Origin of the sequence: Streptomyces sp. NPDC057424, from assembly GCF_042803315.1 — a bacterium.
Taxonomy (GTDB): Bacteria; Actinomycetota; Actinomycetes; order Streptomycetales; family Streptomycetaceae; genus Streptomyces.
In genome coordinates this window covers 1-56,860 of record NZ_JBHVCP010000047.1, presented here as the reverse complement: position 1 = coordinate 56,860, position 56,860 = coordinate 1, and the positions used below count along the sequence as shown (strand labels likewise).

The 56,860-nt window shown below is 71.8% G+C and carries 46 protein-coding genes and 5 pseudogenes (1 of these 51 cut by a window edge); 26 read left to right on the top strand and 25 right to left on the bottom strand.

The window, feature by feature from the left end; genetic code table 11:
* Both ACFU3E_RS29430 and ACFU3E_RS29425 read right to left on the bottom strand, forming a co-directional pair.
* Positions 1-17: the 5' end (the start) of a M14 family metallocarboxypeptidase gene (locus ACFU3E_RS29430; protein ID WP_384164729.1), read on the bottom strand. The gene continues 1,270 nt to the left of window position 1, outside the view; 17 of the gene's 1,287 nt are visible here — the first part of the coding sequence; it begins with the start codon at positions 15-17; its stop codon lies beyond the left edge, outside the window.
* A complete protein-coding gene (locus ACFU3E_RS29425; RefSeq protein WP_384164725.1) occupies positions 14-1,972 on the bottom strand; it encodes a Xaa-Pro dipeptidyl-peptidase in 1,959 nt (652 codons plus the stop codon). Before ACFU3E_RS29425 ends, ACFU3E_RS29430 begins: the two co-directional genes overlap by 4 nt.
* Positions 1,973-2,186: 214 nt before the next feature.
* On the opposite strand from ACFU3E_RS29425, the gene ACFU3E_RS29420 reads away from it, so the two are divergent.
* Positions 2,187-3,710 carry a M1 family metallopeptidase gene (locus tag ACFU3E_RS29420; protein ID WP_384164722.1) on the top strand — a complete coding sequence of 508 codons (1,524 nt, stop codon included), beginning with the start codon at positions 2,187-2,189 and terminating at the stop codon, positions 3,708-3,710.
* A 236-nt stretch (positions 3,711-3,946) separates the two neighbouring features.
* Here the strand turns inward: ACFU3E_RS29420 and ACFU3E_RS29415 are convergent, their stop codons facing one another.
* A complete protein-coding gene (locus tag ACFU3E_RS29415; protein WP_384164719.1) occupies positions 3,947-4,426 on the bottom strand; it encodes a macro domain-containing protein in 480 nt (159 codons plus the stop codon).
* Between the two features lie 77 nt (positions 4,427-4,503).
* Positions 4,504-4,668 (bottom strand): annotated as a pseudogene (locus tag ACFU3E_RS29410) (L-asparagine permease); the annotation flags it as partial.
* A 164-nt stretch (positions 4,669-4,832) separates the two neighbouring features.
* Here ACFU3E_RS29410 and ACFU3E_RS29405 point away from each other — a divergent pair.
* Positions 4,833-5,555, top strand: coding sequence for a MerR family transcriptional regulator (locus ACFU3E_RS29405; RefSeq protein ID WP_384164716.1), 723 nt, complete (start codon positions 4,833-4,835; stop codon positions 5,553-5,555).
* Here ACFU3E_RS29405 and ACFU3E_RS29400 read toward each other — a convergent pair.
* From ACFU3E_RS29400 to ACFU3E_RS29385, 4 genes are all read right to left on the bottom strand, one after another.
* Complete coding sequence (locus tag ACFU3E_RS29400) at positions 5,541-7,727, bottom strand: 3-hydroxyacyl-CoA dehydrogenase NAD-binding domain-containing protein (protein WP_384164713.1); 2,187 nt, start codon at positions 7,725-7,727, stop codon at positions 5,541-5,543. The two genes, ACFU3E_RS29405 and ACFU3E_RS29400, sit on opposite strands and share 15 nt — an antisense overlap.
* A 34-nt stretch (positions 7,728-7,761) precedes the next feature.
* Complete coding sequence (locus ACFU3E_RS29395; protein WP_384164710.1) at positions 7,762-8,976, bottom strand: acetyl-CoA C-acetyltransferase; 1,215 nt, start codon at positions 8,974-8,976, stop codon at positions 7,762-7,764.
* Between the two features lie 11 nt (positions 8,977-8,987).
* A complete protein-coding gene (locus ACFU3E_RS29390) occupies positions 8,988-10,133 on the bottom strand; it encodes a CaiB/BaiF CoA transferase family protein (RefSeq protein WP_384164707.1) in 1,146 nt (381 codons plus the stop codon).
* A gap of 110 nt (positions 10,134-10,243) precedes the next feature.
* Entirely contained in the window at positions 10,244-10,624 is a 381-nt protein-coding gene (locus ACFU3E_RS29385; RefSeq protein WP_384164704.1) for an MmcQ/YjbR family DNA-binding protein, read from the bottom strand.
* A gap of 91 nt (positions 10,625-10,715) precedes the next feature.
* Between ACFU3E_RS29385 and ACFU3E_RS29380 the strand changes: the two genes are divergently transcribed.
* Entirely contained in the window at positions 10,716-11,894 is a 1,179-nt protein-coding gene (locus ACFU3E_RS29380; protein WP_384164701.1) for a saccharopine dehydrogenase family protein, read from the top strand.
* Between the two features lie 5 nt (positions 11,895-11,899).
* Here the strand turns inward: ACFU3E_RS29380 and mmpA are convergent, their stop codons facing one another.
* The 4 genes from mmpA to ACFU3E_RS29360 form a co-directional block, all read right to left on the bottom strand.
* Positions 11,900-12,046, bottom strand: coding sequence for a morphogenic membrane protein MmpA (gene mmpA / locus ACFU3E_RS29375; protein ID WP_283968808.1), 147 nt, complete (start codon positions 12,044-12,046; stop codon positions 11,900-11,902).
* Between the two features lie 89 nt (positions 12,047-12,135).
* The gene (locus ACFU3E_RS29370) at positions 12,136-12,828 is read right to left on the bottom strand and encodes an endonuclease V (RefSeq protein WP_384164698.1); all 693 of its coding nucleotides are present in this window, start codon (positions 12,826-12,828) and stop codon (positions 12,136-12,138) included.
* 75 nt (positions 12,829-12,903) lie between these two features.
* The gene (locus tag ACFU3E_RS29365) at positions 12,904-13,227 is read right to left on the bottom strand and encodes a plasmid stabilization protein (RefSeq protein WP_384164695.1); all 324 of its coding nucleotides are present in this window, start codon (positions 13,225-13,227) and stop codon (positions 12,904-12,906) included.
* A gap of 70 nt (positions 13,228-13,297) precedes the next feature.
* Positions 13,298-14,392 (bottom strand): WD40/YVTN/BNR-like repeat-containing protein, encoded by a 1,095-nt coding sequence (locus ACFU3E_RS29360; protein ID WP_384164691.1) that lies wholly within the window; start codon positions 14,390-14,392, stop codon positions 13,298-13,300.
* A 257-nt stretch (positions 14,393-14,649) separates the two neighbouring features.
* Between ACFU3E_RS29360 and ACFU3E_RS29355 the strand changes: the two genes are divergently transcribed.
* A complete protein-coding gene (locus tag ACFU3E_RS29355; protein ID WP_384164688.1) occupies positions 14,650-15,066 on the top strand; it encodes an SsgA family sporulation/cell division regulator in 417 nt (138 codons plus the stop codon).
* Between the two features lie 91 nt (positions 15,067-15,157).
* On the opposite strand, the pseudogene ACFU3E_RS29350 reads toward ACFU3E_RS29355, so the two are convergent.
* Both ACFU3E_RS29350 and ACFU3E_RS29345 read right to left on the bottom strand, forming a co-directional pair.
* Positions 15,158-15,400: pseudogene (locus ACFU3E_RS29350) on the bottom strand (isocitrate lyase/phosphoenolpyruvate mutase family protein); the annotation flags it as partial.
* A gap of 106 nt (positions 15,401-15,506) precedes the next feature.
* Positions 15,507-16,151 carry a GPP34 family phosphoprotein gene (locus tag ACFU3E_RS29345; RefSeq protein ID WP_384164685.1) on the bottom strand — a complete coding sequence of 215 codons (645 nt, stop codon included), beginning with the start codon at positions 16,149-16,151 and terminating at the stop codon, positions 15,507-15,509.
* A 304-nt stretch (positions 16,152-16,455) separates the two neighbouring features.
* On the opposite strand from ACFU3E_RS29345, the gene ACFU3E_RS29340 reads away from it, so the two are divergent.
* From ACFU3E_RS29340 to ACFU3E_RS29325, 4 genes are all read left to right on the top strand, one after another.
* Positions 16,456-18,135 carry an ABC-F family ATP-binding cassette domain-containing protein gene (locus ACFU3E_RS29340; RefSeq protein WP_384164682.1) on the top strand — a complete coding sequence of 560 codons (1,680 nt, stop codon included), beginning with the start codon at positions 16,456-16,458 and terminating at the stop codon, positions 18,133-18,135.
* Positions 18,136-18,145: 10 nt separating this feature from the next.
* Positions 18,146-20,422 (top strand): ATP-binding cassette domain-containing protein, encoded by a 2,277-nt coding sequence (locus ACFU3E_RS29335; protein WP_384164679.1) that lies wholly within the window; start codon positions 18,146-18,148, stop codon positions 20,420-20,422.
* Positions 20,423-20,811: 389 nt separating this feature from the next.
* Positions 20,812-21,588 (top strand): dimethylargininase, encoded by a 777-nt coding sequence (ddaH, locus tag ACFU3E_RS29330; RefSeq protein WP_384164676.1) that lies wholly within the window; start codon positions 20,812-20,814, stop codon positions 21,586-21,588.
* 191 nt (positions 21,589-21,779) lie between these two features.
* Entirely contained in the window at positions 21,780-22,757 is a 978-nt protein-coding gene (locus ACFU3E_RS29325; protein ID WP_384164673.1) for an acyl-ACP desaturase, read from the top strand.
* A gap of 118 nt (positions 22,758-22,875) precedes the next feature.
* Here ACFU3E_RS29325 and ACFU3E_RS29320 read toward each other — a convergent pair whose 3' ends face one another.
* A complete protein-coding gene (locus tag ACFU3E_RS29320) occupies positions 22,876-23,121 on the bottom strand; it encodes a WhiB family transcriptional regulator (RefSeq protein WP_384164745.1) in 246 nt (81 codons plus the stop codon).
* A 479-nt stretch (positions 23,122-23,600) separates the two neighbouring features.
* Here ACFU3E_RS29320 and ACFU3E_RS29315 point away from each other — a divergent pair.
* Together ACFU3E_RS29315 and ACFU3E_RS29310 are read left to right on the top strand one after the other, a co-directional pair.
* Positions 23,601-24,442 (top strand): annotated as a pseudogene (locus ACFU3E_RS29315) (DUF4397 domain-containing protein).
* Between the two features lie 5 nt (positions 24,443-24,447).
* On the top strand, positions 24,448-25,113 hold the full coding sequence (locus tag ACFU3E_RS29310; protein WP_384164667.1) for a class F sortase: 666 nt from the start codon (positions 24,448-24,450) through the stop codon (positions 25,111-25,113).
* Positions 25,114-25,132: 19 nt separating this feature from the next.
* Here ACFU3E_RS29310 and ACFU3E_RS29305 read toward each other — a convergent pair whose 3' ends face one another.
* Together ACFU3E_RS29305 and ACFU3E_RS29300 are read right to left on the bottom strand one after the other, a co-directional pair.
* Positions 25,133-26,170 (bottom strand): LacI family DNA-binding transcriptional regulator, encoded by a 1,038-nt coding sequence (locus ACFU3E_RS29305; RefSeq protein WP_384164664.1) that lies wholly within the window; start codon positions 26,168-26,170, stop codon positions 25,133-25,135.
* 92 nt (positions 26,171-26,262) lie between these two features.
* Positions 26,263-27,240 (bottom strand): multicopper oxidase domain-containing protein, encoded by a 978-nt coding sequence (locus ACFU3E_RS29300; RefSeq protein WP_384164661.1) that lies wholly within the window; start codon positions 27,238-27,240, stop codon positions 26,263-26,265.
* 189 nt (positions 27,241-27,429) lie between these two features.
* Here ACFU3E_RS29300 and ACFU3E_RS29295 point away from each other — a divergent pair, with 189 nt between their 5' ends.
* Positions 27,430-29,910, top strand: a complete 2,481-nt coding sequence (locus ACFU3E_RS29295) for a ThuA domain-containing protein (RefSeq protein WP_384164658.1) — start codon at positions 27,430-27,432, stop codon at positions 29,908-29,910.
* A gap of 44 nt (positions 29,911-29,954) precedes the next feature.
* The gene (locus ACFU3E_RS29290) at positions 29,955-32,099 is read left to right on the top strand and encodes an OmpL47-type beta-barrel domain-containing protein (RefSeq protein WP_384164742.1); all 2,145 of its coding nucleotides are present in this window, start codon (positions 29,955-29,957) and stop codon (positions 32,097-32,099) included.
* On the opposite strand, the gene ligD is transcribed toward ACFU3E_RS29290, so the two are convergent.
* On the bottom strand, positions 32,086-33,117 hold the full coding sequence (gene ligD, locus ACFU3E_RS29285; RefSeq protein ID WP_384164655.1) for a non-homologous end-joining DNA ligase: 1,032 nt from the start codon (positions 33,115-33,117) through the stop codon (positions 32,086-32,088). The genes ACFU3E_RS29290 and ligD overlap by 14 nt on opposite strands.
* A gap of 74 nt (positions 33,118-33,191) precedes the next feature.
* Between ligD and ACFU3E_RS29280 the strand changes: the two genes are divergently transcribed.
* On the top strand, positions 33,192-34,256 hold the full coding sequence (locus tag ACFU3E_RS29280; protein ID WP_384164652.1) for an ATP-dependent DNA ligase: 1,065 nt from the start codon (positions 33,192-33,194) through the stop codon (positions 34,254-34,256).
* Positions 34,257-34,492: 236 nt separating this feature from the next.
* A complete protein-coding gene (locus tag ACFU3E_RS29275; RefSeq protein ID WP_384164649.1) occupies positions 34,493-34,900 on the top strand; it encodes a DUF3592 domain-containing protein in 408 nt (135 codons plus the stop codon).
* A gap of 46 nt (positions 34,901-34,946) precedes the next feature.
* On the opposite strand, the gene ACFU3E_RS29270 is transcribed toward ACFU3E_RS29275, so the two are convergent.
* The gene (locus ACFU3E_RS29270) at positions 34,947-36,137 is read right to left on the bottom strand and encodes a zinc-dependent alcohol dehydrogenase (RefSeq protein ID WP_384164646.1); all 1,191 of its coding nucleotides are present in this window, start codon (positions 36,135-36,137) and stop codon (positions 34,947-34,949) included.
* Positions 36,138-36,341: 204 nt separating this feature from the next.
* Here ACFU3E_RS29270 and ACFU3E_RS29265 point away from each other — a divergent pair, with 204 nt between their 5' ends.
* Positions 36,342-37,322, top strand: coding sequence for a DUF3048 domain-containing protein (locus tag ACFU3E_RS29265; protein WP_384164739.1), 981 nt, complete (start codon positions 36,342-36,344; stop codon positions 37,320-37,322).
* A gap of 23 nt (positions 37,323-37,345) precedes the next feature.
* Here the strand turns inward: ACFU3E_RS29265 and ACFU3E_RS29260 are convergent, their stop codons facing one another.
* Positions 37,346-37,810, bottom strand: coding sequence for a MarR family winged helix-turn-helix transcriptional regulator (locus tag ACFU3E_RS29260; RefSeq protein WP_384164643.1), 465 nt, complete (start codon positions 37,808-37,810; stop codon positions 37,346-37,348).
* Positions 37,811-38,015: 205 nt separating this feature from the next.
* On the opposite strand from ACFU3E_RS29260, the gene ACFU3E_RS29255 reads away from it, so the two are divergent.
* Genes ACFU3E_RS29255 through pcaD form a run of 7 tightly spaced genes read left to right on the top strand, consistent with a single transcriptional unit; the run spans position 38,016 to position 44,424 of the window.
* Positions 38,016-38,771 (top strand): CoA transferase subunit A, encoded by a 756-nt coding sequence (locus ACFU3E_RS29255; RefSeq protein ID WP_384164640.1) that lies wholly within the window; start codon positions 38,016-38,018, stop codon positions 38,769-38,771.
* Positions 38,771-39,415 carry a CoA transferase subunit B gene (locus ACFU3E_RS29250; protein ID WP_384164637.1) on the top strand — a complete coding sequence of 215 codons (645 nt, stop codon included), beginning with the start codon at positions 38,771-38,773 and terminating at the stop codon, positions 39,413-39,415. The genes ACFU3E_RS29255 and ACFU3E_RS29250 overlap by 1 nt, the downstream gene beginning before the upstream one ends.
* Positions 39,412-40,614, top strand: a complete 1,203-nt coding sequence (locus ACFU3E_RS29245; protein ID WP_384164634.1) for a thiolase family protein — start codon at positions 39,412-39,414, stop codon at positions 40,612-40,614. The genes ACFU3E_RS29250 and ACFU3E_RS29245 overlap by 4 nt, the downstream gene beginning before the upstream one ends.
* Before the next feature lie 17 nt (positions 40,615-40,631).
* On the top strand, positions 40,632-41,405 hold the full coding sequence (gene pcaH / locus ACFU3E_RS29240; RefSeq protein WP_384164631.1) for a protocatechuate 3,4-dioxygenase subunit beta: 774 nt from the start codon (positions 40,632-40,634) through the stop codon (positions 41,403-41,405).
* Positions 41,406-41,411: 6 nt separating this feature from the next.
* Positions 41,412-42,017 (top strand): protocatechuate 3,4-dioxygenase subunit alpha, encoded by a 606-nt coding sequence (pcaG, locus tag ACFU3E_RS29235; RefSeq protein ID WP_384164628.1) that lies wholly within the window; start codon positions 41,412-41,414, stop codon positions 42,015-42,017.
* Positions 42,014-43,309: a 3-carboxy-cis,cis-muconate cycloisomerase gene (gene pcaB / locus ACFU3E_RS29230; protein ID WP_384164625.1), complete on the top strand. Its 1,296-nt coding sequence runs from the start codon at positions 42,014-42,016 to the stop codon at positions 43,307-43,309. Before pcaG ends, pcaB begins: the two co-directional genes overlap by 4 nt.
* Positions 43,306-44,424, top strand: a complete 1,119-nt coding sequence (gene pcaD / locus ACFU3E_RS29225) for a 3-oxoadipate enol-lactonase (RefSeq protein ID WP_384164622.1) — start codon at positions 43,306-43,308, stop codon at positions 44,422-44,424. The genes pcaB and pcaD overlap by 4 nt, the downstream gene beginning before the upstream one ends.
* Before the next feature lie 188 nt (positions 44,425-44,612).
* Here pcaD and ACFU3E_RS29220 read toward each other — a convergent pair whose 3' ends face one another.
* A complete protein-coding gene (locus ACFU3E_RS29220) occupies positions 44,613-47,297 on the bottom strand; it encodes an ATP-binding protein (protein ID WP_384164619.1) in 2,685 nt (894 codons plus the stop codon).
* Positions 47,298-47,762: 465 nt separating this feature from the next.
* Between ACFU3E_RS29220 and ACFU3E_RS29215 the strand changes: the two genes are divergently transcribed.
* Entirely contained in the window at positions 47,763-49,082 is a 1,320-nt protein-coding gene (locus tag ACFU3E_RS29215; RefSeq protein ID WP_384164616.1) for a DUF2510 domain-containing protein, read from the top strand.
* Positions 49,083-49,242: 160 nt separating this feature from the next.
* Here the strand turns inward: ACFU3E_RS29215 and ACFU3E_RS29210 are convergent, their stop codons facing one another.
* The gene (locus ACFU3E_RS29210; protein WP_384164613.1) at positions 49,243-49,851 is read right to left on the bottom strand and encodes a TetR/AcrR family transcriptional regulator; all 609 of its coding nucleotides are present in this window, start codon (positions 49,849-49,851) and stop codon (positions 49,243-49,245) included.
* A 166-nt stretch (positions 49,852-50,017) separates the two neighbouring features.
* Here ACFU3E_RS29210 and ACFU3E_RS29205 point away from each other — a divergent pair.
* Positions 50,018-50,290: pseudogene (locus ACFU3E_RS29205) on the top strand (inositol phosphorylceramide synthase); the annotation flags it as partial.
* A 140-nt stretch (positions 50,291-50,430) separates the two neighbouring features.
* The gene (locus ACFU3E_RS29200; RefSeq protein ID WP_384164610.1) at positions 50,431-51,378 is read left to right on the top strand and encodes a hypothetical protein; all 948 of its coding nucleotides are present in this window, start codon (positions 50,431-50,433) and stop codon (positions 51,376-51,378) included.
* Here ACFU3E_RS29200 and ACFU3E_RS29195 read toward each other — a convergent pair.
* On the bottom strand, positions 51,368-53,419 hold the full coding sequence (locus ACFU3E_RS29195; RefSeq protein WP_384164606.1) for a phosphocholine-specific phospholipase C: 2,052 nt from the start codon (positions 53,417-53,419) through the stop codon (positions 51,368-51,370). The genes ACFU3E_RS29200 and ACFU3E_RS29195 overlap by 11 nt on opposite strands.
* 171 nt (positions 53,420-53,590) lie before the next feature.
* Between ACFU3E_RS29195 and ACFU3E_RS29190 the strand changes: the two are divergent.
* Positions 53,591-54,067 (top strand): annotated as a pseudogene (locus tag ACFU3E_RS29190) (MFS transporter); the annotation flags it as partial.
* Positions 54,068-54,170: 103 nt separating this feature from the next.
* On the opposite strand, the gene ACFU3E_RS29185 reads toward ACFU3E_RS29190, so the two are convergent.
* A complete protein-coding gene (locus ACFU3E_RS29185) occupies positions 54,171-55,607 on the bottom strand; it encodes an NF041680 family putative transposase (RefSeq protein WP_384164735.1) in 1,437 nt (478 codons plus the stop codon).
* Between the two features lie 186 nt (positions 55,608-55,793).
* On the bottom strand, positions 55,794-56,762 hold the full coding sequence (locus tag ACFU3E_RS29180; RefSeq protein ID WP_384164603.1) for a TetR/AcrR family transcriptional regulator C-terminal domain-containing protein: 969 nt from the start codon (positions 56,760-56,762) through the stop codon (positions 55,794-55,796).
* Positions 56,763-56,860: the final 98 nt, after the last annotated feature.

The following is a 56,860-nucleotide window of genomic DNA, read 5'->3' as shown; positions in this document are numbered from 1 at the left end:
GTGGTGTCGCGGGTCACGGGGTTCCCTCCGGGACGCGGTGCGTGGTGCGCGGCTCCCCTACGCCGTCCAGGAACGCGGCGTCGGGGATGACGGACGCAGTCCCCGCGGTGGCGCGGGCGAAGGCGGCTGCTCCGCCGGCGAACGGAACGCGCGCCGAGGTGCGGGAGAGGTCGAGCGTGAGCTTCGGACGGTCGGCGGGGGGAGGGTCGATGAGGCCCCGGTCGGTGCCCGCGACGATCAGCGCCAGGCGGTGGCCCTTCGGGACGACGTGGTCGGTCGCCGCGAGGTCGAGGGTGATGGTGTACCGCTTGCCCGGGGTGAGCGGGGACCCCTTGTGGTCGTCGGCGTGGTTGCCGAGGTCGGCCCAGCCGCGGCTGACGACCGTGTAGTCGACGTCGGCGGTCTTCGCCTTCGTCTCCTTGAAGCAGGAGCTGTCGCCGGTGGTGCTCGCGCCCCAGCAGGTGCGGTCGGTGAGGGTGGTGATGCCTTCGCCGGCGTCGGCGTAGTCGCGGATGGTGGCGGGGCCGATGTCGACGAGGACGGCGGAGAGGTGGGCCGTCGGGGTGGAGGGCGTCGCGGTGACGGTGACCTCCGAGGAACCGGACAGGCGCAGGTCGCGGGTGAGCGGTCCGGTGACGAAGCCGGCCTTCTCCGGTGTCGGCTTGTCGATCCGGGCGGCCCAGTCGGTCTCGCTCAGCCGCGGGTCGTCGGTGAAGCTCTCGGTGCCGTGGCCGCGGTGCAGACCGAGGGTGCCGACGCCGGGCTGAGGGCCCCGGTCGGGGCGCAGGGTGGTCGCCCGGGTACCGTTCGGCGGCCAGACCCTGGAGGTGTCCCACTGGTCGGGCGCGCGTTCGATGTCGGCCATGGGCTCGCGGTCGATGCCGTTGTCGATGCCCATGAGTTCGTGGTCGAACCAGCGGTGCAGCGTCTTGACCCAGGCGCCGCGGCGAAAGTCGAAGGGGTCGACGTGACCGGTCTGGGACAGCCAGATCTTGCGGTCGACGCCGTTCTTCGCGAGGGCGTCCCACCACGGGCCGACGTGCTTCATGCGGACGTTGAGGTCCTGCATGCCGTGGACGAGGAAGACACTGGCCTTGACCTTGCGCGCGGCCTTCACGTAGTCGCGCTCGGTCCACAGCGGGGTCCAGTCGCCGGTGCGCGGGGCGCCGTCGACGAGCCGCTGCTGGACGGATCCGCACTTGGTGCGGGCGTCGGGGCTGTTGACGTAGCCGGAGAGCCACTCGGGGCCGGAGTCGTAGAGGGGGGCGCCCTGCTGGAAGTAGTAGTCGTACCAGGAGGAGATGGCGCTGATCGGGACGACGGTCTTCAGGCCCCTGACGCCGGTGGCGGCGACGCCGTTGGCGATGGTGCCGTCCCAGCTCTTGCCGATCATGCCGGTGCGGCCGTTGGTCCAGCCGGCCTGGGCGCGCGTGCCGCCGGTGCGGGTCGTGTAGGCCTTGGCCCGGCCGTTCAGCCAGTCGACGACGGCCTTGGCGGACTGGATGTCGGAGCGGCCGCCGACGTCGACACAGCCGTCGGAGCGGTTGGTTCCGGTCAGGTCGACGCCGACGAAGGCGTAGCCGCGCGGGACGAAGTAGTTGTCGTAGTACAGCGGCATCTGTGCGACGGCGCCCTGCGCGTCGTACGTCTTCCTCTGGCTCTCGTTGCCGCGCCCGCAGCAGGAGTAGTACGGGCTGGCGTCCATGATGACCGGAACCTTGCGGCCCTGCCGGGCGGTTTCGCGGGGGCGGACGATGTCGACGGCGACCCGGTCGGTCTTTCCGTCGCGGTCGCCGTCGAGCCCGGTGTCCACCCAGACGGCCTCACGGATGGCGTTCCCGTACGAGTAGACGGGTTCGCTCCCGCGCGGGGCGGCGTCCGCAGCCGCGGGGGTGAGCAGTGTGGCCATCAGGGCGGCCGTGGCCGCCGTCGCGAGCGGTCTCCAGGTCGTGAAGCGCGTGCGTTTCGGCATGCGCCGGACGGTACATCGGTGAACTCCTGTGCAGAAGAGGGCAGCTGACGGTCCGGCGTGTCCGGGACGGGCCTTCGGAGAGGCGGGTGTCTCATGTCGGCCGAATGCCGATCGTGTGACAGCGGGGGCCATGGACATGATCAGGGGCACAGGGGGTCGGCAGACTCCCGACAGACTCCGGAAGACCTCGGGACCCTACGACTTGGAGCCTTGCGTGCACCGCAGAATCATCGCGCCGGGAGCCCTGGCAGCGGCCGTTCTCCTGCTGGCGATCCCGGCATCGGCCGCCCCCCGCTCCCCCGGCGCGCCGGGTATCGGCGACCCCTACTACCCGGCCTACGGCAACGGCGGATACGACGTCTCCCACTACGACCTCCGGCTGAAGTACCGGCCGGCCACGGACGAGCTGGAGGGCACGGCGACCCTCGTGGCCCGCACCACGCAGGACCTGTCGAGCTTCAACCTGGACTTCCTGCTGGACGTCGGCGAGGTGCGCGTCAACGGAGCGAAGGCGTCGTTCCGCGCCTCGGGCGAGCACGAGCTGGAGATCACGCCGAAGAGCCCGCTGGCCAAGGGCACGCCGGTCACGGTCGTCGTGCGCTACCGCGGGGTGCCGTCGTCGAAGCAGGCCTACGGCTTCACCAGCTGGCACCGCACCCCGGACGGGGGCGTCGCGGCGAACGAGCCCGAGGCGGCGGCGTGGTGGTTCCCGGGCAACGACCACCCGCTCGACAAGGCGACCTACGACGTGTCCGTGCTGGTTCCGGACGGCACGCAGGCCATCTCCAACGGCACGCTCCAGTCGACGAGTTCACGGCTCGGCTGGACCCGCTGGAACTGGCGGTCCGACAAGCCGCAGGCCACGTACCTCGCCACGCTCGCGGTCGGGAAGTTCGACATCTCGACCGGCACGACCTCGGGCGGCATCCCGGTCCTCAACGCCTACAGCAAGGATCTCGGCGCCCACGCCGGCGCGGCACGGGCCAGCATCGAACGGACCGGGGAGATCGCGGACTGGCTCGCCGGGTACTTCGGGCCGTACCCGTACAACGCGCTCGGCGGGTACGTGCCGAACACGAACACCGGGTACGCGCTGGAGACCCAGACCCGGCCGTTCTACAGCCCGCGGCAGTTCGCGAACGGGTCGAACGTGTCCGTGGTCGTCCACGAGCTGGCCCACCAGTGGTACGGCGACGACGTGTCACTCAAGGGCTGGAAGGACATCTGGATCAACGAGGGGTTCGCGCGGTACGCGCAATGGCTGTGGTCCGAGCACGAGGGCGAGGGCACGGCGCAGGAACTCGCCGACCACGTGTACGCCTCGCATCCGGCCGACGACCCGTTCTGGACGGTGAAGCCCGGGGATCCCGGCCCGGAGAACCAGTTCGACATCGCGGTCTACGACCGTGGCGCGCTGGCCGTGCAGGCGCTGCGCAACGCGATCGGCGACGAGGCGTTCTTCGCGATCCTCAAGGGCTGGCCTTCGCAGTACGCCCACGGCAACGCGTCGGTCTCCGACTTCCGGCGCTACGCCGAGGAGGTGTCCGGCAAGCCCCTGGCGGCGCTGTTCGACACGTGGCTGTACCAGCCGTCGAGGCCGGGGGTGCCGGCGGCTCGGGCCGCGGCGGTCGCGAAGGGGCCGGGGGCTGTCCCGCAGCCGAGGTCGTGGAAGAGGATCGCGGCGACCAACGGGGTGCACGAGCGCACGGAGCGCGAGAACGCCGGGCACGTGCACTGACGCGCCCGGCCCGCACCGCGGTCTGCGGTGGGCCCATGCGCCTCGGCGTGTGGGCCCCGCCCGGGCGCGAGGGCCGGCTGGTGACGGAGCCGGAGGTGCGGAACGTGGCGATCACCGGGGCACCGTCCGTGCTCGGCCTGCGCCCGTCCGGCGTCGGGGACCTGCCGGCTGCCCTGCCCCGGGACTGCCTTTGTGCGGGCGTTCGACAGGGACGGCCAGGACTGGGAACGGGCCGGTCAGTCCCCGTGGTCGTACACCGTCACCTGTATCCCGCGCCGTATCAGGCACTGCTCGACCAGCGGTTCGACCCGGGACCACCTGCCGCCGGCGAGACCGCAGCCGATGCGGGGCATGTGGACGGTCGCGCCCAGTTCACCGGCCCTCTCGGCCAGGGTCTTCAGCGCCGTTTCGATCGCCTCGTAGCGGACGGGGACGCCCTTGCTGCCGGTCCTGGTGCCGCGCTGGCCGATCATGTTGGCCACCCACACATACGGCTCGACCTGGACGAACTGCACCGCGCCGAGCCCGAAGTCGTTGGCCGCGCGGCCTCGGTGCCAGGCCCGGTACGCCGCCTCGGGCTCGGGCCAGCGGCGCGACAGCGCCAGGACGAAGCCCTTGCCCCAGCCTCCGAGATCGTTGCAGACGTGGGCGATGACCTTGACGCCCTTCACCGACGGAGCGGTGGCGTCACCCCGGATGTATGTGATCCCCGACATGACGCCACCGTAGGCCCTCCCGCTGACAGTGGCCCTGGCCTGCTACTTCGTGAGCTGCGACAGCACCTGGTCGGCTAGGCGATCGTGGTGATCTCCGTGACCGGGCTGGCGGGGAGGCGGAAGGAGGGGCGGTCGAGCAGGCCCGCCTTGGCGCGGCGGACGAAGACCAGGTGGCAGACCATGATGATCACCCAGGTGCTGCCGAGCGAGGCGACGTTCAGCACGATCTCGAACCCTGACGTACATAAGGTCCGCGCCCTCGGTAGAGGCACAGACCAAGGGGCCGCCTTTCCCGCGCTGCGCGGCTCACGCGATGGCATACGTCACAGAGCGTGATTCCTCGCACGGCCGTCACCTGGGTCACCGGAGGTTTCACAGCACTGGTGAGACAGCGATACTGCTGCACATGACGACCGACACCGAGGAGCCGACCCTCACGATCGACGAACTGGCCGCCCGGGCCGGTGTCACGGTGCGCACGGTCCGCTTCTACGGCACGAAGGGACTGCTGCCCCCGCCGGTGCTCGGTCCGCGGCGCGTGGGGCACTACGGGCGCGGGCATCTGGCCCGGCTGGCGCTGATCGAGGAGTTGCAGCAGCAGGGCATGACGCTGGCGGGCATCGAGCGCTACCTGCGGCAGCTGCCGCCTGACCTGAGCGCGCACGACCTCGCCATCCACCGGGCCGTGGTGGCCTCCTGGGCCCCGGAGAGCGTCGAGACGGTCACCCGGGCGGAGCTGGAGCGGCGGGCCGGAGGACCGCTGGGCGACGAGGACGTCGAGCGGCTCGTCGCGATGGGCGTGGTCCGGCCCGCGGACAACGGGTACGAGGCCGATCTCGGTCTGCTCCGGCTGGGCGCCGGACTGCTGGACGTGCCGCTCTCCCAGGAGGCGATCTTCGCGGCGCGCAAGGTCCTCATCGAACACGCGCGCGCCGCGGCCCGGGAGCTGTCCCAGCTCTTCCGCGGTGAGGTGGCGCAGCGTGACGCGCGGGACGTGCGGTCCCTGTCGGCGCACATGCACCCGCTGGTGGTGCAGGCGCTTCTCACCGCATTTCAGCGGTCCCTGAAGGAAGAGCTGGACGAGTGGCTCACCGGGCCTTCGGGCTCCGGCGGGTCAGGCGCGGGCTGAATCGCTGAACCGCTCTCCTTTCTCCGCCTTCTCCACCAGCAGCGCGGGCGGCGTGAAGCGCTCCCCGTACTGCTCGGCGAGTTCGCGCGCGCGTGCCACGAATCCGGGCAGGCCGCCCTCGTAGCCGTTGATGTACTGGAGCACACCGCCGGTCCAGCCCGGGAAGCCGATACCGAAGATGGAGCCGATGTTGGCGTCGGCGACGGAGGTCAGCACGCCCTCCTCCAGCAGCCGGACGGTGTCCAGCGCCTCGGAGAACAGCATCCGCTCCTGCATGTCGCGGAACGGGATCCGGTGGCCGGGCCTGGTGTAGTGCTCGCGCAGTCCGGGCCAGAGTCCGGTGCGCCTGCCGTCGTCGCCGTAGTCGTAGAAGCCGGCGCCGCCGCCGCGGCCGGTGCGGCCGAACTCGTCGACCATACGGTCGATGACGGCCTCGGCCGGGTGGGCCGTCCAGGTGCCGCCCGCCTCCTCGACCGCCCGCTTCGACTCGGCCCGGATCTTGCGGGGCAGGGTCAGCGTCAGCTCGTCCATCAGGGACAGCACCTTGGCGGGGTAGCCGGCCTGGGCCGCGGCCTGCTCGACCGAGGCGGGCTCGATGCCCTCGCCGACCATGGCGACGCCCTCGTTGATGAAGTGGCCGATGACGCGGGAGGTGAAGAAGCCACGCGAGTCGTTGACGACGATGGGCGTCTTGTTGATCTGCCGCACCAGGTCGAAGGCGCGTGCCAGGGCCTCCTCGCCGGTGCGCTCGCCCTTGATGATCTCGACGAGCGGCATCTTGTCGACGGGCGAGAAGAAGTGCAGGCCGATGAAGTCGCCCTGACGCTCCACGCCGTCGGCGAGGGCGGTGATGGGCAGGGTGGAGGTGTTGGAGCACAGCAGCGCGTCGGGCTCCACGACGTGCTGGATCTCCTGGAACACCTTGTGCTTGAGCGAGGTGTCCTCGAAGACGGCCTCGATGACGGCGTCGCAGCCGGCCAGGTCCTGGACCTCGGCGGTGGCGGTGATACGGGCCAGCAGCGCGTCGGCCTTGTCCTGGGTCGTACGGCCCTTGGCGACGGCCTTGGCGCACAGCTTCTCGGAGTACCCCTTGCCCTTGAGGGCCGCTTCCAGGGACACGTCCTTGAGGACCACGTCGATGCCGGCGCGGGCGCAGGAGTAGGCGATGCCGGCGCCCATCATCCCGGCGCCGAGGACGGCGACCTTGCGGACCTTGCGGGGCTCGATGCCCTGGGGACGGTTGGCACCGGAGTTGACGGCCTGGAGGTCGAAGAAGAACGCCTGGATCATGTTCTTCGAGGTCTGGCCGGCCGCGAGGTCCACGAAGTAGCGGGCCTCGATGACCTGCGCGGTCTCGAAGTCGACCTGGGAGCCCTCGACGGCGGCGGCCAGGATGTTGCGCGGCGCCGGGTAGGGGGCGCCGTTGGTCTGCTTGCGGAGGCTGGCCGGGAAGGCGGGCAGGTTCGCGGCGAACTTGGGGTTGGCCGGCGTGCCGCCCGGGATGCGGTAGCCGGGCTTGTCCCAGGGCTGCTGGCACTCGGGGTTGGCGTCGATGAAGGCGCGGGCCTTTTCGAGGAGTTCCTCCCGGGTGGCGGCCACGTCGTCGACGAGGCCGTTCTCCAGGGCGCGGCGCGGGTTGTACTGGGTGCCCTGCAGGAGGACCTTCAGCAGCGCGTCGGCGATGCCGAGCAGGCGGACGGTGCGGACGACGCCGCCGCCTCCGGGCAGCAGACCGAGGGTGACCTCGGGGCAGCCGATCTTGGAGCCGGGCGCGTCGAGGGCGACGCGGTGGTGGCAGGCCAGGGCGATCTCGTAACCGCCGCCGAGGGCCGCGCCGTTGAGCGCGGCGACGACCGGCTTGCCGAGGGTCTCGATGCGGCGCAGGTTCCGCTTGATGGCCATGCCGCCGTCGAACAGCTCCTGGGCCGTCTCCGGCGTGACGCGGATGAGGTCGCGCAGGTCGCCGCCGGCGAAGAAGGTCTTCTTGGCGGAGGTGATGATGACGCCCCGGATGGAGTCCTTCTCGGCCTCCAGGCGGTCGGTGACGGCGGCGAGCGAGTCGCGGAACGCCTGGTTCATGGTGTTCGCCGACTGGTTCGGGTCGTCGATGACGAGGGTGACGAGGCCTGTGCGGTCCTGTTCCCAGCGGATGGTGGTGGACTCAGTGCTCATGTGGAGGTGCTCCGTGTGATCCGTCGGGAGGGGGTCAGATGCGCTCGACGATCGTGGCGACGCCCATGCCGCCGCCGACGCACAGCGTGGCGAGGCCGTAGCGCTTGTCCTGGCGCTCCAGTTCGTCGACGAGGGTGCCGAGGATCATCGCGCCGGTGGCGCCGAGGGGGTGGCCGAGCGCGATCGCGCCGCCGTTGACGTTGACCTTGTCCAGGGACAGGCCCATGTCCTTGACGAAGCGCAGCACGACCGCCGCGAACGCCTCGTTGATCTCGACGAGGTCGATGTCGTCGATGGTGAGTCCGGCCTTGGCGAGGGCCTTGCGGGTGGCGGGGGCGGGACCGGTGAGCATGATGGTCGGCTCGGAGCCGGACACGGCCGCGGAGACGATCCGCGCGCGGGGCGTGAGGCCGTGGCGCTCGCCGACCTCCTTGGAGCCGATGGCGACGAGGGAGGCGCCGTCGACGATGCCGGAGGAGTTGCCCGCGTGGTGGACGTGGTCGATCTTCTCCACCCAGTGGTACTGCTGGAGCGCCACCGCGTCGAAGCCGCCGAGTTCGCCGATGTCCGCGAAGGACGGCTTCAGCTTCGCGAGGGAGTCGGCGGTGGTGCCGGGGCGCGGGTGCTCGTCGTGGTCGAGGACGACGAGTCCGCCGCGGTCCTTCACGGGGACGACGGACTTCTCGAAGCGGCCCTCCTTCCAGGCGGCGGCGGCCCGCTCCTGGGAGAGGGCGGCGTACTCGTCGACGTCCCGCCGGCTGAAGCCCTCGATGGTGGCGATGAGGTCGGCGCCGATGCCCTGCGGGACGAAGTTGACGTCGAGGTTGGTCATCGGGTCGTTGAACCAGGCGCCGCCGTCGGAGGCCATCGGCACCCGGGACATGGACTCGACACCGCCCGCGAGGACGAGGTCCTCCCAGCCGGAACGCACCTTGGCGGCGGCCAGGTTGACGGCCTCCAGGCCCGAGGCACAGAAGCGGTTCTCCTGCACACCGGCCACCGTGTCGGGCAGTCCGGCGGCGATGGCGGCGGTCCGGGCGATGTCGGAGCCCTGGTCGCCGACCGGGCTGACGACGCCGAGCACGATGTCGTCGACGGCGGCCGGGTCGAGTCCGGGGAAACGGGCACGGATCTCGTGGATGAGTCCGACGACCAGGTCGATGGGCTTGGTGCCGTGCAGGGCGCCGTTGGCCTTGCCGCGGCCGCGCGGGGTGCGGATCGCGTCGTACACGTACGCTTCGGTGCTCACGAGGAGGCCTTTCACTGAGGGTTGCGGAGCGCTGGGAGGAGCCCGGGGACGTCCCAGTCCCGGGCGACGTCCGCCGTGTCGGCGCCCGGCCGGGCCGGGCCGGTGCGGACGGAGGTCGGGGTCGCGGAGAAGCGGGGGGCCGGGGCGGGCTGGGTGATGCCGCCGTGGTCGGTGAAGGTGCCGCGGGCGGCCAGGTGCGGGTGGTGCGGGGCCTCGCGCAGTGACAGCACGGGTGCCACGCAGGCGTCGGAGCCGTCGAAGACGGCTGTCCACTCGTCCCTCGTGCGGGTCTTGAAGCAGGTGGTGACCTGCTCGCGCAGGTCACCCCACCGGGCCACGTCCTTGCGGGCCCCGGCCTGGCCCTCGATGCCGAGGAGGGCGAGGAACTCCGCGTAGAACTGCGGTTCCAGGGCGCCGACGGCCATGTACCGGCCGTCGGCGGTCTCGTACGTCCCGTAGTAGGGGCAGCCGCCGTCCATGAGGTTGGCGCCGCGGCGGTCCTGCCAGCCGCCGGCGGCGAGCATGCCGTGGATCATCGTGGCGAGATGGGCGGTGCCGTCGACGATGGCGGCGTCCACGACCTGGCCGGTGCCGGTCGCGCGGGCGTGCTGGAGGGCGGCGAGGACGCCGACGACGAGGTAGAGGGAGCCGCCCGCGTAGTCGCCGAGCAGGTTGACCGGAACCACGGGTGGCTCGTCCGGGCGGCCGATCATGCCGAGGGTGCCGGTGGGGGCGATGTACGCGATGTCGTGCCCGGCGCGCTGGGCGAGCGGGCCGTCCTGGCCCCAGCCGGTCATCCGGCCGTAGACGAGACGCGGGTTGCGGGCGTGGCAGGGCTCGGGGCCCACGCCGAGGCGCTCGGCGACGCCGGGGCGGTTGCCCTCGACCAGGATGTCGGCGCGGGCCGCGAGGCCGAGCACCTGGTCCGGCCCGTCGGGGGCCTTCAGGTCGACGACCACGGAGCGCTTGTTGCGGTTGGTGACGTCGTAGGCGGGGTCGATCGCGAGTCCGGAGCCGCCCGGGCGGTCCACGCGCACGACGTCGGCCCCGAGGTCGGCCAGGAGCATGGCGGCGAACGGGCCGGGCCCGATGCCCGCCAGCTCGACGACACGCACGCCGGTGAGCGGGCCGTGTCCTGGCGTCCTTGCCGTGGTCATCCAGCCCCCAGTGCTGTGACACAACTGATGTAACACCAGTGATGCTAAGAACGTGTTGCACTCGGCACAAGCCCTGAACGAGCAAGCGCTTAGCAATCTGCCGGACGAGGTCAGCCCCCGTCCAGCTCGACTGTCAGCCGCTTCGGCGCGATCGCCCGGTAGCTCTCCTCGACCCAGTCGCAGAGCACCTCCGCGGCCGGGGCGCCCTGCCGCTCCAGGGGGATGCTCACCCAGCCCGCCCTGCCCAGGCCGTATCCGGCGGGCTCGGCGCCGGGGCAGGCCAGCGCGTGCGCGTGCGCCGTCTCGTCCTTGAGCTTCACCGTCACCCCCAGGGGGTAACTGCCGTCCTGGACGCCGAGGAAGACGAACACCTTCTTGTTGACCTTCGCGACGGACTCGCCCCAGGGGAACTCCTCGACGGCATCCGGCAGCCCCAGCGCGAACGCACGGGCTTTCTCCCACTTCTTCAGGGCATTCCTGGGCACGGCCATCGTCGTCCTCCGGGCTCGTCGTCGGGCTCCGTACTCCTCACGCTAGCCTCGGCCACCGACAGCGGCACGGGCTGCACGACCGAGGGGTGTCATGAGCAGGCAAAGCAGGACGGACCGTCCGTACGACATCGTGCTCTTCGGAGCCACCAGTTTCGCCGGGGCGCTCACCACGGAGTACCTGGCCGCGCACGCGCCCGAGGGGCTGCGCTGGGCGATCGCGGGCCGCAACGCCGGGAAGCTGGAGCGGCTGCGGGAACGCCTGCCCGCCGGCGCCGAGGTGGGCGTGGAGCGGGCGGACGTCTCCGACCCGGCCTCGCTGCGCCACCTCGCCGGGCAGGCGCGCGTGGTGGCCACGACCGTCGGCCCGTACGTGACGTACGGCGAGGAACTCGTCGCCGCCTGCGCGGACGCCGGGACCGACTACCTGGACCTCTGCGGCGAGCCGGAGTTCGTGGACCTGATGTACGTCCGTCACGACGCCCGCGCGCGGGAGACCGGGGCGCGGCTGGTGCACGCCGCCGGGTTCGACTCGATCCCGCACGACCTGGGCGTGTACTTCACCGTGCAGCAGCTGCCCGAGGACGTGCCGCTGAGCGTCGAGGGCTTCGTGACCGCCGACGCGGCCTTCTCCGGCGGGACCTTCGCCTCCGCGCTCAACCAGTTCGCGCGGCAGCGGGAGATGGCGGCGGCCGTGCGGGACCGGCGGCGGCACGAGCCGCGGCAGGTGGGCCGGCGGGCGTCGGCGCCGCTCGGCGCGCCGCGGTTCGCCAAGGAGGTCGGCGCGTGGGCGCTGCCGATGCCGACCATCGACCCGCAGATCGTGCGGCGCTCGGCGTCGGCCCTCGACCGGTACGGGCCCGACTTCCGCTACCGGCAGTACGCGGCCGTCCGGCATCTGCCGGTCGCCGTGGGCGGGGTCGCTGCGGTCGGCGCGCTGGTCGCGGCGGCCCAGGTGCCGCCCGCGCGGCGCTGGTTGTCGGACCGGCTCAAGCCCGGGGACGGGCCGAGCCCTCAGAAGCGGGCGAAGAGCTGGTTCTCCGTGCGCTTCGTGGGTGAAGGCGGCGGCAAGCGGGTGTACACGGAGGTCTCGGGCGGCGATCCCGGCTACGACGAGACGGCCAAGATGTTCGCCGAGTCGGCGCTGTCCCTGGCCCTCGACGACCTTCCGGAGACGGCGGGCCAGGTCACCACAGCGGTGGCGATGGGCAACAAGCTGATCGACCGGCTGCGCGCGGCGGGCATCCGCTTCCGCGTCGCGTCGGCCCGCTGACGGTCCTACAGCGGCCACTCGGCGATGGTGTAGATCATCCCGGCGATCCAGCCGAGCCCCGCGAGCACGGCGAGGATCAGCCCTATGGTGACGGCCCGCTCGACGGACTGGGTCGGGCCGGCGACAGGCTTGGGGGCGCGGTGCGTCGTCATGCGCCCCAGCCTGCCGACCCGGGGGGCGGCCGGCATCCGTACGGGTACTCAGGACCCGTACTCAGACCGTGCCGTCGCCGGGCGGCCCGTCAGGCCGGGGAGGTCTCCCGGAGGGCCCGGCGGCACAGCGCGTCCGCTCTGCGGGTGGTCTCGGGAAGGCGGTAGCCGGGGGTGAGCGCGAGGGTGTGCGCGCAGGCGTTGTCCAGCGTCACCCGGTGGCCGACCGAGACGAAGACCGGCTTGACGGCGTCCCGGGTGCGCAGGGCCCGGCCGACCTCCTCGGAGCCGGCGAGCAGCGGGGAGGTGCTGCCGCGCGGGATGTCCGGGTCGTCGTGGGTGAAGGTGAACGGGTTCTTCGCGACGCCGATCGTGGGCAGGCCGGTCAGGACGCCGAGGTGGCTGGCGAGGCCGAAGCGGCGGGGGTGGGCGAGGCCGTAGCCGTCGCAGACGACCAGGCCGGGAGCGCAGGGCAGGGCCGCGAGGGCGGCGAGGACCGTGGGGATCTCGCGGAAGGCGAGCAGCCCGGGCACGTAGGGGAAGGAGACCCGGCCCACGGCCGTGGCCTCGGCGACGACGTCGAGACGCGACGCGTCCAGCACGACGGCTGCCGCCGCGACGACGTCCCGTTCGTCGTCGTACGCGACGTCGACCCCCGTCACCCGGCCTGTTCCGGGCGGCGGTCCGGGTTCGCCGAGGATCACGCGTGCGCGTAGTTCGTCCTGGACGGCGCGGGCCTGTTCCTCGGTCGTGGGCCAGTCTTCGGGGATGCGTACGGTCGTCATGGTGGCCCTGAGCCTACGGGCCGCGCGAAGGCCGGCGGGACCAGGGAGTCCGGCCGGCCTCGGGAGGCGTGTGCCTCACTTGCCCAGTGCGCGCTGCAACTGGCTCTTGTTCATGCTGGAACGGCCCTCGACGCCCTTGCGCCTCGCCTCCTGGTACAGCTGGTCATAGGTGGGCCCCTGGGAGCCCTGCCCGGACCGCTGACCGCCCCGCCTGCCGGAGGACATGTCCTGGGTGGAGGTGCGGCTGGCGGTCTTCGACTCGCCGGAGCGGGCGCGTTCCTTGTTCACCGTCCGCGCGGCGATCTCCTTGGCGCGGCCGGTGCTCTCGCCCCGGTCCTTCGCGCTCTCCTTGATGTGCTCGTACTGACGCTCCCGCTTGGAGCTCGAACCGCGTGGCATTCCCGCTCACTTCCTTTCACGATCAGTGAACGAGTACCCACACTGCCGACGATCAGGGTATGCCGCATGCTCAGTGCTCCAGACGGGCAACCCGGCCCTTCTCGCCGGCGGCCCAGCATCCGTGGTCCGGGGTGCAGTCGACGGTGTCGTAGGAGCCCGTGCCGACGGTCCGCCAGGTCCGGCCGGCGTCCGTGGTGAGGTCGGTGCCGGTGGGGCCGACGGCCAGGGCGGCGGTGCGGCTGTGCGGGAGCCAGGCGACGCCGGAGCGGTAGGCGGGGGGCGGGGTGGAGGTGGGGCGCCAGGTGCGGCCGCCGTCGGAGGTGTGTGCGGCCGCCCGCGGTGCGGGCTGGTCCGGGCGGAAGTCGCCGCCGACGGCGAGGCCGTGGGCGCGGTCGCGGAAGGCGAGCGCGAAGACGCCGCGGGCCGGGTCGCCCGCCGGGAGGGGCGTGTCGGTGGCCGTCCAGGTGCGTCCCCGGTCGGCGGAGTGCAGCACACGCGCGCGTGCCGCCCCGCCGGTGGCGAGCCATACGTCCTTCGGGCCGGACGTCACCAGGCACTGGCCGCTCGCCGCGAATCCGGCCTCGCCTTCCTGCGCGGCCGGCATGCCCCGGTCCGGCAGCACCCTCCAGGTACGCCCGCCGTCGCCGGTCGCCAGGATGCGGAACCTGCCGTCCACCGGATCACTCATCGCGAGGCCGTGGCGGTCGTCGAAGAAGGCGAGGCAGTCGTAGAAGGCCTTGTGGTCGGTGTTGCGGAAGGACTCGGTCCAGGTCGCCCCGCTGTCGTCGGTGCGGTAGACCCGGGACGCCTCGCCCTCACCGATGGCCAGGACCACGGCCCGGCGCGCGTCGAAGGCCTCGACGTCCCGGAACTGCAACTCCCCCGCGCCCGGCGGCGAGACGTTGCGCCAGGCCGCCCCGCCGTCGGTGGTGCGCAGGACGGTGCCGCCGGTCCCGGCGACCCAGGCGGTGTTCCGGCTGACGGCGGCCAGGCCCCGGAACCGTGCCTCCGGGGTGCCGGTGTCCTTGAGTTCCCAGTGCGGCACCCGGCGCTCCGGCTCGTGCGCCTGTGCCGGTACGGCGGTCAGGGCTGCCAGTGCCGCCGCGCAGGCCGCCATCGCGGTCGCCCTGCTGCGTGTTCGTCCCGTCCGTCGCGTGCTCCCCATGCGCCTCATGGCGGGGGAAGCTAGCCCACCCCCCGGGTGCCGTCCAGATGGCATCACGGGTGCTCCACGTGGTGCGGCGGGCGCCACAAGTGCCCTTGGAGTCACACGAGGAGAGTCACGTCACTCTGGTGCATGAACGCGGTGACAGAGGTCACTCGCCATTCGTGTGCACGGATTGGCTGATTCCGTCGTCTCTTCCCATGCCCGGCCTCATCCGCCCGGAAGTGTCCGTCCAGCCGCCACAAGGGAGCAAGGCGTTGTCCATCGTCATCGAGCAGCCCGTGGAGGCCCGCCTCGTCGCCGCCGCGCCGCGTATGCCGAGCATTCCCGCGACGCTGCACTACGACCGGCGTGATCCTTTCGCCGTCCGCATGTCCTTCCCCGCTCCGGCCACGCTGGAGGGTGTCGAGGTGTGCTGGACCTTCTCCCGCGAGCTGCTCGCCGCGGGCCAGCAGAACGCCGAGGGGCACGGCGACGTGCGCGTGCGGCCCTACGGCTACGACCGCACGGTCCTGGAGTTCCACGCCCCCGAGGGCACCGCCGTGGTCCATGTCCGCTCGAGCGAGATCCGCCGGTTCCTCGATGCCACGAGCGAACTCGTGCCCGTCGGTCTGGAACACCTCCAGCTGGACCTGGACCACGGTCTCGCCGAGCTGATGCGGGACGCGTGCTGAGCCAACGGGCCCGCTCCAGGAGCGCATCGACCTCGTCGTGGCCGAGCGCGTCCGCCGGTGACCCGTAGGTTCCCCGGTCCAGCAGCTCCCGGGCTGCCCGGCGGACCAGGGCGTGGGCGGCCTGGGCGATGCCCGAGCCGACGCTGACGCGGGCGACGCCCAGGGCGGCCAGTTCGGCGACCGGGGGCGCGCCGGGGCCGGCCATGACGCTCAGCGGCCCGTCGACGCCGCCCACGAGTTCCTTCACGGTCCCCGGGTCGACCATCCCGGGGACGAAGATCCCGTCGGCGCCGGCAGCGCGGAGGAGACCGGCCGTGCGAGGCCGTACCGGCACCGGTGGAGCCGGTACGGACGGCGGTGGAGGCGACGGCACACTGCCGCCGGCGGGGCCCCGGCCGAGCGAGGCCGCGTCGTCGGCGGCGCGGCACGCCCGGCGGGCGTCAGGGCGAGGTCGCCACCGCGGCCCCCGCGGTCACCGCCGTGCTCACCTCGCGCAGGACGCCCCCCAGCCCGGGCGTCGCCGCTGCGGCCCGCCCGGCCAGTTGCCCGGCGCGCTGTCCAGGCGTGCTTTCGCCGCAGAGACCCGCCGCGGCGGCGAGGACGGCCACCGCCGCGTCCCGCTCGGACACCTCCGTGACCGGCAGCGGCCCGCGGAGGATCCGCCGGGTCTCCTCCCGCAGCGCCTCCCCTACGGCCACCCGCTCCAGCGCGTACTCCACGGACGGGAACACACCGAGGACCCGTCTCTTCTCCGCCCGCAGATACCCCTCGGCCACCAGTTGCTCCCGCACCGCGTCGAAGGTCACCCGTGCCCGCAGCGTCACCCACGTACGCCACGGGTGCGGGCACGACTCGCGGACGAGTTCGAGCAGGCCGTCGAGGACCGCGTCACCCGTGGCCGTATCCGGGTCGGCCGGCGTGACGATGCCGCCCTCGTCGATGAGCAGGCCGCGCCGGGCCAGCTCGACGAGGGCACCGGCCCGGACCGGGCCGGGCCGGTGGGCGGTGCCGCCGGCCGCCGGCCGCGCGGCGTCCCAGGCCAGCAGGCAGAGCCGGGCCGGCAGCGAGAGCGGGCCGTACGGCACAGGGGCCTCCTGAGGGCAGGAAGATCACGTTCCACGTTAATCCGTTGACAGGCCCACAGGGCCCTCCTACGGTGTACAGCGTCCTGTTGCCGCCGATTGGAGAAGGACGTTGCTCGTCTGAGGTCCTGAGACACCGCGTCACACCCACTGGTGTGTGCGCTGCGTGCGACCTCGGCGTTCGAGCCGTTCTCCCGGTGCAGGGCTTTCCTCACGTCCGTGACGTGCCCATGGAGCCTCTCCCCCCTGGTCGCAGGTGTCTCGACACGCGTTTGCCCCTGACCGCTTCAAGCAACCGCGAGGCCCCATGTCTGCTTCCATCACCGTCACGTCCCTGTCGTTCTCCTGGCCCGACGGCAGTCCCGTCTTCGAGGGCCTGGACGTGGCGTTCGGCCCGGGCCGGACCGGCCTGGTCGGCGTCAACGGCTCGGGAAAATCAACCCTGTTGAAGCTGATCGCCGGTGAACTCGCACCGGCCGACGGTACCGTCCGCATGGCCGGCGAGGTCGGCTATCTCCCGCAGAACGTCACGCTCGACACCACCCTGCGCATCGACGAGGCCCTCGGTATCGCCGGACAGCGCGCCGCCCTGCACGCCATCGAGGCGGGCGACGTCTCCGAGACGCACTTCGAGACCGTGGGCGACGACTGGGACGTGGAGGAGCGCGCCCTCGCCACCCTCGGAGAACTCGGGCTCGGGCACGTCGAGTTGGACCGCACCGTCGGTGAGGTGTCCGGCGGCGAGTCGGTCCTGCTGCGCCTGGCCGCACTGCTGCTGCGCCGCCCCGACGTGCTGCTGCTGGACGAGCCGACCAACAATCTCGACCTGTACGCCCGCAGGCGGCTGTACACGGCCGTCCAGTCCTGGCCGGGCGTGATGATCGTCGTGAGCCACGACCGTGAACTGCTGGACCTCGTCGACCAGATCGCCGACCTGCGCCGAGTGAATCCTGCGGCGCGTAGCGCCTCGGTCGAGGGTGGTGGTGGGAGACGGGTGGGCGAGATCACCTGGTACGGCGGCAACTACTCCGCCTACGAGGAGGCCCTGGAGATCGAGCAGGAGGCGGCCGAGCGCATGGTGCGCGTCGCCGAGTCCGACTTCCGCAAGCAGAAGCGCGAACTGGCCGACGCCCAGGTCAAACTGGCCCGCCGCAAGCGGTACGGGCAGAAGATGTGGGACCAGAAGCGCGAGCCGAAGATCGTCATGGGTGCGCGCAAGCGCGCGGCACAGGAGTCCGCGGGCAAGCACCGCATCATGCACGAGGAGAAGCTGGCCGAGGCCAGGGAGCGCCTCGACGAGGCGGTGGAGGCCGTACGGGACGACGACGAGATCCGCGTCGAACTGCCGTACACGGCCGTGCCGCCGGGGCGTACCGTCCTCACCCTCCAGGATCTCGGGCTCCGGTACGGTGCCCGGGTGAAGGGCTGCTTCGACCTGCGCGGGCCCGAGCGGGTCGCGCTGATCGGGCGCAACGGCGCGGGCAAGACCACGTTGCTGCGCACGATCACCGGCGAGCTCACCCCGGAGTCGGGCGAGGTGCGGGCGCACGTCCCGCTGCGGTTCCTGCCGCAGCGGCTCGACGTCCTCGACGGGGAGCTTTCCGTCGCCGAGAACGTGGCGCGGTTCGCTCCGGACGCCACCAACAACCGGGTCCGGGCGCGGCTGGCGCGCTTCCTGTTCCGGGGCGCCCGGGCCGACCAGAAGGCGGCGACGCTGTCCGGCGGCGAACGCTTCCGGGCCGCGCTGGCGGCACTGATGCTGGCCGAGCCCGCACCGCAGCTGCTCATGCTGGACGAGCCGACCAACAACCTCGACATGGCGAGCGTCCGGCAGCTCACCTCGGCCCTGGAGTCGTACGAGGGCGCGCTGATCGTGGCCAGCCATGACCTGCCGTTCCTGGAGTCGGTCGGCATCACGCGCTGGCTGCTGCTGGAGGAAGGAGAACTGAAGGAAATCACGCCAGAAGCTGTCGGGTTTTCCTCCTAGCGTCGGGGGCATGACCGACTTCGCGCACGATGCCATCACCCTGACCGGAGCACGCGAGAACAACCTCAAGGACGTCACCCTGCGCATCCCGAAGGGCCGGCTGACGGTGTTCACCGGTGTTTCGGGATCGGGGAAGTCGTCCGTCGTCTTCGACACGATCGCGGTGGAGTCGCAGCGCCAGCTGAACGAGACGTATCCGTGGTTCGTCCGCAACCGGCTGCCCAAGTTCGAGCGGCCGCACGCGGACGGCCTGGAGCACCTCACCCCCGCGATCGTGGTCGACCAGCGGCAGGTCGGCGGCCACTCCCGGTCGACCGTCGGCACCATGACCGACGTCTATTCGGTGATCAGGGTGCTGTTCTCCCGGCACGGCACCCCGAGCGCCGGACCGGCGACGGCGTACTCGTTCAACGACCCGTCGGGGATGTGCCCCGAGTGCGACGGCCTCGGCCGGACGGTACGGCCCGACTGGGACCGCATCCTCGACCCGGGCCGCTCCCTCACGGACGGGGCGATCCGCTTCCCGCCCTTCGCCGCCGGGACCTGGCAGGGGCAGACGTACACGAACAGCGCCGACCTGGACCCGCACAAGCCGGTGGGGCGGTTCACGGCCGCCGAGCGGGAGTTCCTGATGCGCGGCCGGCCCGGCAGCAAGGTCACCGTCAACGGCAGCGGCGGCACCTGGACCACCGAGTACGAGGGGCTGGCCGTCCGCTTCGAGCGGCTGTACCTGAAGCGGGACCTGTCTGCCATGAGCCAGAAGACCCGGGACCTGGTCCGCGCGTTCCTGGTGGAGGGCCCCTGCCCGGACTGCCGTGGAGCGCGTCTGAACGCGGCGGCGCTCGCGACCCGGATCAACGGCCGGTCGATCGCCGACTGCACCCGCATGCAGGTGACGGACCTGATCACCGTACTGAAGGAGATCGGCGATCCGGTGGCCGGACCGATCGCGCGGGCCGCCGTGGCCGCGCTGGAGCGCATCGAGGCGATCGGCCTCGGCTACCTCAGCCTCGACCGGGAGACGGCCACGCTCAGCGGCGGGGAGGGGCAGCGGCTGAAGACGGTGCGGCACCTCGGCTCCAGCCTGACCGGCATGACGTACATCTTCGACGAGCCGAGCGTCGGCCTGCACCCGCGGGACGTGGGCCGCCTCGGCGACCTGCTGCTGCGGCTGCGCGACAAGGGAAACACCGTGCTGGTGGTCGAGCACGACCCGGACGTCATCGCGCTGGCCGACCACGTCGTCGACATGGGGCCGGGCGCGGGTGCCGGGGGCGGCACGGTGGTGTTCGAGGGGACGCCGCGGGAACTGGCCGTGTCCGGCACGCTCACCGGGCACTGCCTGCGCACCCGTACGGCGGTCAAGGACGAGGTGCGGGAACCCACCGGCGAGCTGTGGGTCAAGGGCGCCGACCGGCACAACCTGCGGGACGTGACCGTACGGTTCCCGGCCGGTGTGCTCACGGCTGTGACCGGGGTCGCCGGGTCCGGGAAGAGCACCCTGGCCGGGGAGTTCACGGCAGCGCACGCCGAGGCCGTGGTCGTCGACCAGTCGTCGATCGGCATCTCGGGCCGCTCCACCCCGGCGACCTACCTCGGGATCATGGACACCGTGCGGAAGATCTTCGCCCGCGAGACGGGAGCCGAACCGGGGTACTTCAGCTTCAACTCCAGCGGGGCCTGCGGCACCTGCGAGGGCCGGGGCATCATCTACGCCGACCTCGCCTTCATGGACCCGGTGACGACGACCTGCCACGACTGCGAGGGGCGGCGCTTCAAGGAGGACGTGCTGCGGCTGACCGTGCGGGGCCGTTCCGTCGCGGACGTCCTGGAGATGACGGCCGAGCAGGCTCTCGGCTTCTTCGAGGACAAGGGCGTACGGCGCCGGCTGCACGCCCTGCGCGACGTCGGGCTGACCTACCTGACGCTCGGCCAGCCCCTCTCCACGCTCTCCGGGGGCGAGCGGCAGCGCATCAAGCTGGCCACACGGCTGCACCGGACGGGCGTGGTCTACGTGCTCGACGAACCGACGACCGGCCTACACATGGCGGACGTGGAGATCCTCGTCGCCCTGCTGGACCGGCTGGTCGACGCGGGCAACACGGTCGTCGTCGTGGAGCACAACCTCGACGTGGTCGCCCGGGCCGACTGGGTGATCGACCTCGGCCCGGACGGCGGCCGGGACGGAGGCGAGGTCGTCTTCGAGGGGACGCCCCGGCAACTCCTGGCGGTGCAGGGTTCGTTCACCGGCGAACATCTGCGGCGGGCGGCGCGGCAACGACCGTGAGCCGGGGGGTGTGCCGACGTCGAAGCGCGATCCACTCGCCGAACCTCAAGGCGTGGCTCGCCGCCGGACCTGTGCGCCCCGGGGTGCCCGCGCGCATGCGTCCCGGTGGTCCGGCGGCCGACCGGCGCCCCCGGCTGCCGGTGGAGGCGTCGCCCCGGCAGCCGACCGCGCATTACGTGGGCTCCCGTCCGTCAAGGCACCCCGGGCATCCCAGCACCTCCATCCCCTCAGCCCTCTCCATCCCCTTCATCCCCTGGTCCCTCCCCAGGGCTGTCGTCTCCCCCGTTCGCCCTGCATGATGGTCGGCCGACGCCCGATGGGTTCCGGTCGATCCCGGAGACTCTGTCGGTGCGGTCCCGACACGTCCCATCCGATACGGAGTCATGCTCGTGCCCAGCAAGAAGGCCCTCGTCCGCCGCCCCGGCCCGCGTCTCGCCGAAGGGCTGGTGACGCACATCGAACGGGAGGAGGTCGACGCCGACCTCGCTGCCGAGCAGTGGGAGGCGTACGTGGAGGCCCTGCGCACGCACGGCTGGGAGACCATCGAGGTGGACCCGGCCGACGACTGCCCGGACTCGGTGTTCGTCGAGGACACGGTCGTGATGTACAAGAACGTGGCCTTGATCGCCCGCCCGGGCGCCGAGTCCCGGCGGGACGAGACCGCAGGCATCGAGGAGGCCGTGGCCGGTCTGGGCTGCTCGGTGAACTGGATCTGGGAGCCGGGCACGCTGGAGGGCGGAGACGTCCTGAAGATCGGCGACACCGTCTACGTGGGACGGGGCGGGCGCACCAACGCCGCCGGCGTCCAGCAGCTGCGCGCCGCGCTCGAGCCGCTCGGCGCGCGGGTCGTCGCCGTACCGGTGAGCAAGGTGCTGCACCTGAAGTCGGCGGTCACGGCGCTGCCGGACGGTACGGTCATCGGGCACATCCCGAAGATGGACACGCCGTCGCTGTTCGCGCGCTTCCTGCCGGTCCCGGAGGAGTCCGGGTCACATGTCGTCCTGCTCGGCGGCGACAAGCTGCTGATGGCGGCGAGCGCGCCGAAGACCGCGGAGCTGTTCGCCGACCTCGGGTACGAACCGGTCGTCGTGGACATCAGCGAGTTCGAGAAGCTCGAGGGATGTGTGACGTGCCTCTCGGTACGGCTGCGGGAGCTGTACGTCTGACCGGACGCGCCCACCCCCGTCCGCTCCCTCGACCTGCGGGGTCCGGGGAGCTGACACGCGTACGAGCGACCCCGCTGATCAGTGACCTTTACAGCACCCTTGACCTACGGCATCGTAACCTACGGATACGTAGCCTACGATGCCGTAGGTTTACCGCACATTGCTCGTACGCTTGTCCCCCTGGAGAGTCCATGACGATCACCACTCCCCACCTCGGCAGCCCGGCCGGCGCCTGGACCGACGCTCAGCTGCTGTACGCGCTGGAGGAAGTGGTCGAGAAGGAACTCAACCGGCATCTGAACGTCGCCAAGGACTGGATGCCGCACGAGTACGTGCCGTGGAGCGACGGCCGTAACTTCCCCGGCGTCTTCGAGGACGGCGAGGCCTGGGAGAAGGAGCAGTCCAAGGTCACCGAGATCGGCCGCATCGCGCTCGTCGTCAACCTTCTGACCGAGGACAATCTGCCCAGCTACCACCACGAGATCGCCTCGCTGTTCGGCCGCGACGGCGCCTGGGGCACCTGGGTGCACCGCTGGACCGCGGAGGAGGGCCGGCACGGCATCGTGATGCGCGACTACCTGCTCACCTCGCGCGCGGTGGACCCGGACAAGCTGGAGGAGTTCCGGATGTCCCACATGAGTGAGGGCTTCGAGTCGGACAACCGGCACTCGATGCTGCACTCGGTCGCCTACGTGGCCTTCCAGGAGCTCGCGACCCGCGTCTCGCACCGCAATACCGGCCACCAGTCCGGGGACCCGGTCTGCGACCGCATGCTGGCGCGCATCGCCACGGACGAGAACCTCCACATGGTCTTCTACCGGAACCTGCTGAAGGCGGCCTTCGAGCTGGCGCCCGACCTGACGATGCAGGCGGTGCGCGACGTCATCGTGAACTTCCGGATGCCCGGCCACGGCATGCCCGGCTTCGAGCGGGCCGCCGCGCAGATGGCGATCGGCGAGATCTACAACATGCGCATCCACCACGACGACGTGCTCCAGCCCGTGCTGCGCTTCCTGAAGATCATGGAGATCGACGGCCTCGGCCCCGAGGGCCGCAAGGCGCAGGAGGAGCTGGGTCTGTACATGGGCGGGCTGGACTCCGAGGCGTCGAAGTTCGACGAGAAGCTGGCCGCCCGCAAGGCCCGCATGGCGGCCCGCGCGGGCGCCTGACGGGAACCCGGGCCTCCCCCACGGCCTCCAAGCCCCGACCGCCACGCGCGGCCGGGGCCTCACGCGCTCCCCCCGGTTCCCGCCGGGCCGTCCCCGCCTGGAGGCCGTCACCGTGCGGCTACCGCGACACCCGCCGCAGCTCCAGCCGCTCCTTCTCCGACAGACCGCCCCAGACACCGAAGCGCTCGTCTTTGTCCATGGCGTACTCCAGGCACGCCGCGCGGATCGGACACATACCGCAGATCCGCTTCGCCTCCCGCACCGAACTGCCGGGCTCGGGAAAGAAGAAGTCCGCCCCGGTCTGCGCGCACAACGCTTCCTGCTGCCAGGCGAGTTCGGGCGACGTCATCGTGTGGATGTGCATGGCGAGAAGCGTCACCGCCGGTGAAAAACGTTCGATCAACGCCGGATCAACACGGCGTTCACGCACCCCGGCCCGCCTCGATGGTGACCCGCCGCACGGGCCGGCGCACGGCGGCGCGCGGGACAAGAGAAATGGCCCGGGGGAAGACGATGAGCCCCTCGACGAGAAAATTCATCCGCTTGGGTGAATCACATCCCGCACGCCCCGGCCCGGGCGGCTCCGGCCACGGTCCACGTCCCAGAACCCTCGCCGTCCGCCGCGCCTTGGCCGACCGGGATCCGCGCAAGTCGGCATCACTTCACGCATACGGATGAACGTGGCAGAAGTCGCGGACCCTCACAGGCCACCCCATTCTGATTGAGGTGTTGGGAAGCGGGCCGCCCGCCTTTCCGACAGCACCGTCTCGTGGTGCCTCCGAAGAGCCGCTCGTCCGGAAGCCGGACCCCCCGTGACCGGGGTCCCGCACGAAGGGAGAGTCGATGACGACCTCACTCAGCAGGAAGACCGCCACCGCCGCCGCCAGTGCCTGCGTGCTGTCCCTCGCATGGGCCGTACCCGCCTTCGCGGACGGGGGGCCCAGGGGAGCGGCAAGGCGTCCGTCTCCGTCTTTCACGGCGTCCCTGGCCTCACCGTCGACGTGTACGCCAACGGGAAGGAACTGATTCCCGACTTCAAGCCCGGCACCCTGACCGAACCCCAGTCCCTGGATCCGGGCACCTACGACATAGAGGTCTTCCCCGACGGCAAGGGCCCCGACGGCGACCCCGCCATCCAGAAGAGCGTCGATGTCCCGGCCGGGGCGAACGCCACGCTCGCCGCACACCTCGACGCGCAGGGCAACCCCACCCTCACCGCGTTCGTCAACGACACCTCCAAGGTCCCGGCCGGTCAGTCGCGGCTGACCGTCCGTCATGTGGCCGCGGCACCCGCCGTGGACGTCCGCGCGGGCGGCAAGCCGATCATCGAAGGCCTGACCAACCCGAACGAGAAGTCCCTGGTGGTGCCCGCCGGCAAGGTGAGCGCCGATGTGGTCCTGGCCGACACCGACACCGTGGCCATAGGCCCCGCCGACCTCGACCTCACCGAGGGCACCGGCACGATCGTCTACGCATGGGGCAGCGCCGAGGACAAGAACCTCGCACTGAAGACGCAGACCATCAGCGGCATGGACTCGGCGCCGCGCGGGGTGAAGGGCGGTGAGAGCGGCGCCATGGCCGCCGCCAACGAGTCCGCCACCGGCTGGCTCGCCTGGGGCACCGCCGGTGCCGTCGCGGTCGCCGGTCTGCTGGCCGCGCGCCGCCGGTACGCCCGGAGCCACTGACGGTCATGTGGCCCTCCCCCCAGGGCGGTCGGAGATCCGCGGCAGCCGCCGTGATCGCCGCCGCCCTGGCCGTGCTGCCGGTCTGCGCGCTGTGGCCGTCCGGAGCACCGGCGCCGTCCGGCTTCGGTGACCGGCCACGGGCCCACGAGCGTGCGGCTGGGTCATCCACCGCGAGCCGTGTCGGGCCGGGCGCTGCGGAGAACGCCCCCGGCCCGGCACCCGAGCCGACCGCGCTGCGCGTCCCACGGGTGGCTCTGGAAGCCCCGGTCCAGGGCGTCGGCGTCGAGGACGACGGCACGGTGGAGGTCCCCGGCGACGCCGGGCGGGCCGGCTGGTACCGCTACGGTCCCGCGCCGGGCGGCTCCGCCGGATCCGCCGTCCTCGTCGGCCACGTGGACGACCGCACCGGCGCCCTGGGTGCCTTCGCCAAGCTGTACGAGGTCCGCAAGGGCGACGACGTCCTCGTCGCCCGCAGGGACGCGCCCCCCGTGCAGTACCGGGTGACGGCCCGCGAGGTGGTCGGCAAGGACAGCCTCCCCGACGAGGTGTTCCGGCGCCACGGACGGCCGGTGCTGACCCTGGTCACCTGCGCGCCGCCGTACGACCGCGCCCGCGGCGGCTACCAGCGGAACCTGCTGGTGTACGCCGATCCCGCCCGGGAGCGCCGGTGAGGGCTCGCCCGATGAGGCTCTAAGCGGACGCCCGCCGCACCAGCGTCGTCGGCAGTACCACGCTCGACGGGGTCGCCCCCACGCCCTCCCGCGAGGCGTCCCGGTCGAGGCCGCGCAGCAGCAGGCGGGCCATCAGGCGGCCCATTTCCTCGATGTCCTGACGGACCGTCGTGAGCGGCGGGTCGGTCTGTTCCGCGACGGGCCGCATGTCGTCGAAGCCGATCACGGCCACGTCGTCGGGGACGCGGCGGCCGGACTCGCGCAGGACGCGCAGCGCACCGGAGGCCATGAGGTCGTTGGCGGCGAACACCGCGTCCACGTCCGGGCAGCGGTCGAGGAGTTCGCGCATCGCCCGCTCACCGCCGGCCGGGGTGAAGTCGGCCTCGGCGATCAGCCGCGGATCGGCGTCCACCATGACGTCCCGGTAGCCGTCGAGGCGGTCCGCGGCGGAGGTCTGGTCGAGGGGGCCGGTGATGTGCGCGATCCGGGTGCGGCCGAGTCCGGCCAGGTGGCGGACCGCGTCACGGGCACCGCCGCGGTTGTCGCTGTCGACGTAGACGACCGCGCGCCGGTCGCCGCTCCAGCCGGGCCGGCCGCCGAAGACGGTGGGGACACCGGCCCGCTGGATCAGCTCCGGCAGCGGGTCGTCGAGGTGCAGGGAGAAGACGAGGGCCCCGTCGACATGCCCGCCGGCGAGGTACCGGCCGACCCGGGCGTGGTCGTCCCGGCCCTCCGTGAGCAGCAGCACGAGCTGGTTGTCGTGGGCGGTGAGCTCCTTGCTGATGCCGCGCAGCTGGAGCGCGAAGAACGGGTCGGCGAAGACCCGGGTCTCCGGTTCGGCGACGACGACCGCGACCGCGTCGTGCCGCCGGGTCACCAGCGAGCGGGCGGCCTGGTTGGGCACGTACCCGAGCTCGTCCACGGCCTTGCGGACCCGCTCCACGAGGATGTCCCGCACTCCGTCCCCGCCGTTGACGACGCGGGACACGGTGGCCCGCGAGACCCCGGCCCGGGCGGCCACGGCCTCCAGGGTGGGACGCGGCGCTGTGTCGGTCACTTCGGGGCTCCTCACCTGCGGCTGCGGATCAGGATAGCCCGGGGCGCAGCGTGGTGAGAGCGCTCTCTCGTGCCTGGGCGAGCGTCCGCCCGTCAGTGCTCGTGGCCGCCGTCCGGCGGCTCCTGCCCGTGCTCGTGCGGGTCGTACCCCGGAATGGTCCCGTCCGGCTTCTTCACCAGGAACAGTCCGACCATCCCCATGTCGGAGTGGCTCTGGACGTGGCAGTGGTACATCCAGGCGCCGGCGCCGACCCCCTCCCCCGCGATCACCTGGAAGCCGAAGGAGTCGGCCGGGCCCGTGATCTTGTTGTCGATGACCTGGCTGGGGTCGTCGGGGCCGGTCAGCATGCCGGTGCGGTTGTCCGCCCAGCGGTGACCGTGCAGGTGGAAGGTGTGGTAGAACTCGCCGTGCGTGATCACGATGAACTCGACACGATCCCCCACCGTGGCCTCGAAGTGGGGCCCGGAGTGCGGCGGCCTGTTGTTGATGCGCATGTCGTTGAAGACGACCGTGTGCGTCCGGTCCGGCAGGACGTCGCCCTTGCGGCGGACGACGACCGGGCCGTAGAGGCCCTTCTGGAGCCCCTGCGTCCCGTGCTCCGTGCCGACGACGTGGTCGTGGTAGTGCCAGTAGCCCGCGCTTCCCGAACGCCAGGTGCCGTCCTTGCGACGGCCGGGGGCGTGGGTGCGCCAGGTGTAGGTGCGGGTGCCGCCGGGCTCGACATGACTGCGGTTCAGTTTCGTGCCGTCGCTGGTGATTTCGTAGTCCAGGCCGTGGACGTGCAGGGACACCGCCACGTCCATGGTGTTCTCGAACTCGACGTGCAGGGTGTCGCCCTCGTCGAGTTCGATCAGGGGGCCCGGGATGCTCGCCTTGCCCTTCTCCAGGCCGTAGCCCATCTGTCCGTCGGCCAGCTTCTCGGCGTACATCTTGATGCGCTTCACCTCGCCCCCGGCGGGCGCCGCCTTCGCCGGTCCGGCGGCGCTCACGGCCTCCGGCGCCACGGACAACGACGTCGCCACGGCCGCACCGCCCAGCAGGACCCGCCGGTTGAAGCTGCGTCTGTCCATGCGGAACTCCCCACTCTGGTAAGGCTTTTACGGAGACGTACCTGTGATGAGCCGGTGCGACGGTACCGGCCGCGCTCCCGTTTATCCACACTCAAGACAAAGTTGGGGCCATCCCGGTCATAGGTATTGGCGGGGCACGCAAAGGGGTTTAGCTTCCTTGGCGGTGTTGCCGTGGCCGAGGAGGTGCCCATGCACTTACGAGGGTTGAGCAAGAGAAGACGCGTCTGGGCGGCGTCCGTCGCCGCCGGGGCCGTGACCGCCGGGCTGCTGTCGGGCCCCGCCGCGAGCGCGCGCCCCTACCCCGAACCCCCGCTGACAACGATGTCGATCAAGTCGCCGCCGGGCGGCGCGAACGTACGGGTGCTGATCTTCCACGGTTCCGCGGCAGCCGGGGAGGAGTCACCGGTCGTGAACGCCGGGATCGAGGCCATCGAGGACATCGGCCTCTCGGGTCCGGCGAACCGCCGCTTCAAGGTGCAAGCCACCGATGACGCATCGGTGTTCACCGACGAGCCGAGGCTCGGCCGCTTCAACGCGATCGTGTTCCTGACCGGCGGGGGCGATGTCCTCGACGCGGAGCAGGAGGCGGGCCTGGAGGCCTACATGGAGGCCGGCGGCGGGTTCGTCGGCCTTCATGACGCGGCGCGCGCGGAGCCGTACTCGGACTGGTTCACCGGGCTGGTCGGTGCCCGTCCGGCCACGTCGAGCCCGACGGCCGTGCAGCGGGCGACCGTCGAGGTCGGCGACCGCGGGCATCCGGCCACCAGGAATCTGCCGGTGCAGTGGAAGCGCCCGGACCGGTGGCTGAACTGGGTGAAGAACCCGTCGGGCGACGTGCACACGGTGGCCCGGGTGCGCGAGTCGACGTACCAGCCGGGCACGGGTGCCAACGGCTGGGACCATCCGGTCAGCTGGTGCCGGGACTACGACGGCGGACGCTCCTTCTACACGGGCATGGGCGGGACGGTGTCGTCCTACGACGAGACCGACTTCCGCGATCATCTGCGCGGTGCGCTGATGTGGACGACGCGCCTGGAGCAGGCCGACTGCAAGGCGACCATCAACGCCCACTACGCGGCGGAGCGGCTGACCAAGCCCAACCAGCCCGGGCAGAACGACCAGATCGGCGAGCCGCACGGGATGGTCACCGCGCCGGACGGCCGGGTGTTCTACATCGGCCGGGGCGGTGCCGACTCCTCGCAGCCCGTGATCACGGACTGGAACAACCCCGGCATCGGCAAGGGCAAGGGCGAGATCCACGTCTACGATCCCGAGACCAAGCAGGTCACCCTGGCCGGTGCGCTCACCGTCTTCGGCAACAAGGGCGGCGGCGACGAACTGGTCAAGGTCGAGGAGGGACTGCTCGGCATCGAGCTGGACCCGGGGTTCGCGCAGAACGGCTGGGTGTATCTGCACTACACGCCGCACGCGCAGATCAACCGCGAGACGCGGATGGCCGAGCGGCGGGTCTCCCGGTTCACGCTCGACCGGGACACGGGCAAGCTGGACCTCGGCAGCGAGAAGGTGCTGCTGAAGTGGCCGGTGCAGATCCACAGCTGCTGCCACGCGGGCGGCGGAATGGCCTGGGACTCCAAGGGCAACCTGTACATCGCCACCGGGGACAACAACTCCAGCGGGTTCAGCGGCGGTTACTCGGGCAACAACCCGGAGCCGAACTACAAGGGCGTCTCCTTCGCGGACGCACGCCGCACCGCCGGCAACACCAACAACCTCAACGGCAAGATCCTGCGCATCCACCCGGAGCCGGACGGGACGTACACGCTCCCCGAGGGCAATCTCTTCACCGGGAAGGAGCCCGACGAGGGCGGCGGCAAGACCCGGGGCGAGATCTATGTGATGGGCGTCCGCAACCCGGCGCGCATCTCCGTCGACACGTCGACCGATGTGCTCTACGCGGGCTGGGTCGGCCCCGACGCGAGCGCGCCCTCGACGACCTGGGGTCCGGCCAAGTACGACACGTTCGCCGTCATCACCGAGGCGGGCAACCGCGGCTGGCCGTACTGCATGGGCAACAAGCAGCCCTACCGGGACCGCAATCTGCCGGACCCGTCCAAGCCGCTGGGCTGGTACGACTGCGACCACCCGAAGAACGAGTCGCCGAACAACGACGGCCTGGTCAACCTGCCGCCGGTCACCGGCAACAACATCTGGTACGCGCCGCAGGGCGGCGCTCCGGACTACCCCCGGGACGCGAACGGTGTCCCGTCGTACAAGCCGGAGGAGGCCACGTACCGGCTGCCCTGGCTGAAGGGCGGCGGCCAGGCGGCGATGAACGGGCCGGTCTACCGCTACGACACGGTCGCGGCCGACAGCGAGGTCAAGTGGCCGTCGTACTGGGACGGCAAGTGGTTCGTCGGTGACTTCTACGACGCCGACCAGCCGCGCAACGCGGTGCTCATGGACCCGAAGACGCAAGGAGACGGTGGTCTGCCGGTGCACTCGGAGTCGCTGAAGAAGATCGTGCCGGTCGGCAACGACGGCATCAAGAACCTCATGGACTGGAAGTTCGGTCCGGACGGCGCGCTGTACGTCCTCGACTACGGGCGCGGCTTCTTCACCTCGGACTCCAGGTCGGCGCTGTGGCGGGTCACCTACAAGGGCGGCGGGCCGACCCCGGCCGCCGGTCGGCTGGCGAGGGGGACCGAGTGATCCGGCAACGAGGAATCTGGGCCGCCCTGCTGGCAGCCCTGCTGATGCTGCTCGGGCTGCAGGCGCTGCCCGCGGCCTCCGAGCCGAAGGCACCGGCAGCCGAGCAGGTGCTGACCTGGACGGCCGGCAACGACATCGACACCTACCTCTCGGCGCCGAAGACGGCGGTCGCCGGGACGGCCACGATCGTCTTCGAGAACAGCGCGGCCACCGGCAACACCACGGGCATGCCGCACACGCTGACGTTCGTGACCAGCGATCCCGAGTTCAACGACGATGTGCAGCTCAACATCCTGGCCAACCCGAACGACGCCCAGGGCGGCAAGCACACCGCCCAGGTCACGCTCACGCCAGGCCGGTACTTCTACCACTGCACGATCCCCGGCCACGGTCGAATGCAGGGCATCCTCACGGTGACCGAGGGCACCGGCGAGGACACCACGGCGCCCGAGGCGTCGGCGCACGTGAGCGGCACGCAGAACACGCAGGGCGAGTACGTCGGCTCGGCGAGCGTGGCGCTGCACGCCACCGACGAGGGCGGCTCGGGCGTCGAGAGGATCGAGTACGCGGTCGGCGACGCGGGTGCCTGGCAGCCCTACACCGCGCCGGTCGTCGTCGACCAGGTCGGCAGCCACACGGTCCGCTACCGGGCGTTCGACAAGGCGGGGAACGTCTCCGCCGAGAAGAGCGCCGAGTTCACGGTCGTGGCGCCGCAGTCGGACGACACCACCGCGCCGGAGACCTCGGCGACGGTGAGCGGTGAACGTGACGCCGCCGGGGCGTACGTCGACATGGCGACGGTCACGGTCTCCGCCTCCGACACGGGGACCGGGGTCAACACGATCGAGTACGCGGTCGGTTCCGGCGCCTGGCAGCCCTACACCGCGCCCGTGATGGTGCACGAGGCGGGCACGCACACCGTCCGCTACCGCGCCACCGACAAGGCGGGCAATGTGGCGGCGGAGAAGAGCGTGCGGTTCACGGTGGTCGCGGCTCCGCCGCAGGACACCTCCCCGCCGGTGACGGGCGTGGCCGTGGACGGCACGAGGAACGCGAACGGGGCGTACGTCAACAGCGCCCGGGTGACGGTCACGGCGACCGACGAGCACGGGTCGGGCGTCGGGAAGATCGAGTACTCGCTGGACGGCGGTCCGTATCTGACGTACTCGGCGCCGGTGGTGGTCGACCGGGCGGGCGCCCACACCGTGGCGTACCGGGCGACGGACAAGGCGGGCAACACCGCCGCGGCGCGCACGGTGACCTTCACCGTCGTCTCCGGGCAGGTCCCGGCGCCGGACTGCCCGGAATACGACGAGCGGTTGACGGTGATCGTCGGCACGGTCGACTCGGGCGTGCGCAACCGGGTCACCGACAATCGCTGCCGGATCGGTGAGCTGATCGAGGACGAGAGGGAGTGGACGTCCCAGGCGCTGTTCCTCAAGCATGTGACGTCCGTGCTCGACGACCTGCTGAAGGAAGGCGTCGTCGACCAGCGGGAGTCCAGGGCGATCCGGAAGGCGGCCCGCGAGTCGGGTATCGGCATGCCGGGGCAGACCGAGGGCTACCGTGCGCTCTTCGACGGCACGGCGGAGTCCTTCGGCAAGTGGCAGCAGGTGGGGGGCGGTTCGTTCGGGCTGAACCCGGACGGGACGATCACCTCCGGCACCACGACACCGGGGATGGGCATGCTGTGGTTCCCGCAGCGCAAGTACGGCGACTTCTCGCTGAAGCTCCAGTGGCGTGACGACGCCCCGGGCACGGGCAACGCCAACTCCGGTGTGTTCGTGCGCTTCCCGTGGGTCCACGAGCACCCGGAGGAGTCCCGCCCGGAGTGGGTCGCCATCAAGTACGGGCACGAGGTGCAGGTGCTCGACCGGCCCGACGGCGACATGTACAAGACCGGCTCGGTCTACGGCTTCGACCGCGTGGGTCTGGCCGGCGCCGGCGTGACGCAGAAGGGCACCTGGAACGACTACGAGATCCGCGTGGAGGGCCAGCACTACTCGGTGCTCCGCAACGGTGTGCTGATCAACGAGTTCGACAACACCGGCGGCCAGGAGTTCAGCCCGCCCCGCTCGGACGACCCGGGCACGGACGGGCGGCGGTTCGCCTCCGGCTACATCGGGCTCCAGGTGCACGGCACGACGGATGTGGTCTCGTACCGGGACGTCCGGATCAAGGAGCTGTAGGAGGCTCCTTCTCCTTGCGGGCCCTGCTCGGCTGTACCCGTCTGGGTTCTCCCGGCATCTTCGGATACTCGGGCGGGTACGGCAGGTCCCCGAGCCCGTGGTCGTGTTCGTCGCGGCGGGCGAGGTCCAGCAGGGCTTCGAGGGAGTAGCGCTTCTCGTCCATGTCCGCGTGCACGTCGCCGAGTTCGGCGAAGCGCGCGGGCATGGTCGCGAGGTCGAAGTCGTGGGGGTGCGCGACGCCGACCTCGTCCCAGCGCAGCGGCGCGGAGACGGGGGCGTGCGGGCGAGGGCGTACGGAGTAGGCGGAGGCGATCGTGCGGTCGCGTGCCGTCTGGTTGTAGTCCAGGAAGATGCGCTCGCCCCGCTCCTCCTTCCACCACTTGATGGTCACCTGCTCGGGCATCCGCCGCTCCATCTCCCGGCCGACGGCGATGGCGGCACGGCGGACCTGGGTGAAGGTCCAGCGCGGTTCGATGGGCACGAAGACGTGCAGTCCCCGGCCGCCCGACGTCTTGGGGAAACCGCGCAGTCCGCCGAACTCGTCGAGCACCGCACGCAGTTCGTGGGCGGCGCGGGCGGCGTCGTCGTAGTCGGTGCCGGGCTGCGGGTCGAGGTCGATGCGGAGTTCGTCCGGATGGTCGACGTCGTCGCGGCGTACCGGCCAGGGGTGGAAGGTGAGGGTGCCGAACTGGGCGGCCCACACCACGGCACCGACCTCGGTGGGGCACATCTCGTCGGCGCTGCGGCCGCTGGGGAAGGTGATGTGCGCGGTCGGGATCCAGCCGGGCATGTTCTTCGGCGCGCGTTTCTGGAAGAAGTTCTCGCCGTTCATGCCCTCCGGGTAGCGCTCCAGGGTGGTGGGCCGGTCGCGCAGGGCGCGCAGGATGCCGGGGCCGACGGCGAGGTAGTAGCGGGCGAGGTCCAGCTTGGTGAAGCCGCGCTCCGGGAAGAACATCTTGTCCGGGCTGGACAGCCGTACGGTCCGTCCGCCCACCTCCAGTTCCACCGCGTCACCCATGCGAGCCACGGTAGGCGCAGCCCGCACACCTCGCATATCGGGCGCCACGCGGCGTATCAGAGCAGAATCGAGCCATGGATCTGCCGGTGATGCCCCCCGTCCTGCCGATGCTCGCCAAGTCGGTCGCGGCGATCCCCGCGGGCATGCAGTATGAGGCCAAGTGGGACGGGTTCCGGGCGATCGTGTTCCGCGACGGGGACGAGGTCGAGCTGGGCAGTCGTACCGGGAAGCCTCTGACCAGGTACTTCCCCGAGCTGGTGACGGCCGTGCGGGAGCGGTTGCCGGAGCGCTGCGTGGTGGACGGGGAGATCGTGATCGCGCGGGAGGGGCATCTGGACTTCGACGCGCTGACGGAGCGGATCCACCCGGCGGACTCGCGGGTGCGGATGCTGGCCGAGCGGACACCGGCCTCGCTCGTCGTGTTCGATGTGCTGGCGCTGGGCGACGATTCGCTGGTGGAGGTCCCGCTGACCGAGCGGCGGGGGCGGCTGACCGGGGCGCTGTCCGGGGTGAGGGCGCCTGTGCACCTGGCGCCGGCGACCACCGACATCGAGGTGGCGCGGCGGTGGTTCGAGGAGTACGAGGGGGCCGGTCTCGACGGTGTCATCGCCAAGCCGCTGACCGTGCGCTACCGGCCTGACCAGCGCGCCATGTTCAAGATCAAGCACGAGCGGACGGCGGACGTCGTGGTCGCCGGGTACCGGCTGCACAAGAGCGGCCCGGTCGTCGGTTCGCTGCTGCTCGGCCTGTACGACGATCACGGGGCCCTCCAGCACGTGGGTGTCTCCGCGGCCTTCACGATGAAGCGGCGCGCCGAGCTGGTGGAGGAGCTGGAGCCGCTGCGCCTGGACGACGTGACGGGGCATCCGTGGGCGGCCTGGTCCGAGGAGGCCGCGCACGAGAAGGCCCGGCTGCCGGGGGCGCCGAGCCGCTGGTCGGGCCGCAAGGATCTGTCCTGGGTGCCGCTGAGGCCGGACCGGGTGGCCGAGGTGGCGTACGACCACATGGAGAACGGGCAGCGCTTCCGGCACACGGCCCGTTTCCGCCGCTGGCGCCCGGACCGGGCTCCCGAGAGCTGCACGTACGCACAGCTGGAGGAGCCGGTCCGCTACGACCTGGCGGAGATCCTCGGCGTCTAGTGCCGCATCGGGCAACGTTGGCCCCGTTGTGACCCGTTGCTTGGTTGGATCATCCGCAGAGGGCACCGGTTCGGCGACGCCACGGGCCGTGTGGGCCCCCGCGATCGGGGGAATCCCCCACGTGGTCGGTCCGCCGCCACCGGGAGGAGAAGCCGATGAGTCCCACACGTCCGAGACCCGCCTGGGCGAGACCGGCGACGCGCGCCGTCGGACGTGCCGGGGGATGGCTGCTCGCCGTGGGCCTGGCAGCCCTGTTCGCTGCAACAGGCATCTATCTCGGTGTCACCGGTACAGAAAAGGCGAAACAAGCTGTGCGGCTTTCCCAGCACGGCAGGACTGTCGCCGGAACGGTCGTCGACCGGCATACGGAATTCACTCCCGGACCGCAAGGGGGCACCTCGCATGAGATGACGGTCACGTACACCGCGGGCGACGGGAATCGGTACAGAATCACCGGAACCGGCCGTGACCCGATCGGAAGCTCCGTCCCTGTGACCTACGACCCGGCCGCACCGGACCATGCGACTCTGTCGCTGCCATGGACATGGTTCGGTGCCGCCGCCCGCATCGCCGTGGCCCTCGCCGCGACCCTGGTGATGCCGGTGCTCATCGTCGTGAACGCGAAGGAGATGATGGACTCCTGAACCGGTGCCGCATCAGGCGGCGTTTGCCCGTTGTGCCTCGCCCGGTTCAGGGCTGCATCAGGACCTTGACCGCGCCGTCCTGCTTGCGCTGGAACATCTCGTACGCGTGCGGGGCCTCCGACAGCGGCACATGGTGGGTGGCGAAGTCGTCCACGCCGAGGGGGTCCTCGTCGGTCAGGTACGGGATGATGTCGTCGCTCCAGCGGCGGACGTTGGCCTGGCCCATCCGCATCTGGATCTGCTTGTCGAACAGGGTGAGCAGCGGCAGCGGGTCGGCCATGCCGCCGTAGACGCCGGACAGCGAGATGGTGCCGCCGCGGCGCACCAATTCGATGGCGGTGTGGAGCGCGGCGAGGCGGTCGACGCTGAAGCGCTCGGCGATCGGGCCGCCGAGCTTGCGGGGCAGGATCGCCGCGGCGTTCTGCACCATGCGCGCGGCCGCGCTGCCGTGGGCCTCGGTGCCGACGGCGTCGATCACGGCGTCGGGGCCGCGGCCGTCGGTCTGGTCGCGGATCGCTTCGACGAGTTCCTTCTCGTCGTCGAAGGACCTCAGGTCGAAGGTCTCCACGCCCCGTGCCTTCGCCCTGCGCAGCCGCTCGGGCACCAGGTCGACGCCGAAGACCCGGCCGGCACCCTGTACCTGGGCGACTCGGCAGGCCATGTCGCCGATGGGGCCGAGGCCGAGCACGGCGACGCTGCCGCCCTGCGGGACGTCGGCGTAGGCGACCGCCTGCCAGGCGGTGGGCAGGACGTCGGAGAGGTAGACGAAACGGTCGTCGGGCGGCCCCTCGGGGACCTTGATCGGGCCGAACTGTGCCTGCGGAACCCGCAGGTATTCGGCCTGTGCGCCCGGCACCGCGCCGTACAGGCGGGTGTAGCCGAACAGGGCGGCACCCATGCCCTCGCCCTGCACCTGGGTGGTCTCGCACTGGGTGGGCAGGCCGGTCAGGCACATCCAGCAGTTGCCGCAGGCGATCTGGAACGGCACCACGACCCGGTCCCCCACCTGCAGGTCCGGTACGCCGGCGCCGACCTCCTCGACGATGCCCATGGGTTCATGGCCGAGGATGTCGCCCGGGGTCATGAACGGGGTGAGCACTTCGTACAGGTGCAGGTCGGAGCCGCACAGCCCGGTGGAGGTGATGCGGATGACCGCGTCCGTCGGCTCCTGGATCGTCGGATCGGGCACGTTCTCCACCCGCACGTCCCGCTTGCCCTGCCAGGTGACTGCCCTCATCGCCTCGCGCTCCCTCCGTCAGCGTGCGCGTCGGTCGTACGGCCACGTCCGGGTACCCGGACGCCCCGCGCTGAACCTTGAGCCGATCGACGGACACAGCGGAGACACTTCCCCACCAAGAACGATCGACTATGGCCATAGATGTTCAGATAAGCGCACAATCGAGGCAGATCGATGACATGAGGCGCGATGGCGACGGTGGGCATGGGACGAGGGACGCGCGGACGACGCGCCGCGACGACGGCGGCGCTGCTGACCGTCACGGTGACGGCCGCCCTGGCAGCGGGATGCACGAGCGGGGGCGGGCCCGGCGACGACGGACGGGGATCACCGAAGGACTCGAAGCAGGGGACATCACCCTCGGCGAACGGCCCCTCCCCTCTCGCCGTAAAGATCGACAACGCGGCCCGGGCCCGTCCGCACACGGGCGTCGACGCCGCCGACGTGGTCTACGCGGAGCAGGTCGAGGGCGGGCTGAGCCGGCTGATGGCGGTGTACGCGACCCGGCTGCCGAAGACGGTCGGTCCGGTGCGCAGCGCACGCGAGTCGGATCTGGAACTGCTGCGCCAGTTCGACCGGCCGACTCTCGCCTTCTCCGGCGCGCAGAAGAAGCTCCTGCCGCTGATCGACGAGGCGCCGCTGCGGGCGCAGACGCCGGACAACGCCGCCGACGCCTACTTCCGCGGCTCCGGCAAGCCCGCCCCGCACAACCTCTACCTGCGCCCCGAGCGGATCGTGCCCGAGGCTCCGGGCCAGGCCGCCCTGACCACCGGTTTCCGCTACGGACCGGCACCCGCGGGCGGCACGGCGACGGACTCCCGGACGGTGCGCTACCCGGCGGCCCGTTTCACCTTCACCTGGTCCGACTCCCGCGACCGCTGGCTGGTCGGCATGGACGGCACACCCACGACCACGGCCGGCGCCGAGCGGATGGCGGCCGCGACGGTCGTCGTGCAGTACGTGAAGATGCGCGAGTCCGCCTTCCGGGACTTCCTCGGCAACAACACGCCGTACACCGAGACGGTCGGCTCCGGGAAGGCGACGGTGCTGCGCGACGGGCGGGCCTGGGACGTGAACTGGGAGCGGGAGAAGGCCGCGGACGGCACCTCGTTCACCACCGGCGACGGCACCCCGGTGAACTTCGCGAAGGGCCAGGTGTGGGTGGTGTTCGCCAAGGCGTCCTGACCGGCCCGCCCGGCCCGCGTCCGTCAGCGGGGCGTCACCAGGGGCTCCTCGGGATTGCGGAGCCCCTCGGCCGCGTCCGCGACCCGCCGGATCAGGTCGAAGAACACCGTCCGCTCGTCGGCGGTCAGCGGGGCGAGGAACACCTGGTTCATCCGGGCGGTGCGCACGGTCAGCTTGCGATGCGTGCGCGCCCCCTCGTCCGTGAGGCGCAGCAGGGAGCGGCGGCCGTCCTGGGGATCACGGACCTTGTCGAGCAGCCCGCGCCGGCTGAGCCGGCTGATCACCTCGGCGATGGTGGACCGGTCGAGCCCCACCCGCTCCCCCACCGTGCGCTGGTCCAGGCCGGGCTCGGCGACGAGCGCGTTGAGGACCGCGAACTGGGGCGAGGTGATCTCCTCGGAGACCATCGCGTTCCACAGCAGGTAGTGGGCCTGCTGGAGCCGCCGGGCCAGGTGCCCGGGGTGGGTGGTGAGGTCCGCGGCCGCCATGTGCACCCCTCGATCTTTTTCGTCGGTGCACTGAACAATACTCAACGCGCAGGGCGCTGTCTGCCGCGTGAGCAAAGGATGGTCAGCGTATCTGCCGAGGTATTGACGCCCCACTGTCCCGATGGCAGCGTGAAGGGCAGCTCGAGAAATACTCAGTGCCCTGATTAATCTGGTCGGGTCGCTCGGAAGAGATGGGGCTTCTCGGATGGACAAGGTGGTCGCCACGGCCCTGGAGGCGGTGGCCGACGTGCCGGACGGCGCGTCGCTCGCGGTGGGCGGTTTCGGGCTGAGCGGTGTGCCGAACGCGCTGATCGAGGCGCTGTACGAGCGCGGCGTGACCGGTCTGTCGGTGGTCTCCAACAACTGCGGGGCGATGGAGTCGGGCCTCGCGGTGCTGCTGGCGGCCGGCCGGATCGCCCGGGTCACGGGTTCGTACATCGGCGCCAACAAGGAGTTCGCCCGGCAGTACCTGGCCGGGGAGCTGGAGGTCGAGCTGATCCCGCAGGGCACGCTGGCCGAGCGGCTGCGGGCCGGCGGCGCCGGGATCCCCGCCTTCTACACCCCGGCCGGAGTCGGCACACAGGTCGCCGACGGCGGGCTGCCCTGGCGCTACGACGGTGAGGGCGGGGTCGCGCTCGCCTCGCCGCCGAAGGAGGTCCGGGAGTTCGACGGCACCGAGTACGTGCTGGAGCGGGGCATCCGCACCGACTTCGCCCTGGTCCGGGCCTGGAAGGGCGACCGGCACGGCAACCTGGTCTTCAACAAGTCCTCCCGGAACTTCAACCCGCTGGCCGCGATGGCCGGGCGGCTCACGATCGCCGAGGTGGAGGAGCTGGTGGAGCCCGGCGGGATCGACCCGGACGCCGTGCACCTGCCGGGCATCTTCGTGCAGCGGGTGCTCGCGCTCACCCCGGAGCAGGCGGCGGACAAGAAGATCGAGCAGCGGACGGTGAGGTCCTGATGGCCTGGACGCGCGAGGAGATGGCCGCACGGGCGGCGCGGGAGCTGCGGGACGGCCAGTACGTCAACCTCGGCATCGGCCTGCCCACGCTGATCCCGAACCACCTTCCCGAGGGTGTCGAGGTCGTCCTGGAGTCGGAGAACGGCATCCTGGGCACCGGCCCCTACCCCACCGAGGACGCCGTCGACCCGGATCTGATCAACGCCGGGAAGGAGACGGTGACGGTCCTGCCGGGCGCATCCTTCTTCGACTCGGCGCTGTCGTTCTCGATGATCCGGGGCGGGCACATCGACGTCGCCGTGCTCGGTGCCATGCAGGTGTCCGAGCGGGGCGACCTGGCGAACTGGGCCGTGCCCGGCAAGCTGATCACCGGCATCGGCGGGGCCATGGACCTGGTGCACGGCGCCCGCACGGTCGTCGTCGTCATGACGCACACCGCCAAGGACGGCTCGCCGAAGATCCTCACCGAGTGCGCCCTGCCGCTGACCGGCAAGGGGTGCGTGAACCGGATCATCACCGACCTCGGCGTCCTCGACGTCACCGACGACGGACTCGTCCTGGTCGAGACCGCACCGGGCGTGACCGCCGGCGAGATCGTCGCCAGGACCGATGCCGAACTGACCGTGCCGGAGGGCCTGAAGTGAAGGACGTCTACATCGTCGACGCGGTCCGCACACCGATCGGCCGCTACAACGGGGGCCTCGCGAGCGTGCGCCCGGACGACCTGGCCGCGCATGCCGTACGCGAACTCCTCGGCCGTACGCCGGAGCTGGACCCGGCCCGGATCGAGGACGTGTACTTCGGCAACGCGAACGGGGCCGGTGAGGAGAACCGCAACGTCGGCCGGATGGCCGCGCTGCTCGCCGGTCTGCCCACGTCCGTGCCGGGCGTGACGGTCAACCGGCTGTGCGCGTCCGGCCTGGAGGCCGTGATCCAGGCGGCCCGGGCCATCGCGCTCGGCGACGCGTCCATCGCGCTGGCCGGGGGTGTCGAGTCCATGACCCGGGCACCGTACGTGCTGCCGAAGAACGACCGGCCCTTCCCGGCCGGGCACACCGAGCTGTACTCGACGACGCTCGGCTGGCGGATGGTCAACCCGCGGATGGAGCCGCAGTGGACGGTCCCGCTGGGCGAGTCGGCCGAACTCATCGCGGACAAGCACAAGATCGGCCGGGAGCAGCAGGACGAGTTCGCGCTGCGCAGCCATGAGAAGGCCGCCCGGGCGCAGTCCGAGGGCCTGTTCGACGGTGAGCTGGCGTCCGTGGAGATTCCGCAACGCAAGGGCGAGCCGGTGGTCTTCGCGGCCGACGAGTGCGTGCGGCCTGATGCCTCCCTGGCGGCCATGGCCAAGCTGAAGCCCTCGTTCCGCAAGGAGGGCGGCACGGTGACGGCGGGCAACGCCTCGCCGCTGAACGACGGTGCGGCGGCGCTGCTACTGGTCGACGAAGCGGGGCTGAGGGCGACGGGCCGCGAGCCGCTCGCCCGCATCCGCGCGACGGGCGTCTCGGCGACCGACCCGCACTACTTCGGGCTGGCGCCCGTGGAGGCGGTCAACCGGGCGTTGGCCAAGGCGGGCAGGGGGTTCGGAGACCTGTCCGTGCTGGAGCTGAACGAGGCGTTCGCCGCGCAGGTGCTGGGGTGTGCGGCCGAGTGGCCCGAGTTCGATCCGGAGATCCTCAATCCGCAGGGCGGTGCGATCGCTCTGGGCCATCCGCTGGGCGCGTCCGGGGCCCGGCTGGCCGGGACGGTGGCCCACCAGCTGGCCCGGCGGGGCGGTGGCGTCGGTGTCGCCACGCTGTGTATCGGGGTGGGCCAGGGGCTCGCCCTTGTCCTCGAACGTTGACGAAAGCCGGAATTCCCATGACTCTCACGCAGCACGACATCGATCAGGAGATCGCGGCCCGGCACGCCGCGTACGAGAAGCGGCTCGCCGACGGCGGGCCCGTCGAGCACCAGCCGCGCCGCGACTACGCGCCGTACCGGTCCTCGGTGCTCCGGCACCCGAAGCAGCCGCCTGTCACCATCGACGTCGCGTCGGACCCCGAGCTGGTGGAGCTGTCCTCCCCCGCCTTCGGGGAACGGGACATCACCGAGATCGACAACGACCTCACCCGACAGCACGCCGGCGAGCCGATCGGTGAGCGCATCACCGTCTCCGGACGGCTGCTGGACCGCGACGGCCGCCCGGTGCGCGGGCAGCTCGTGGAGATCTGGCAGGCCAACGCGGCGGGCCGCTACGCCCACCAGCGCGAGCAGCACGACGCCCCGCTGGACCCCCACTTCACCGGTGTGGGCCGCACCCTCACCGACGACGACGGCCACTACCGCTTCACCACCGTCCAGCCGGGCCCCTACCCGTGGCGCCAGCACGTCAACGCCTGGCGGCCGGCTCACATCCACTTCTCGCTGTTCGGCACGGCGTTCACCCAGCGGCTCGTGACGCAGATGTACTTCCCGAGCGACCCGCTGTTCCCCTACGACCCGATCATCCAGTCCGTGACGGACGACGCGGCCCGGCAGCGGCTGGTCGCGACGTACGACCACAGCCTGTCGGTGCCGGAGTTCTCGATGGGCTACCACTGGGACATCGTGCTGGACGGCCCGCAGGCCACCTGGATCGAAGAAGGGCGCTGACCAGCCATGACGAGGATCGACACCAGCCGGCCGGACAGCGTGCTGCCCACCCCCTCGCACACCGTCGGCCCGTTCTACGGACACGCCCTGCCGTTCCGCGGCGGCGAGGACATCGCGCCCCTCGGGCATCCGGACACGGTCACCGTGCACGGCTACGTCACCGACGGCGAGGGCAACCCCCTGCCGGACGCCCTGATCGAACTGTGGGGCCCGGACCCCGACGGCACCCTGCCGACGGCAGACGGCTCGATGCGGCGCGACCCGGCCTCGGGCGGCTTCCTCGGGCGCAACGGTGTGGAGTTCACGGGCTGGGGGCGCATCCAGACCGACGCGAACGGCCACTGGTACGCGCGGACGCTGCGGCCCGGTGCCCGGGGGCGGAGCGCCCCGTACCTCAGCGTGTGTGTCTTCGCGCGCGGGCTGCTCGTGCACCTGTACACCCGGATCTACCTGCCGGGCGACGCGGCGGTGCTCGCCGCCGACCCGCTGCTGTCCGGGCTGGAGGACGCTCGCCGCGACACGCTGATCGCCGTGGCGGAGGGGGACGGCACGTACCGTTTCGACATCCGCCTTCAGGGCGAAGGCGAGACGGTCTTCCTGGAGTTCCAGTGACAGCTCACCCCGGCGACACCGGCCTGCTCGCCCCCGGGTGGGCCGGCTCGGCCGCCTCGGCGGCCACCGGCGACCACGCGTATCTGCGGGCGCTGCTGGACGCGGAGGCCGCGCTGACCCGCGCCCAGGCCGCCCTGGGGCTCGCCCCCGCCGAGGCGGCGACGGCGGTGACCGAGGCGGCCGGCGCCGGTGCCTTCGACGTACGGTCCCTCGCCTGGCGGGCCCGCACGGGCGGCAACCCCGTCATCCCCCTGGTGGCGGATCTGACGAAGGCCGTGGGCGACGCGTACGGCCCCTACGTCCACCGGGGCGCGACCAGCCAGGACATCCTGGACACGGCGACGATGCTGGTCGCCTCGCGGATCCTCGGCCTGGTCCTCGCCGACCTCGCCCGCACCGAACAGGCCCTCTCCCGGCTGGCGGCCGAGCACCGCGACACCGCGATGCCGGGGCGGACCCTCACCCAGCACGCCGTACCGATCACGTTCGGGCTGAAGGCGGCCGGGTGGCGGTCGCTGGTACTGGACGCGCGGGACCGGGTGAAGGCCGTACGCGAGTCGCTGCCCGTACAACTCGGTGGTGCGGCGGGCACGTTGGCGGCCTTCGGGGCATACGGTGCGAGTGATCCGGCCGGGCTGCCGGAGGCGTACGCCCGGGAACTCGGCCTGCGGGCACCCGATCTGCCCTGGCACACCCTGCGGACGCCGGTCGGCGATCTCGCCGGGTGCCTGGCGTTCACGGCGGGTGCGCTCGGCAAGGTCGCCGCGGACGTCCTCACCCTGTCGCGCACCGAGATCGCCGAGGTCGTGGAGGGCAGCGGCGGCGGTTCCTCCGCCATGCCGCACAAGTCGAATCCGGTACGGTCCACCCTGATCGCCTCCGCCGCACGGCGGGCACCGCAGCTCGCTGCCACGCTGTACGGGGCGATGGCCGCGGAGGACGAGCGTCCGGCCGGAGCCTGGCATGCCGAGTGGGAGCCGCTGCGGGATCTGCTGCGGCTGGCCGGCGGGGCCGCCCGGGACGCCGCCGAACTGGCCGAGGGACTGCGGGCCAGGCCCGGGACCATGCGCGAACACCTCGATCTCACCAGCGGGTTGATCGTCTCCGAGCGGCTGTCCGCCGAACTGGCGCCGGTGCTGGGCCGCGCCCGGGCCAAGGAGCTCCTCACGCGGCTGGCCTCGGAAGGGCAACCGCTCGCCGAGGCCCCGGAGCTGGCGGACGTCGACCTCGATCCCACCCACTACACGGGCTCCGCCGGGGCCCTCACCGACCGTGCTCTGGAGCGACGTTGACACTCCTGAACCACCATGCCGAAGGGCCCGCCTCCGCTCCCCCGCTGCTGCTCGGCCCCTCGCTCGGCACGTCGTACGCCCTGTGGGACACCGTGGCGCCCGAGCTGTCGATCAGCCATCGGGTGGTGCGCTGGGATCTGCCGGGGCACGGCGGTTCGGCGGCCGGACTCATCGGGGCCGGCGCGACGGTCGGTGACCTCGCCGGGCAGGTGCTGGCGCTCGCCGACTCGCTCGGCATCGAACGGTTCGCGTACGCCGGTGTGTCACTCGGCGGGGCCGTGGGGCTGCATCTCGCGGTGCACCATCCGCAGCGGCTGTCCTCGCTCGCCGTGATCTGCTCGTCGGCGCACTTCAACGGTTCCAAGCCGTGGCAGGAGCGGGCGGCGCTGGTGCGGCGGGAGGGGCTGGCCGGGCTCGCGGAGAACGCCGACGGGCGCTGGTTCGCCGGTGGCTTCACCGTGCCGCGCCTGGTGCAGGACCACCGGGACGCCGACCCGGAGGCGTACGCCGCCTGCTGTGACGCGCTCGCCGCGTTCGATCTGCGGGACCGGCTGCCGGAGATCGCCGTGCCTGCGCTGCTGATCGCCGGCCGCGAGGATCCCGCGACGCCGCCCGCGCATCTGCGGGAGATCGCCGACGCGGTGCCGGGCGCGACGCTCGTGGAGCTGCCGGGCGCCTCGCACCTGGCACCCGCGCAGTGCCCGGAGGCGGTGCTCACCGCCCTGCGCGCCCACTTCGGTCAGGGAGCCCTGCGGGGTATGGCCGTACGGCGCGACGTGCTCGGCGACGCGCACGTCGACCGGGCGCAGGCCCGGCAGACGCCGTTCACGGCCCGCTTCCAGGACTTCATCTCGCGCTACGCCTGGGGCGAGATCTGGACCGACCCGACCCTGTCGCGCCGCGAGCGCAGCATGATCACCCTGACCGCGCTGGTCGCGCACGGCCACTACGACGAGCTGGCCATGCACGTCCGCGCGGCCCGCCGCAACGGGCTCACCCCGCAGGAGATCGGCGCGGTACTGCTCCAGACGGCGGTGTACTGCGGGGTTCCGGCGGCGAACTCGGCGTTCGCCACGGCCCAGCGGGTGCTGGCTGAAGAGGACGGCACCCCGTAGGAGCCGGAGGGCGACCCACTGGCCGTAGGCCCGGCCAGGTCTCGCCCACGGCCGGGACGAGGACCGGACGCGGCGGCTCGTCAGCGGACGCGCTGATCAACCTGCCGCACGGGCGGACGAGGCGGCGTACGACCCCGAAGTGCGCGGACGGCTCGCGGCGGTGACCGGACAGCTGCTCCATGCCTGGGCTACGACGGGCCGACACCGGCCTTGAGCGCGGCCCGCGCCCGCTCCGCCAGCCCGTCGGCCCCGCAGGAGACCGCCAGGTCCAGGCCGCGGTGGAGGTCGGTCGCCGAGCGGGCGGCGATGCCGAGCTCGATGCGGGCCGCCGCGTGCTCGTACTGGCAGGGCGAGGCCTCCAGGTAGGTGACGGCCTGGGCGTAGAGCCGGACCGCCCGCTGGCCGGTATCCAGGTCGGCTGCGCAGCGCAGGGCCTCCCCTATCGCCGTGTCCGTGCCGAAGCGCTCCGCCTGGCGGCGGACGTCGACGGCGAGCCGGCCGGCCCGGGCCGGGTCCTCGGTCCTGAGGGCGCGGGCGAGGTCGGCCGCCCAGGGGACGAGCACGGGGTTGTGGTGACCGCGGGCTGCCGCAGCCTTCTCGGCGGCTTCCAGTTCGTTGATGCCGTCTTTGGTGCGGCCGACGGCCAGCAGCAGCCGGCCGCGCACCGAGCGGGGGTCGGGCAGGACGATGGTGGAGGGGTAGGGCGGGGCGAAGCCGTGGCGTTCGGCGACCTCCCAGGCCTGCTCGACATGGCCGCGGGCGAGCAGGGTGTCGACCAGGCTGCACGTCGCGGACCAGTACAGGGGCAACCCGCGGCCGACGCGCTCGGCGAGGCGCAGCGACTCGCGCAGGGAGGCCTCCGCCTCCTTCAGCCGGCCGCGCCTGCGGTGGCCGATCCCGACGTAGGCGTGGGCCAGGGCGAGGTGGCCGCCGCTCCAGCCGGCCGTCTCGTAGGCGCGCAGTGCTTCGTTGTAGAGGGTCTCCGCGCGGTCGAGGCGGTCGGTGAAGCCGTAAGCGTTGGCCAGCATCAGCAACAGTTCGATGCCCCACTCGGTGTCGGTCCAGCCGAGTCCGGGCGCCAGCCGGCCGTTGACGAGGGCGCGGTCGCACAGCTCGGCGATCTCCTCGGCGTTCTCACCGTGCATGAGGGCGTCGAAGCCGCGCAGGATGAGCAGGGCGCGTTCGGAGTTGTCCCGGCCGGTGCAGGTGCTCGCGAGGTCGGCGAGGCGCCGGGAGCGGTCGGGTGAGGTGGCCTCGCCGGCGTGGAGGCCCTCCCACATGAAGTGCACGGCATGGAGCCGCATCCGGGCGGGTCCGGGCTGGAGCCGGGCGGCCTCCGCCTCGACCGTGCGGACGGCTTCCTCCAACTGGTCGTTGTGCAGGAGCGCCTGGGAGAGCCGGAAGACGGCGTCCACCCGCTGGTCGCCGTCGAGGCCGGGCATGGCGAGCGCGGTCCGCAGATGGCCGATGGTGCGCGCGGGCGCGGTGAGGAAGGTGGCCTCGGCGAGTTCGTACAGCACGTGCGGGTGGGACTCGGGCCGGGGCGGTTCCTCCAGGGCCCGCTCCAGGCAGCGGCGGGCGGCGTCGGGAGCGCCGACGGCGAGGTGCTCGCGGGCGGCCTCGCGCAGTTGCCCGACGAGTTCCTCGTCGTCGTCCGGATGGACCTCCAGGAGGTGGCGGGCGGCGGCCGCGGCGCCGTGTCCCTCGTCGGAGACGATACGGGCGGCGATGCCGTGCATGGCGGTGCGCAGGGCGTCGGGGATGGAGTTGTAGACCGCGGTCGCGATCAGGGGGTGGACGAACTCCAGGTCGCCGTCGGCGGTGCGTCCGGTCGCGGGGTCGGGCGCGGTGAGGATGCGGGCGGTGCGCAGGAGTTCGGCGCAGCGGCGGGCGTCGTCCGGCCGCAGTGTGGCGAGCTTGGCGACCAGGCCGGTGGAGATGCCGGTGCCGAGGATGGCGGCGGCCCAGGCGAACCTGGTGGCGTCGATGCCGAGTTCCTCCAGGCGGGCGACGAGGCCGCCGCCGCGGGCCGCGCGGTTGAGCTCGCGCAGTTCGCCGGCCCGGGCCTCGACCGGTTCGAGCTCGCTGTCCTGCACCTTGGCGAGGAGTTCGACCGTCTCGTAGGGGTTGCCGGCGGTGACGGCCCAGACCTCGCGGCAGAACGCGGCGTCGGCGTGATGTCCCAGGGTGGCGCGGGTGAGTCCGGCCGTGGCGTCCGGGGTGAGGGCGCTGAGGGTCGTGACGGGGCCGTTCGCGGCGGCGGCGACGGTCTCGAGGTGGCGGGCGCTCGTGCCGGAGACCTCCTCGGAGCGGCGGGTGACGACGACCAGGACGGACATCTCGTCGAGGCGCTCGGCGAGCCCCGCGAGCCAGTGCAGGGTCTCCTGGTCGGCCCAGTGGGCGTCGTCGATCAGCAGCACGAGCGGCCAGTCCCGGCGGGCGAGCCGCCGCACGGCCGCGACCAGGCCGTCGCACACGCCCTGCGGGTCGGCCTGCCGGTCGCCGGGTTCCGCTATGCCGAGGGCGGGGCCGGCGATGTCGTACCAGTCGCCGAGGTACTCGCGGGCCTCCTCCGGCAGCATCGACACCAGGGCCGGCTGCAGCAGCTGCCGCATCACGTTGAAGGGGACCGACCTGAGGGTCTCGCCGCCGCGCGCCGACCAGACCGTGCAGCCGCGGGCCTCGGCGATGCGGCGGGTTTCGGCCAGCAGCGCGGTCTTGCCGAGTCCGGCCTCGCCGCGGAAGACCAGCAGTCCGCCGGACGAGGATCGGTCCGCGCACAAGCTGCCGACCGCCCGCTCGACGGCGGCGACTTCCTCATCGCGCTCCCACAGGGAGGCCGAGGCGGCGGCCGTGGGCCGTACCTCCGTCATCCCGCTACCTCCCCAAGTCGCCCGAACGACGTACAGACGTCGAGCGTAGCCGTCCGATTGCCTGAATGGAGGGTGGTCGGGGCACCTCTTGCCGTGAGGGGTGACACCGGGTGCGGCCGGTCGACGCACCCGGCCCGTCACCAGTCCCCTTTCGGTCAACAACGCGCAAATCCACGGGAGGTGACGGTTACTCAGCACTGCCGGGACACACGCGCGGCCGACGGGCGCGGGGCGCGGGGTCGGCCGGCGATCTCATCGCGTGGTACGAGTTCGGCGTCTGCGGCCACTTCGCGACGATCATCGCGGCACGGTTCTCTTTCCGGCCGCACGGACGGCCGGGCGGCCGGGCAGGGTGGCGGCCGGTGCGGGTCCTCGTGGTCATGCTCCGCGTCGGACGCCGCTCCTGGAGGAGCCGGTTCCGGCTCCTCTCATGTCTCTTTCACCGACGCCTCATACGGTGGGGGCATGACGCAGGAGACTCCTCCCGGGTGGTACGCCGATCCCGGACAGACAAGTGACGGGCCCGCCACCGAGCGCTGGTGGGACGGCAGGACCTGGACGGACCGCATCCGCCCGGCACAGCCGCCCGCGACCTGGGGTCCCCCGACAGGCCCGGCGTCCGCCGGCCCCTCCTCACCGACGGACCAGCCCCCTGGCAGCGCTTCACCGGCACCGGACGGCACGGCGCCCTCCGGAACCCAGGCACCGAAGGGGCAGCCACCTGCCGCGGAGACGCCGGCCGGGGCACCGGGGGCCGGGGAGCCGGGGGCCGGGGCACCGGCCGGGACCGAGGCACCGGGGGCCGGACAGCCTGCCGGCGCCGCGAGCCCAGGAGCCACCGGGCAGCCGAGTGGTGCCGGGCCGACCGGAGAAGGGCAGCCTGCGGGTGTCCGGGGCCCGGCAGCCGCTGGGCAGGTCGGCAGCGGTGTGCATCCGGCGGCTGCCGGGTATCCCGCCTATCCCGCCTGTCCCGCCACGCCTCCGGGCGGACGGGGGCGGCGGCTGCGGACGGGCGCCGCCGTCGCGGCGGCCGTGGTCGTGCTCGCCAGCATCGGCGTGGGCGTGTACGCCCTGACGGACAACAGCGGCGGGGGTGGTTCGCCCACCTCGCAGGGGCCCGGCGGGCCGGGCACACCCGGGGGCCAGGGCGGTCCGTTCGGCGGGCCGGGCGGGTCCGGAGGCTCGGGTGGATCCGGAGGCGACGGCGGGTCCGGCGGGCAGAGTCCGCGGCCCGAGCAGTCCGCGCCGCCGAAGATCAGGGGCGGGTCGGTGACCGACGCGGTCAGCGGGATCAGCCTGCCGATTCCGAAGGGCTGGTACGGCCAGGAGGCCGGCATCGGCGCGCAGGTGACGTCCGAGGACTCCTACAAGTGCCCCGGCGACACCGCCTCGACCTGCACCAAGGGTGGCGCCTACTCGGCCCCGGCGCTGGCCCTCGGCACCAAGGGCACCACCGCCGAGGAGATCGCGAAGGCGGACATCGCGGCGAACGCCGAGGAGTCCTACGGCGGCAAGGCCTACGGCGGCATCACCTCCCACGACGTGCTGGACTCCAAGGCCGTGACCGTGGCCGGGCAGAAGGGCTATCTGGTCCGCTGGAAGGCCGTCACCCGCAAGGGCGCCGACGGCATCGTGGAGTCGCTCGCGTTCCCCTCCCCCGCGAACGCCAAGCGGATGGTGGTCGTACGGTTCGGCGTCGACGCGGACCAGAAGGAGACCGTGCTCGACGAGATCACCGAAGGCATCAAGGTGTCGACGGGCAGCGGCAACGGTCAGGACGTCTGACCAGCGGCGGGCGCCCCCGTGCACACCGGTCGGCCGGGTGGGGCGCCCCTGCCGCTCACAGGGGAGCCCCACCCGGCCGGGGGGTGCGCGCCGCCCCCGTCCCCACGGGTCGGCGCGGTCGGGTCACCGTCCGGTCATCCGGTGGACGGCGGCCCGGGTCTCAGGTCAGGCTCAGGGCCGGCAGCACGGCGGCGTCCACGAACCGCACCAGATAGTCCGGGTCGGCCCACTCGCCCTCCAGGACGGGCCGCACCCGCAGGACGCCGAGCAACTGGGCCGGGATGTACTCCAGCGCCGGATGGCCGGCGGGCACCTCCCCGCGTTCGACCCCGCGCCGGATGATCTCCTTCAGCGCGGCGATCTCCGGCTCGATCAGCGCCTCGCGCAACGCGCGCTGCAGCTCCGGGTCCTGGCCGGCGGCGTGGGCGAGCGCCTGGAGCAGCTTGGTGTCCCGGCCCGACAACTCGCCCGCCGCCCGGGCCGCCTCCCGCAGGTCCTCGGCGAGCGAGCCGGTGTCGATGCAGTGCGTCCGCCGGTGGGAGCGCAGCGCCGCCGCCACGAACTGGGGCTTGGTCTTCCACTGGCGGTAGAGCGTGGACTTGCTGCACCGGGTGCTGGCGGCGATCCCCTCCATGGTGACGGAGTCGTAGCCGCACTCTCCCAGTTGCTCCAGCACGGCGTCGTAGAACTCCTGCTCACGCTGGGGCGTGATCTTGGAGCGGCGCGTGACACCGACCGGCTCGGGCCGGTCCGCAGCCTGCGACGTCATGGGCGGTGCTCCTGGCTTGCGTCGGGCGGCCGGACATTCCCGGCCGGCGGTGTGTCGTACGTCTATCGATACGCCAGTGTACCGGTACGCGAACGTATCGGTACACTGGCGTATCGGTACGCTCTCGTACCGATAACAGCACCACCGTCACCGAAGGGGCCGGGGGATGAATGCCCGCACCGCGCCTGCACCGTCGGGATCCGACGCGATAGCGCGACCGCCGCTCGTCCGGGAGCTCGTCTCAGGGCTCTTCCTCGTCTGGACGTCCGGACGGCAGCTGGCCACGGGCCGCACCGGTGAGGCCTTCCACAACGCGCACCGCGTGTGGGACGTCGAGCGAGCGGTCCATCTGCCCGGCGAGGCGGCGGTGCAGTCCCTGCTGCCGCACGGCGACGGCCTGGCGCACATCGCGAACACCTCCTGCGCGGCCGTCCACTTCATGATCCGCCCCCGGACGTCGTCCGGGGGGACCCGCGACCCGCTTCGCTCGCCGCACCGCACGGCGAGCACGGCCGGCCGGACGCAGGCCGGCCTCGCACCTGCTCAGCGGGACGAGCAGGCACGCGTGGGGGCCGGCCGATGAACGCCGTCCTGATCGCCGTCGCCCTGTCCCTCGTCTCCGCCCTCGCCTACGCGGCCGCAGCGGTCGCCCAGGAACGGCTCGCGTCCCGTGCCCCCGGTGCGGGCACGCTGCGGCTGCTCGGCAGCGGCGCCTGGTGGTGGTCGGTCACGCTGAACGCGTCGGCCGCGCTGCTGCACGTCGTGGCGCTCAGGTACGGGCCGCTGACCGTGGTCCAGCCGCTCGGCGCGCTCACCCTGGTCGCGGCGGTGCCCATGGGGGCGCGGATGGCGGGACGGCGGGTGAGCGCGGTCGAGTGGAAGGGCACCGCGCTGACGCTGCTGGGCCTGGGCGCGATCCTGGCCACGGCGTCCGGTCCGGCGCCGGACGACGTGCTGAGCGTTCCCGAGGCGCTGGCGGTGGCGGGCGCCACCGCGGCGCTCATCGGAGTGCTGTCGCGGCCGGGCGCCCGCCCCGGGCTGCGGCACGCGTCCGCGTCGGGCCTCGCCTCCGGGGTCGCCTCGGCCCTCACGCAGACCGCGACGGTGGCCGCGACGGACCGGTCCGGTCCGGCGTTGAGCGTCCAGGTGGTCGGCGTGGCCGTGCTCGTGGCGGCCTTCGCGGCCGGTGGGCTGCTGCTGTCGCAGACGGCGTACCGGGGCGGTCTGGGCGGCCCGCTGGCGATGGTGACGCTGGCCAACCCGCTGGCCGCCGCGGTGATCGGGCTGTCGCTGCTGGGCGAACGCCTCCAGGGCGGTCCGGCGGGCGTGCTGCTCGCGCTCGCCGGGGCGGGCCTGGCGTCCTGGGGCGTGGTGCTGCTCAGCCGGACGGCACCCGCGGACGCGCCGGTGGACGACGACCATCCGGTGGCCGCCGTCCTGGCTCTGGAACCCCGCTCGGCGGCGGCCGGACCGGCGCTGGTGCCCCGGCCGCACGATCCGGGGCACCTCACTCCCGCTACCCGGTGATGATCGCCGGGTCACTCACCCCCGGCCGTCCGTTCTCGACGTGCCCCGCGAACCGCCGCAGGAACGTCTTGTCGCCCTCGGCGGTGACGGTCAGGTCGTACCAGCGGCGACTGGCGGCGAGGTCCACGGTCCGGCACACCTTCGCGCCGGGGCGGACGGTGACGGCCGAGGACCGGCCGCCGTAGCCGCTCGCCAGCTTCAGGCGGGCCGTGCCGGAGCCCTGGTTGGTGAAGGTCAGCTCGATGTCGTCGCCCGTGTGGCGGGCGGTGACCTCGCAGCCGGCCGCCTTGTTCGAGCCCCTGAAGACGCGCACGAAGCCGTTCGGGCCGTGCACGGTCAGGTCGTAGGAGCCCTGGGAGTACGCCGAGTTCCAGGTGTCGGAGAGCGTCCTGCCGGCCTCGGTGGTGTACATCCAGGGGCCGTCGGTGCGGTTGCCGGAGGTGATGTGGAAGGCGGCGCCGGCCTGCGCTCCGGAGGCGAGGGTGAGGGTGAGCTTCCCGGCCGCCGCGTCGACCGAGGCGTCCACGTGCGGGGCGTACTTCAGCGGCCGGGAGCGGCGCAGTCCGCGCTCCTGCCGGGGCATGCGGGGGTCGGCGGGCGGGGTCGGCCTGTAGTCGGGGTGGCGTTCGCGGTCCTGCGGCTCGTATGCGCCGGTGCCGGGCAGCGGGGCCGGACGCGTGTCCTTGCGGGAGAAGTCGAACGCGGTCGTCAGGTCACCGCAGATCGCGCGGCGCCACGGCGAGACATTGGTTTCGCGCACGCCGAAGCGGCGTTCCATGAACCGCAGGATCGAGGTGTGGTCGAGGGTCTCGGAGCAGACGTAACCGCCCTTGCTCCACGGCGAGACGACGAGCATCGGCACGCGGGGGCCGAGGCCGTACGGGCCGGCCGTGTTCTTGCTGTCGCCCGGGAAGAGGTCGAGGGAGACGTCGACGGTGGACAGGCCCCGGGAGGCGTCCTTCGGGGGCAGCGGCGGCACCACGTGGTCGAAGAAGCCGTCGTTCTCGTCGTACGTGATGAACAGGGCCGTCTTCGACCAGACCTCCGGGTTGGAGGTGAGGGCGTCCAGGACCTGTGCGATGTACCAGGCGCCGTAGTTGGACGGCCAGTTGGAGTGCTCGGAGAAGGCCTCGGGGGCGGCGATCCAGGAGATCTGGGGCAGTTCGCCGGCCTTGACGTCGGCGCGCAGCAGGTCGAAGTATCCGTCGCCGGCCTTGGCGTTCGTGCCGGTGCGGGCCTTGTCGTACCAGGGGTCGCCGGGCTTGGCGTTGCGGTACTTGTCGAAGTACAGCAGGGAGTTGTCGCCGTAGTTGCCGCGGTAGGCGTCCTCGATCCAGCCCCAGGAGCCCTGGGCGTCGAGGCCGTCGCCGATGTCCTGGTAGATCTTCCAGGAGATGCCGGCCTGCTCCAGGCGCTCGGGGTAGGTCGTCCAGCCGTAGCCGAGTTCGTCGTTGCCGAGGACCGGGCCGCCGCCGGTGCCGTCGTTGCCCGTGCAACCCGACCACATGTAGTAGCGGTTCGGGTCGGTGGAGCCGATGAACGAGCAGTGGTAGGCGTCGCAGACGGTGAAGGAGTCGGCGAGGGCGTAGTGGAACGGGATGTCCTCGCGGGTCAGGTACGCCATGGTCGTGGTGCCCTTGGCGGGCACCCACCGGTCGTACGTGCCGGCGTTGTAGGCCTGCTGGCCGTCGGGCCAGGAGTGTGGCAGGCCCTCGAGGAACTGCATGCCGAGGTCGTCGGCGTCCGGGTGGAACGGCAGGATCTCCTTGCCGTCCTTCTCCTGGTGCCAGACCGTCTTGCCGTTGCCGAGGGTGACCGGACGCGGGTCGCCGAAGCCGCGGACGCCTCTCAGGGTGCCGAAATAGTGGTCGAAGGAACGGTTCTCCTGCATGAGGACGACGATGTGCTCGACGTCCTCGATCGACCCGGTGCGGTGGTTCGCCGGAAGGGCGGCGGCGCGCTGGATGCTCGCCGACAGCGCGCTGAAGGCCGTGGTGGCACCCGCGAGTTGGAGAAAGCGGCGCCGGTTGACGTCGGACATGAAGGACAGACCTCTCATCCTGCGGTACGGGATGGCCGGAGCGTGACGGAATCTGCGCGGAAGGAGTGTTTCAGGGACACCAAACGACAAGGAAGGGGCCGGTGACACTCATGTGAAAGTCGCCGGTACGCCGGGTGCGCCGGGGTGTTGTGGGGGGGGAGGGTGAGGGGCGTGGCAGAGACGCAGACGGTTTCCCCGCCGACACAACGGCCCGTTCGCCATCTCCTCGCCGCCTCCGTGGGCAACGCGCTGGTGCCGCTGCTGTCCACGTTCGCGGTGTTCGCGATGGGCTTCTTCATACGGCCGGTCGGCGGGCTGCCGAGGGGCGCGGTCGCGGACCGGCACGGACGGCGGGCCGCGCTGACGGTCACCATCCTGCTCATGGGCGGCAGCAGTCTGCTGGTCGGGCTGACCCCGACGTACGCGGCGGTGGGTGTGCTGGCGCCGGTGATCCCGGTGCCCGCCCGGCTGTTGCAGGGCCTGTCCGTGGGCGGCGGGTTCGCGGCCTCGACGACGTTCCTGGTGGAGTCGGCGGGGCCCGGCCGGCGCGGGCTGTTCTCCGGCTTCCAGTACGTGTCGACGACGGTGGGGCAGCTCGTCGCCTCCGGCATCGCGGCGCTGCTGGTGGACACGCTGAACGACGGGCAGACGGGTTCACCTCGATCAGCGCGGCCGTGAACGCGGAGGTCTTCCCGCCCCGGGTCCGCGCGGCGGGCATCGGAGTCCCCTACTCCCTGAGCTTGTTCTTTAACTACCAGGACCTGCCAGGCTTGCCGATGGCCTTGAGGGTCTCGGGGCGTTTGACGGTCTTGCCGAGGGGTGCCCGGCGTTTGTTCCTGGCACCAGGTGGCCGTCCTGGGCCTGCACCTCGAGGTTTGGGAACACGGGTCGGGCAGGCGAGGTGAGCGCGGATGTTCCTGAACCCCCGGCGGACCCGGGCAGGGGTGAGCCGGTCGGAAGTGGTGGGTTTCTCCCAGGGCCGGCGCAGGTCCTCGGCGAGGGGCCGGGCGAGCCGGAGCTGAGTGTGAGCGACGATCAGGATCCAGGTCCAGCGGTCCGCCGCCTCGGGAGTACGGAGCTTCGGAGTGGTCCAGCCGAGGGTCTGCTTCGCGAAGCGGAAGGTGTGCTCCAGGTCGAAGCGGCGGAGAAATGCCTGCCAGGAACGGTCCACGTCGTCCGGAGTGACGCCGGTCTTGGAGGACCATAACCACACCGGCGGGGCATCACGGTCCTTCGACAGATGCTCGACCTTTGACCGGATCAACGTGCCTTCCACCAAGGGCAGTTCACCATCATGGCCGAGCCATGAGGAGCGGTGGGTGAGCCTTGGGTGGACCCGGTCCCATGCCCGCGCCTCGGCCTTGCCGTAGTTGGTAGTTGCGGTGACCGTGGTGATCGCTGGTTCGGGCCAGGTCTCCGGCTTGGCGAAGCGGAATTCCGGGCCGTGCTTAGGCGGCCGGCCGCCCTTCCGGTCGTAGACGCGAGGCGGCTTCGGCAGCCGCATGACGCGGTGGGAGCGGACCCGGCCGACCAGCTCGACCGGCAGATCGCGCAGGACCCAGGCCAGGCGGGTGACGTCGTAGCCAGCATCGCTGACGATCACGATGTCCGGGTCCCCGGCCCGCCACTGACCCGCGGCGATGAGCCGTTCAACGACTCCCCGCAGCTGGGCGGCGGTGACCGCGGTGGCGTCGTCCACCGGTCCGAGCCGGACCGCGTCCAGCATCGCGGTCCAAGAGGTGGCGCCCGGCTCCAGGACGGCGACGAAGGAGTAGGGCCAGCCCGGGATGAACTGCGACGCCGTCTTCGCCCGGCCATAGACATGGCAGAACAGCCGCTCGGCCGAGCACGGCGCGTCCGAACGAAGCCATGGCGACACATCGACGGCCAGGACCAGACGCCCGCCGTCGAACCGCGGCAGCGACAACCCGGCCAGCACCGTCCGCACCCGGCCGACATCGATCCGGCCGTGGTCCAGGCCTCCGTACATCGCTCCGTGCCCACGCCGATGCTCGGGCAGCAGCGTCAGGTCCACCGGGGACTTCACCGCCCCGTCCGCACACAGCACCGCATCCGTCAGCTCGAACAACTCGTCGCGCCGAGCGGTCAGACACTCGCAGAACTCGCCCCGGAAGCGTGACGCTTCCGCGAACGCATCCCTCCGCACAACATCAGGCAGCAGACTCACCCTCACGGCCTTCGTCTTGATCACGTGCACCTTGGTCGGAGCACAGGATCAGACGAAGGCCGCCCCCACGTCCGGCAAACCCTCAGGTGAGCGACTCAGTACGAGACACCGTTCGAGGCCGGAAGAAGAACAAGCTGAGTAGGTGTTCTTGAACCCGGTGCTGCAGCGCGAGGGGTCTCTTGAGTGTTAAGGCGTTGTCGTTACCCCATCGGGCAGGGAGGTTGACGATGCCTCAGGCCACCGTGCCGCTGGCGTCGCCGCCTGGATGTGTACTGCGAGGCCGTCGAGGAGGGTGGTTAGGCCGAACTGGTACAGCGAGGTGGGCGAGAGGTCGACTTCAGTGGCGACGGAAGCGAAGTGGGGCAGGTGGCCTTGAGCCAGCAAGGTGGTCATGCGGTCGTGCTGGGCGTCCATCCACTGCTCTGCGGTGATGCCGCTGGCCTGGGTGGCACGTGCTTCGGGTTCCGTGTCCACCGCCTGGCCTCGGACGTATCCGAAGAGGGTGACGGCCGCGTGCATGCGGGCGTCGGCGTCCAGTCCGAGGCCGTCCAGCGCGGCCAGGGCCCAGTCGATGTGCCGCATGCCGTGTGGCGCGAGCAGGGGTCGGCTGAGGTTGAGGGCCGAGGCCAGCCAGGGATGGGCCTGGTAGAGGCGCCACTGGATGGCGGCGGAGAGCTCCAGTTGGGTCCGCCAGCTCTCCGGCGGCCGCGCAGGCAGCGGCTCGCTGGCGAAAGCCGCGTCTACCATCTGCGCGATCAGCTGTTCCTTGTTCGCGACGTACCGGTAGAGCGACATGGTCGGCATGCCGAGTTCCGCAGCGACCCGGCGCATCGTCAGCCCGGCCGTTCCCTCGGCGTCGGCGAGCGCGATGGCCGCGCGGACGATGCGGGCCCGGGCGGCTGGGTCGTCGGCGGGGGACCTGGCTGAGCGCGCCTGCGGCGCGGTGTCGGCGACCACGGTTCCGACCCCGGGAACGGCCCTCACCAGGCCCTCTTGCCGCAGTACTGCCAGCGCCTTGGTGGCAGTGGCCATGGCCACTCCCCACCGCTGGGTGATCGCCCGGGTGGACGGCACGCGGGCGCCCGGAGCGAGTTCGCCCGTCTTGATCCGGTGGCGCAGTTCTCCCGCGATCCGCGCGTACGGGGCCTGGGTCACGGCCAGCCTCCCTCTGATCGAATCGGCCTCGGACCGTAGTGCACTAGTAGGACTCCGTTAGGTCTGTGTGGCCTGCCGTCTGGTGCGGCGGGTGGGCA

Bases quoted from the DNA above. Each gene is read 5' to 3' on its own strand.
- ACFU3E_RS29320 (WP_384164745.1), bottom strand. From the start codon at position 23,121: ATGCACATCCACACGATGACGTCGCCCGAACTCGCCTGGCAGCAGGAA.
- ACFU3E_RS29385 (WP_384164704.1), bottom strand. From the start codon at position 10,624: ATGGCCGTGCCCAGGAATGCCCTGAAGAAGTGGGAGAAAGCCCGTGCG.
- ACFU3E_RS29325 (WP_384164673.1), top strand. From the start codon at position 21,780: ATGACGATCACCACTCCCCACCTCGGCAGCCCGGCCGGCGCCTGGACC.
- mmpA (WP_283968808.1), bottom strand. From the start codon at position 12,046: ATGACGACGCACCGCGCCCCCAAGCCTGTCGCCGGCCCGACCCAGTCC.
- ACFU3E_RS29380 (WP_384164701.1), top strand. From the start codon at position 10,716: ATGAGCAGGCAAAGCAGGACGGACCGTCCGTACGACATCGTGCTCTTC.
- ACFU3E_RS29200 (WP_384164610.1), top strand. From the start codon at position 50,431: ATGAACGCCGTCCTGATCGCCGTCGCCCTGTCCCTCGTCTCCGCCCTC.
- ACFU3E_RS29360 (WP_384164691.1), bottom strand. From the start codon at position 14,392: ATGGGGAGCACGCGACGGACGGGACGAACACGCAGCAGGGCGACCGCG.
- ACFU3E_RS29260 (WP_384164643.1), bottom strand. From the start codon at position 37,810: ATGGCGGCCGCGGACCTCACCACCCACCCCGGGCACCTGGCCCGGCGG.
- ACFU3E_RS29195 (WP_384164606.1), bottom strand. From the start codon at position 53,419: ATGTCCGACGTCAACCGGCGCCGCTTTCTCCAACTCGCGGGTGCCACC.
- ACFU3E_RS29405 (WP_384164716.1), top strand. From the start codon at position 4,833: ATGACGACCGACACCGAGGAGCCGACCCTCACGATCGACGAACTGGCC.
- ACFU3E_RS29295 (WP_384164658.1), top strand. From the start codon at position 27,430: ATGCACTTACGAGGGTTGAGCAAGAGAAGACGCGTCTGGGCGGCGTCC.
- ACFU3E_RS29220 (WP_384164619.1), bottom strand. From the start codon at position 47,297: ATGACGGAGGTACGGCCCACGGCCGCCGCCTCGGCCTCCCTGTGGGAG.
- ACFU3E_RS29335 (WP_384164679.1), top strand. From the start codon at position 18,146: ATGACCGACTTCGCGCACGATGCCATCACCCTGACCGGAGCACGCGAG.
- ACFU3E_RS29290 (WP_384164742.1), top strand. From the start codon at position 29,955: ATGCTGCTCGGGCTGCAGGCGCTGCCCGCGGCCTCCGAGCCGAAGGCA.
- ACFU3E_RS29210 (WP_384164613.1), bottom strand. From the start codon at position 49,851: ATGACGTCGCAGGCTGCGGACCGGCCCGAGCCGGTCGGTGTCACGCGC.
- ACFU3E_RS29270 (WP_384164646.1), bottom strand. From the start codon at position 36,137: ATGAGGGCAGTCACCTGGCAGGGCAAGCGGGACGTGCGGGTGGAGAAC.
- pcaH (WP_384164631.1), top strand. From the start codon at position 40,632: ATGACTCTCACGCAGCACGACATCGATCAGGAGATCGCGGCCCGGCAC.
- ACFU3E_RS29370 (WP_384164698.1), bottom strand. From the start codon at position 12,828: ATGACGACCGTACGCATCCCCGAAGACTGGCCCACGACCGAGGAACAG.
- ACFU3E_RS29390 (WP_384164707.1), bottom strand. From the start codon at position 10,133: ATGACCACGGCAAGGACGCCAGGACACGGCCCGCTCACCGGCGTGCGT.
- ACFU3E_RS29310 (WP_384164667.1), top strand. From the start codon at position 24,448: ATGTGGCCCTCCCCCCAGGGCGGTCGGAGATCCGCGGCAGCCGCCGTG.
- ligD (WP_384164655.1), bottom strand. From the start codon at position 33,117: ATGGGTGACGCGGTGGAACTGGAGGTGGGCGGACGGACCGTACGGCTG.
- ACFU3E_RS29255 (WP_384164640.1), top strand. From the start codon at position 38,016: ATGGACAAGGTGGTCGCCACGGCCCTGGAGGCGGTGGCCGACGTGCCG.
- ACFU3E_RS29215 (WP_384164616.1), top strand. From the start codon at position 47,763: ATGACGCAGGAGACTCCTCCCGGGTGGTACGCCGATCCCGGACAGACA.
- ACFU3E_RS29340 (WP_384164682.1), top strand. From the start codon at position 16,456: ATGTCTGCTTCCATCACCGTCACGTCCCTGTCGTTCTCCTGGCCCGAC.
- ACFU3E_RS29250 (WP_384164637.1), top strand. From the start codon at position 38,771: ATGGCCTGGACGCGCGAGGAGATGGCCGCACGGGCGGCGCGGGAGCTG.
- ACFU3E_RS29300 (WP_384164661.1), bottom strand. From the start codon at position 27,240: ATGGACAGACGCAGCTTCAACCGGCGGGTCCTGCTGGGCGGTGCGGCC.
- ACFU3E_RS29400 (WP_384164713.1), bottom strand. From the start codon at position 7,727: ATGAGCACTGAGTCCACCACCATCCGCTGGGAACAGGACCGCACAGGC.
- ACFU3E_RS29425 (WP_384164725.1), bottom strand. From the start codon at position 1,972: ATGCCGAAACGCACGCGCTTCACGACCTGGAGACCGCTCGCGACGGCG.
- ACFU3E_RS29415 (WP_384164719.1), bottom strand. From the start codon at position 4,426: ATGTCGGGGATCACATACATCCGGGGTGACGCCACCGCTCCGTCGGTG.
- ACFU3E_RS29265 (WP_384164739.1), top strand. From the start codon at position 36,342: ATGGGACGAGGGACGCGCGGACGACGCGCCGCGACGACGGCGGCGCTG.
- pcaG (WP_384164628.1), top strand. From the start codon at position 41,412: ATGACGAGGATCGACACCAGCCGGCCGGACAGCGTGCTGCCCACCCCC.
- ACFU3E_RS29365 (WP_384164695.1), bottom strand. From the start codon at position 13,227: ATGCCACGCGGTTCGAGCTCCAAGCGGGAGCGTCAGTACGAGCACATC.
- ACFU3E_RS29280 (WP_384164652.1), top strand. From the start codon at position 33,192: ATGGATCTGCCGGTGATGCCCCCCGTCCTGCCGATGCTCGCCAAGTCG.